The 56,399-nt window shown below is 66.0% G+C and carries 51 protein-coding genes and 1 riboswitch (2 of these 52 only partly in view); of the genes, 29 read left to right on the forward strand and 22 right to left on the reverse strand.

The features are described 5' to 3' along the window. The 5 genes from AB4Z37_RS10060 to AB4Z37_RS10080 all read left to right on the forward strand — a co-directional run. Nucleotides 1-475, forward strand: the 3' portion of a protein-coding gene (locus AB4Z37_RS10060; protein ID WP_441516584.1) for a branched-chain amino acid ABC transporter permease. It extends 383 nt beyond the left edge of the window; 475 of the gene's 858 nt are visible here — the last part of the coding sequence; its start codon lies off the left edge, out of view; it ends in the stop codon at nt 473-475. Next, entirely contained in the window at nt 472-1,239 is a 768-nt protein-coding gene (locus AB4Z37_RS10065; protein WP_441516585.1) for an ABC transporter ATP-binding protein, read from the forward strand. The genes AB4Z37_RS10060 and AB4Z37_RS10065 overlap by 4 nt, the downstream gene beginning before the upstream one ends. Further along, the gene (locus AB4Z37_RS10070) at nt 1,232-1,939 is read left to right on the forward strand and encodes an ABC transporter ATP-binding protein (protein WP_441516586.1); all 708 of its coding nucleotides are present in this window, start codon (nt 1,232-1,234) and stop codon (nt 1,937-1,939) included. The genes AB4Z37_RS10065 and AB4Z37_RS10070 overlap by 8 nt, the downstream gene beginning before the upstream one ends. Next, nucleotides 1,939-2,664 carry a histidine utilization repressor gene (gene hutC / locus AB4Z37_RS10075; RefSeq protein WP_441516587.1) on the forward strand — a complete coding sequence of 242 codons (726 nt, stop codon included), beginning with the start codon at nt 1,939-1,941 and terminating at the stop codon, nt 2,662-2,664. Before AB4Z37_RS10070 ends, hutC (AB4Z37_RS10075) begins: the two co-directional genes overlap by 1 nt. Nucleotides 2,665-2,752: 88 nt before the next feature. After that, complete coding sequence (locus tag AB4Z37_RS10080; protein ID WP_441516588.1) at nt 2,753-3,034, forward strand: DUF1330 domain-containing protein; 282 nt, start codon at nt 2,753-2,755, stop codon at nt 3,032-3,034. A gap of 234 nt (nt 3,035-3,268) precedes the next feature. On the opposite strand, the gene hutU (AB4Z37_RS10085) is transcribed toward AB4Z37_RS10080, so the two are convergent. The 4 genes from hutU (AB4Z37_RS10085) to AB4Z37_RS10100 are packed head-to-tail and all read right to left on the reverse strand — an operon-like array spanning nt 3,269 to nt 7,975. Then, a complete protein-coding gene (hutU, locus tag AB4Z37_RS10085; protein ID WP_441516589.1) occupies nt 3,269-4,942 on the reverse strand; it encodes a urocanate hydratase in 1,674 nt (557 codons plus the stop codon). Between the two features lie 10 nt (nt 4,943-4,952). Next, nucleotides 4,953-6,155 (reverse strand): CaiB/BaiF CoA transferase family protein, encoded by a 1,203-nt coding sequence (locus tag AB4Z37_RS10090; RefSeq protein WP_441516590.1) that lies wholly within the window; start codon nt 6,153-6,155, stop codon nt 4,953-4,955. Further along, nucleotides 6,152-7,147: an NADPH:quinone oxidoreductase family protein gene (locus AB4Z37_RS10095; RefSeq protein ID WP_441516591.1), complete on the reverse strand. Its 996-nt coding sequence runs from the start codon at nt 7,145-7,147 to the stop codon at nt 6,152-6,154. The genes AB4Z37_RS10090 and AB4Z37_RS10095 overlap by 4 nt, the downstream gene beginning before the upstream one ends. Before the next feature lie 3 nt (nt 7,148-7,150). Further along, the gene (locus AB4Z37_RS10100) at nt 7,151-7,975 is read right to left on the reverse strand and encodes an IclR family transcriptional regulator (RefSeq protein ID WP_441516592.1); all 825 of its coding nucleotides are present in this window, start codon (nt 7,973-7,975) and stop codon (nt 7,151-7,153) included. 103 nt (nt 7,976-8,078) lie between these two features. Here AB4Z37_RS10100 and AB4Z37_RS10105 point away from each other — a divergent pair, with 103 nt between their 5' ends. The 7 genes from AB4Z37_RS10105 (at nt 8,079) to AB4Z37_RS10135 (ending at nt 15,559) form a co-directional block, all read left to right on the forward strand. Beyond that, nucleotides 8,079-9,068 carry an ABC transporter substrate-binding protein gene (locus AB4Z37_RS10105; protein ID WP_441516593.1) on the forward strand — a complete coding sequence of 330 codons (990 nt, stop codon included), beginning with the start codon at nt 8,079-8,081 and terminating at the stop codon, nt 9,066-9,068. Between the two features lie 90 nt (nt 9,069-9,158). Continuing rightward, nucleotides 9,159-10,061 (forward strand): ABC transporter permease, encoded by a 903-nt coding sequence (locus AB4Z37_RS10110; protein WP_441516594.1) that lies wholly within the window; start codon nt 9,159-9,161, stop codon nt 10,059-10,061. Further along, on the forward strand, nt 10,058-10,852 hold the full coding sequence (locus AB4Z37_RS10115; RefSeq protein WP_441516595.1) for an ABC transporter ATP-binding protein: 795 nt from the start codon (nt 10,058-10,060) through the stop codon (nt 10,850-10,852). The genes AB4Z37_RS10110 and AB4Z37_RS10115 overlap by 4 nt, the downstream gene beginning before the upstream one ends. Before the next feature lie 13 nt (nt 10,853-10,865). After that, complete coding sequence (gene hutH, locus AB4Z37_RS10120) at nt 10,866-12,419, forward strand: histidine ammonia-lyase (protein ID WP_441516596.1); 1,554 nt, start codon at nt 10,866-10,868, stop codon at nt 12,417-12,419. Nucleotides 12,420-12,445: 26 nt separating this feature from the next. Then, nucleotides 12,446-13,054 (forward strand): carboxymuconolactone decarboxylase family protein, encoded by a 609-nt coding sequence (locus tag AB4Z37_RS10125; protein ID WP_441516597.1) that lies wholly within the window; start codon nt 12,446-12,448, stop codon nt 13,052-13,054. Next, entirely contained in the window at nt 13,047-14,156 is a 1,110-nt protein-coding gene (locus tag AB4Z37_RS10130) for a pyridoxal phosphate-dependent aminotransferase (protein ID WP_441516598.1), read from the forward strand. The genes AB4Z37_RS10125 and AB4Z37_RS10130 overlap by 8 nt, the downstream gene beginning before the upstream one ends. After that, on the forward strand, nt 14,156-15,559 hold the full coding sequence (locus AB4Z37_RS10135) for an FAD-binding oxidoreductase (RefSeq protein ID WP_441516599.1): 1,404 nt from the start codon (nt 14,156-14,158) through the stop codon (nt 15,557-15,559). Before AB4Z37_RS10130 ends, AB4Z37_RS10135 begins: the two co-directional genes overlap by 1 nt. Nucleotides 15,560-15,918: 359 nt before the next feature. Here AB4Z37_RS10135 and AB4Z37_RS10140 read toward each other — a convergent pair whose 3' ends face one another. Genes AB4Z37_RS10140 through hutI form a run of 4 tightly spaced genes read right to left on the reverse strand, consistent with a single transcriptional unit; the run spans nt 15,919 to nt 20,205 of the window. Further along, nucleotides 15,919-16,497, reverse strand: coding sequence for a HutD/Ves family protein (locus AB4Z37_RS10140; RefSeq protein ID WP_441516600.1), 579 nt, complete (start codon nt 16,495-16,497; stop codon nt 15,919-15,921). Next, nucleotides 16,497-18,161, reverse strand: a complete 1,665-nt coding sequence (gene hutU, locus AB4Z37_RS10145; protein ID WP_441516601.1) for a urocanate hydratase — start codon at nt 18,159-18,161, stop codon at nt 16,497-16,499. The genes AB4Z37_RS10140 and hutU (AB4Z37_RS10145) overlap by 1 nt, the downstream gene beginning before the upstream one ends. 23 nt (nt 18,162-18,184) lie before the next feature. Continuing rightward, nucleotides 18,185-19,006, reverse strand: a complete 822-nt coding sequence (hutG, locus tag AB4Z37_RS10150) for an N-formylglutamate deformylase (RefSeq protein ID WP_441516602.1) — start codon at nt 19,004-19,006, stop codon at nt 18,185-18,187. Further along, on the reverse strand, nt 19,003-20,205 hold the full coding sequence (gene hutI / locus AB4Z37_RS10155) for an imidazolonepropionase (protein WP_441516603.1): 1,203 nt from the start codon (nt 20,203-20,205) through the stop codon (nt 19,003-19,005). The genes hutG and hutI overlap by 4 nt, the downstream gene beginning before the upstream one ends. A 123-nt stretch (nt 20,206-20,328) precedes the next feature. Here hutI and AB4Z37_RS10160 point away from each other — a divergent pair, with 123 nt between their 5' ends. Further along, nucleotides 20,329-21,741 (forward strand): formimidoylglutamate deiminase, encoded by a 1,413-nt coding sequence (locus AB4Z37_RS10160; protein WP_441516604.1) that lies wholly within the window; start codon nt 20,329-20,331, stop codon nt 21,739-21,741. Continuing rightward, the gene (hutC, locus tag AB4Z37_RS10165; protein ID WP_441516605.1) at nt 21,734-22,477 is read left to right on the forward strand and encodes a histidine utilization repressor; all 744 of its coding nucleotides are present in this window, start codon (nt 21,734-21,736) and stop codon (nt 22,475-22,477) included. Before AB4Z37_RS10160 ends, hutC (AB4Z37_RS10165) begins: the two co-directional genes overlap by 8 nt. Nucleotides 22,478-22,884: 407 nt before the next feature. Here the strand turns inward: hutC (AB4Z37_RS10165) and AB4Z37_RS10170 are convergent, their stop codons facing one another. From AB4Z37_RS10170 to AB4Z37_RS10180, 3 genes are all read right to left on the reverse strand, one after another. Then, on the reverse strand, nt 22,885-23,631 hold the full coding sequence (locus AB4Z37_RS10170) for an SDR family NAD(P)-dependent oxidoreductase (RefSeq protein ID WP_441516606.1): 747 nt from the start codon (nt 23,629-23,631) through the stop codon (nt 22,885-22,887). A gap of 51 nt (nt 23,632-23,682) precedes the next feature. After that, nucleotides 23,683-24,417 (reverse strand): SDR family oxidoreductase, encoded by a 735-nt coding sequence (locus AB4Z37_RS10175; protein WP_441516607.1) that lies wholly within the window; start codon nt 24,415-24,417, stop codon nt 23,683-23,685. Nucleotides 24,418-24,667: 250 nt separating this feature from the next. After that, the gene (locus AB4Z37_RS10180) at nt 24,668-26,476 is read right to left on the reverse strand and encodes an IlvD/Edd family dehydratase (protein ID WP_441516608.1); all 1,809 of its coding nucleotides are present in this window, start codon (nt 26,474-26,476) and stop codon (nt 24,668-24,670) included. Between the two features lie 298 nt (nt 26,477-26,774). On the opposite strand from AB4Z37_RS10180, the gene AB4Z37_RS10185 reads away from it, so the two are divergent. The 7 genes from AB4Z37_RS10185 to eda all read left to right on the forward strand — a co-directional run bounded on the left by AB4Z37_RS10185 (nt 26,775) and on the right by eda (nt 33,925). Further along, nucleotides 26,775-27,836 (forward strand): ABC transporter ATP-binding protein, encoded by a 1,062-nt coding sequence (locus tag AB4Z37_RS10185; RefSeq protein WP_441516609.1) that lies wholly within the window; start codon nt 26,775-26,777, stop codon nt 27,834-27,836. A 70-nt stretch (nt 27,837-27,906) separates the two neighbouring features. Beyond that, complete coding sequence (locus AB4Z37_RS10190) at nt 27,907-29,232, forward strand: ABC transporter substrate-binding protein (RefSeq protein WP_441516610.1); 1,326 nt, start codon at nt 27,907-27,909, stop codon at nt 29,230-29,232. 79 nt (nt 29,233-29,311) lie between these two features. After that, the gene (locus AB4Z37_RS10195) at nt 29,312-30,274 is read left to right on the forward strand and encodes a carbohydrate ABC transporter permease (RefSeq protein WP_441516611.1); all 963 of its coding nucleotides are present in this window, start codon (nt 29,312-29,314) and stop codon (nt 30,272-30,274) included. Further along, a complete protein-coding gene (locus AB4Z37_RS10200) occupies nt 30,267-31,160 on the forward strand; it encodes a carbohydrate ABC transporter permease (RefSeq protein ID WP_441516612.1) in 894 nt (297 codons plus the stop codon). The genes AB4Z37_RS10195 and AB4Z37_RS10200 overlap by 8 nt, the downstream gene beginning before the upstream one ends. A 168-nt stretch (nt 31,161-31,328) precedes the next feature. Further along, a complete protein-coding gene (gene denD / locus AB4Z37_RS10205) occupies nt 31,329-32,315 on the forward strand; it encodes a D-erythronate dehydrogenase (RefSeq protein WP_441516613.1) in 987 nt (328 codons plus the stop codon). A gap of 36 nt (nt 32,316-32,351) precedes the next feature. Continuing rightward, on the forward strand, nt 32,352-33,284 hold the full coding sequence (locus AB4Z37_RS10210) for a sugar kinase (protein ID WP_441516614.1): 933 nt from the start codon (nt 32,352-32,354) through the stop codon (nt 33,282-33,284). Continuing rightward, a complete protein-coding gene (eda, locus tag AB4Z37_RS10215; protein WP_441516615.1) occupies nt 33,281-33,925 on the forward strand; it encodes a bifunctional 4-hydroxy-2-oxoglutarate aldolase/2-dehydro-3-deoxy-phosphogluconate aldolase in 645 nt (214 codons plus the stop codon). The genes AB4Z37_RS10210 and eda overlap by 4 nt, the downstream gene beginning before the upstream one ends. Before the next feature lie 100 nt (nt 33,926-34,025). On the opposite strand, the gene AB4Z37_RS10220 is transcribed toward eda, so the two are convergent. The 6 genes from AB4Z37_RS10220 to AB4Z37_RS10245 all read right to left on the reverse strand — a co-directional run bounded on the left by AB4Z37_RS10220 (nt 34,026) and on the right by AB4Z37_RS10245 (nt 40,216). Further along, on the reverse strand, nt 34,026-34,772 hold the full coding sequence (locus tag AB4Z37_RS10220; protein ID WP_441516616.1) for an OmpW/AlkL family protein: 747 nt from the start codon (nt 34,770-34,772) through the stop codon (nt 34,026-34,028). Between the two features lie 225 nt (nt 34,773-34,997). Continuing rightward, nucleotides 34,998-35,855 carry an acyl-CoA thioesterase gene (locus AB4Z37_RS10225; protein ID WP_441516617.1) on the reverse strand — a complete coding sequence of 286 codons (858 nt, stop codon included), beginning with the start codon at nt 35,853-35,855 and terminating at the stop codon, nt 34,998-35,000. A gap of 146 nt (nt 35,856-36,001) precedes the next feature. Next, nucleotides 36,002-36,370 (reverse strand): nuclear transport factor 2 family protein, encoded by a 369-nt coding sequence (locus tag AB4Z37_RS10230; protein ID WP_441516618.1) that lies wholly within the window; start codon nt 36,368-36,370, stop codon nt 36,002-36,004. A gap of 97 nt (nt 36,371-36,467) precedes the next feature. Then, nucleotides 36,468-38,453, reverse strand: coding sequence for a carbohydrate porin (locus tag AB4Z37_RS10235; protein WP_441516619.1), 1,986 nt, complete (start codon nt 38,451-38,453; stop codon nt 36,468-36,470). A 196-nt stretch (nt 38,454-38,649) separates the two neighbouring features. Beyond that, complete coding sequence (locus tag AB4Z37_RS10240; RefSeq protein ID WP_441516620.1) at nt 38,650-39,408, reverse strand: sulfite exporter TauE/SafE family protein; 759 nt, start codon at nt 39,406-39,408, stop codon at nt 38,650-38,652. A gap of 61 nt (nt 39,409-39,469) precedes the next feature. After that, entirely contained in the window at nt 39,470-40,216 is a 747-nt protein-coding gene (locus AB4Z37_RS10245) for a helix-turn-helix domain-containing protein (RefSeq protein ID WP_441516621.1), read from the reverse strand. A 149-nt stretch (nt 40,217-40,365) separates the two neighbouring features. On the opposite strand from AB4Z37_RS10245, the gene AB4Z37_RS10250 reads away from it, so the two are divergent. The 5 genes from AB4Z37_RS10250 (at nt 40,366) to AB4Z37_RS10270 (ending at nt 48,385) form a co-directional block, all read left to right on the forward strand. Continuing rightward, nucleotides 40,366-40,728, forward strand: coding sequence for a nuclear transport factor 2 family protein (locus AB4Z37_RS10250; protein WP_441516622.1), 363 nt, complete (start codon nt 40,366-40,368; stop codon nt 40,726-40,728). A gap of 121 nt (nt 40,729-40,849) precedes the next feature. Further along, a riboswitch (cobalamin riboswitch) is annotated at nt 40,850-41,081 on the forward strand. 122 nt (nt 41,082-41,203) lie between these two features. Further along, nucleotides 41,204-44,077, forward strand: a complete 2,874-nt coding sequence (locus AB4Z37_RS10255; protein WP_441516623.1) for a ribonucleoside-diphosphate reductase subunit alpha — start codon at nt 41,204-41,206, stop codon at nt 44,075-44,077. Between the two features lie 148 nt (nt 44,078-44,225). Further along, the gene (locus AB4Z37_RS10260; RefSeq protein WP_441516624.1) at nt 44,226-45,368 is read left to right on the forward strand and encodes a ribonucleotide-diphosphate reductase subunit beta; all 1,143 of its coding nucleotides are present in this window, start codon (nt 44,226-44,228) and stop codon (nt 45,366-45,368) included. A 98-nt stretch (nt 45,369-45,466) separates the two neighbouring features. Beyond that, entirely contained in the window at nt 45,467-45,688 is a 222-nt protein-coding gene (locus AB4Z37_RS10265) for a TIGR02391 family protein (RefSeq protein ID WP_441516763.1), read from the forward strand. Nucleotides 45,689-46,120: 432 nt separating this feature from the next. Further along, entirely contained in the window at nt 46,121-48,385 is a 2,265-nt protein-coding gene (locus AB4Z37_RS10270; RefSeq protein WP_441516625.1) for a hypothetical protein, read from the forward strand. A gap of 529 nt (nt 48,386-48,914) precedes the next feature. Here AB4Z37_RS10270 and AB4Z37_RS10275 read toward each other — a convergent pair. Continuing rightward, nucleotides 48,915-49,286: a putative quinol monooxygenase gene (locus AB4Z37_RS10275; protein ID WP_441516626.1), complete on the reverse strand. Its 372-nt coding sequence runs from the start codon at nt 49,284-49,286 to the stop codon at nt 48,915-48,917. A 308-nt stretch (nt 49,287-49,594) separates the two neighbouring features. On the opposite strand from AB4Z37_RS10275, the gene AB4Z37_RS10280 reads away from it, so the two are divergent. Next, on the forward strand, nt 49,595-50,593 hold the full coding sequence (locus tag AB4Z37_RS10280) for a quinone oxidoreductase family protein (RefSeq protein WP_441516627.1): 999 nt from the start codon (nt 49,595-49,597) through the stop codon (nt 50,591-50,593). Between the two features lie 142 nt (nt 50,594-50,735). On the opposite strand, the gene AB4Z37_RS10285 is transcribed toward AB4Z37_RS10280, so the two are convergent. After that, complete coding sequence (locus tag AB4Z37_RS10285; protein WP_441516628.1) at nt 50,736-51,650, reverse strand: LysR family transcriptional regulator; 915 nt, start codon at nt 51,648-51,650, stop codon at nt 50,736-50,738. A gap of 153 nt (nt 51,651-51,803) precedes the next feature. Then, complete coding sequence (locus AB4Z37_RS10290) at nt 51,804-53,018, reverse strand: serine hydrolase domain-containing protein (protein ID WP_441516629.1); 1,215 nt, start codon at nt 53,016-53,018, stop codon at nt 51,804-51,806. A gap of 279 nt (nt 53,019-53,297) precedes the next feature. Here AB4Z37_RS10290 and AB4Z37_RS10295 point away from each other — a divergent pair, with 279 nt between their 5' ends. Further along, on the forward strand, nt 53,298-54,530 hold the full coding sequence (locus tag AB4Z37_RS10295; RefSeq protein WP_441516630.1) for an MFS transporter: 1,233 nt from the start codon (nt 53,298-53,300) through the stop codon (nt 54,528-54,530). Between the two features lie 13 nt (nt 54,531-54,543). Here AB4Z37_RS10295 and AB4Z37_RS10300 read toward each other — a convergent pair whose 3' ends face one another. Together AB4Z37_RS10300 and AB4Z37_RS10305 are read right to left on the reverse strand one after the other, a co-directional pair. After that, a complete protein-coding gene (locus AB4Z37_RS10300; protein WP_441516631.1) occupies nt 54,544-55,056 on the reverse strand; it encodes a VOC family protein in 513 nt (170 codons plus the stop codon). Nucleotides 55,057-55,101: 45 nt separating this feature from the next. Then, entirely contained in the window at nt 55,102-55,650 is a 549-nt protein-coding gene (locus AB4Z37_RS10305) for a carboxymuconolactone decarboxylase family protein (RefSeq protein WP_441516632.1), read from the reverse strand. A gap of 182 nt (nt 55,651-55,832) precedes the next feature. On the opposite strand from AB4Z37_RS10305, the gene AB4Z37_RS10310 reads away from it, so the two are divergent. After that, nucleotides 55,833-56,399 carry the 5' portion of an acyl-CoA dehydrogenase family protein gene (locus AB4Z37_RS10310; RefSeq protein ID WP_441516633.1) on the forward strand. The gene runs 618 nt beyond the window's last position, so only the first 567 of its 1,185 coding nucleotides appear in the window; the start codon lies at nt 55,833-55,835; its stop codon lies off the right edge, out of view.

A 56,399-nucleotide genomic window follows, 5' to 3' on the forward strand; every position in this document is an offset into this window, starting at 1 on the left:
CTTCGTGCTGGTCAGCCTCGCCATCGTCGCCGCCATCGTGCTGCTGTCGGTCTACATCAAGCGCAGCTGGCTTGGCTTCGGCTTTGCCGCGGTTGCCGACGATGAAGACACCAGCCGCACGCTCGGCGTCGATTCCGCCGCCTACAAGCTCACCGCCTTCGTGGTCGGCACCTTCCTCGCCGCCGTCGCGGGCGCGACCTATGCCTATTTCACTCGCTTCCTGGTCCCCGGCGCGTTCGGCTTCACCATCTCGATCAGCATCCTCGCCATGGTGATCGTCGGTGGCGTCGGCTCGGTCTGGGGTGTGATCGTGGCTGCCGTGGTGCTGACCATGCTGCCCGAGTTCGTCCGCGTCGCCAACGACTACAAGATCTTCATCTATGGCGTGCTGCTGGTGCTGACCATGCGGTTCGCACCGGGCGGCCTCGCCGGCCTCGTCGACAGCTTGCGGCGCAAGGGAGGAGGTGCGGCATGACCGGCGCTGTTCCTGTTCTCAAGCTCGAGGCGATCTCGGTCCGGTTCGGCGGCATCGCGGCGCTCAGCGGCGTCGACTTCGCGCTCAACCAGGGTGAGCTGCTCGGCCTGATCGGCCCCAACGGCGCCGGCAAGACCACGCTGCTGCGCACCGTGATCGGCGTGGTGCGGCCGACCGAAGGCCGCGTCTTCCTGCAGGGCCGCGACGTCACCCCGCTCGGCGTCGATCGCCGCGCCCGTCAGGGCATCGCGCTGACCCACCAGATCGTCAAGCCGTTCCGCGGCATGAGCGTGCTCGACAATGTCGTGTTCGCCGCCGGCCATGCCAAGACCGGCAGCGTGCTGCGCGCGCTCACCAGCCACTCGCGCGCCGCCGAGACCGCGCGGGCCCGCGAATTGCTCGCGCTGGTCGGCATCGAGGCCTATGCGCAGTCGTCGCCCAACGCGTTGCCGCTCGGCGCGCTGAAGCGGCTCGAGGTCGCGCGCGCGCTCGCCACCGACCCCAAGATCCTGCTGCTCGACGAGCCGCTCGCCGGCCTCAACCACATCGAGGCCGAGCGCCTCGCCGATACCTTCCAGCGGCTCAATGCCGGCGGCGTCACCATGGTGCTGATCGAGCACAATCTCGGCCAGGTCGCGCGCATCTGCCCGCGGGTGGTGGTGCTCGACAATGGCCACAAGATCGGCGAGGGGCCGACCCGCGACATGCTGTCGGATCCCGCGGTGATCGCCGCCTATGTCGGCAAGGAGGTGGTCGATGCTTGAGGTCAAGGATCTGGTCTGTGGCTACGGCCACCTCGTCGCCGTGCACGGTGTCAGCTTCTCGGTCGCCAAGGGCGAGGCGCTGGCGATCCTCGGCGCCAACGGCGCCGGCAAGACCTCGACGCTGATGGCGCTCGCCGGCCATGTCGAGGTCAAGGGCGGCAGCATCACCTTCGCCGACGAGGACGTCACCCGCGCGAGCCCGATGCAGCGCTGCGGCCGCGGCATCGCCATCACGCCGGAAGGCCGCCGCCTGTTCAGCGACATGACGGTGCGCGAGAACCTGATCGTCGGCGGCTATTCCCGCGCCGGTGCGCGCACCAAGGCCAACATGGAGCATGTGCTCGAGCTGTTCCCGCGCCTCAAGGAGCGGCTGCACAACCGTGCCGGCGGCCTGTCGGGCGGCGAGCAGCAGATGGTGTCGATCGGCCGCGCCATGATGGCCGAGCCCAAGCTGCTGCTGATCGACGAGGTGTCGCTGGGATTGATGCCGAAGAACGTCGACATCTGCTACGAGGCGCTCGACAAGCTGCGCAGCACCGGGCTGACGCTGATCCTGGTGGAACAGAGCCTGTCGCGGGTGTTGTCGATCGCCGACCGGGTCTGCGTGCTGGATTCCGGCACGCTGGCGTGGAGCGGCAGCGCCAGCGAGGCGCGCGGTAATCCCGAGATTCTCGACGCCTATATGGGCGGAGCCCATTGATGGCGAGTCTCCCGAAACCCGCGCGTGCGTTCCTTCAAGGGCCGCCCTATGCGCAGGTGAAGGAGTATGTGCTCAAGCAGATCCAGAGCGGTGCCTGGCTCGAAGGCGAGATGATCCCGTCCGAGCATCAGCTCGCTGAGCAGTTCGGCCTGTCGCGGATGACGGTCAATCGCGCGCTGCGCGAACTGACCGCCGACCAGATCCTGCACCGCGTGCAGGGCACCGGCACTTTCGTGGCGCTGCGCAAGTACGAATCCACCGTGGTCGAGATCCGCAGCCTGTCGCAGGATATCGCCGAGCGCGGCCACGCCCACCGCGCCGCGGTGGTCGTGCATCGCAAGGAGCGCCCGGCCGACACCGTGCACGGGCTGTTCGAGCGCAAGCACGCATCGCTGTTTCACTCGGTGCTGGTGCACTACGAGAACGGCACGCCGATCCAGCTCGAAGACCGCTTCGTCAATCCCGAGCTGTTTCCGCACTATCTCGATCAGGATTTCACCCAGCTGACGCCGAACGAGTATCTCACCCGTGTCGCGCCGATCGAGCGGGTGGAATTCCGCATCGAGGCGCTGATGCCGGACAGCGAGAACGCCACGCGCCTGGCGATGGCGCCCGGCGAGCCGTGCCTCGTGCTCAACCGCCGGACCTGGTCGTTCGGCCAGGTCGCCTCAGCCACCGCACTGTGGCATCCGGGCTCGCGCTACCGCTTTTCCGGCAGCTTCTGACAGCGCTGTTGTCATCGCTGGCCGCTTGCCAGCAAGGCGTTTTTCGGCCTAGTCTAATTGTATAGACAATTAAACCCGGAGGACGTCCATGYCAGTTTTCATTGTGTCGCGCGTCGATATCGAGGATCCAGAGCGGATGGCGGCCTACATGCAGGCGGCGCCTGCGACGGTCGCCGCGTTCGGCGGCACCTACATCGTGCGCAGCGGCAACATCGAGGTGGTCGAGGGCGACCAGCGCTGCGACCGCGTGGTGGTGCTGGAATTTCCGACCCGCGAGCAGGCGCTCGCCTGGTACCATTCGCAGGACTATCGCCCGCTGCGCGACGCGCGCTGGGAGGCGGCCAAGGCCAGCATCATGCTGGTGGGCTGAGGACGTCTCTTCAACACATGCCTGGCGCACAAAAAAGCGCCCCGCGAGGAGGTCGCGGGGCGCTGCGGGGTATCCGTCGTGCCGGGTGGAAAGCCGGCGCGCGCCGTCACCACCAGTTGGGTCTCGTCACGCCCGGCGCTGGGCCGGGCGTCCATGTCGTCGCGGCATGGGAGCAGGACGACATGGACGGCCGGGGGAGGGACCGGCCGTGACGAACGCGGTGGACCGACGGCTTCACGAGGCCTTGGCGCGCAGGCTCGGCATGTCGAGCCCGTTGCGCGCGGCGCAGTCGATCGCGATCTGATAACCCGCGTCGGCGTGGCGCATCACGCCGGTGGCGGGGTCGTTCCAGAGAATGCGGCCGATCTTCTCGCTGGCTTCCGGCGTGCCGTCGGCGATCAGCGCGATGCCGGAGTGCTGCGAATAGCCCATGCCGACGCCGCCGCCGTGATGGAACGACACCCAGGTGGCGCCGCAGGCGGAGTTGAGCAGGGCGTTGAGGATCGGCCAGTCGGATACGGCGTCCGAGCCGTCGAGCATGCCTTCGGTCTCGCGCATCGGCGAGGCGACCGAGCCGGAATCCATGTGGTCGCGGCCGATCACGATCGGCGCCTTGAGCTCGCCGCGCGCGACCATCTCGTTGAAGGCGAGGCCGACGCGGTGGCGATCGCCGAGGCCGAGCCAGCAGATGCGCGCCGGCAGTCCCTGGAACTTGATGTGCGCGCGCGCCTTGTCGAGCCACTGATTGAGGAAGGCGTCGTGCGGCATCAGCTCGCGCACCTTGGCGTCGGTCTTGTAGATGTCCTCGGGATCGCCCGACAGCGCCACCCAGCGGAACGGGCCTTTGCCCTCGCAGAACAGCGGCCGGACATAGGCCTCGACGAAGCCGGGATAGTCGAAGGCGTTGGCGACGCCCTTCTCCTTGGCCATGGCGCGGATGTTGTTGCCGTAGTCGATGGCGATCGAGCCCTTGGCCTTGAAGTCGAGGATGCAGCGCACCTGCTGGGCCATCGCTTCCTTGGCGGCGTCGGCGGTGCCTTCGGGATCGCGCTCCTGGCGATCGAGCCACTGCTCCAGCGTCCAGCCGATCGGGATGTAGCCGTGCGCCGGATCGTGCGCCGAGGTCTGGTCAGTGACGACATCGGGCACGAGGCCGCGCTGCAGGATCTCCTGGAACACCTCGGCGGCGTTGCCGACAAGGCCGACCGACACCGGCTTGCCGGTCTTTTTCGCTTCATCGATCATTGCCAGCGCCTCGTCGAGGGTGGTGGCGGAGCGGTCGAGATAGCCGGTGCGCTTGCGGAATTCGATGCGGCTCGGCTGGCACTCGACGACGATGATCGAGGCGCCGGCCATGGTGGCGGCCAGCGGCTGCGCGCCGCCCATGCCGCCGAGGCCCGCGGTGAGGAACCAGCGGCCGGCGAGGCTGCCGCCGAAGTGGCGGCGGCCGATCTCGGAGAAGGTCTCGAACGTGCCCTGCACGATGCCCTGCGAGCCGATGTAGATCCATGAGCCGGCCGTCATCTGGCCGTACATGGTCAGGCCCTTGCGATCGAGCTCGTTGAAATGCTCCCAGGTCGACCACTTCGGCACGAGGTTGCCGTTGGCGATGATCACGCGTGGTGCGCCGGGATGAGTCGGGAACACGCCGACCGGCTTGCCCGACTGCACCAGCAGCGTCTGGTTGTCGTCGAGGCGCTTGAGCACATCGACGATCTGGTCGAACGCCTGCCAGCTGCGCGCCGCGCGGCCGATGCCGCCATAGACCACGAGCTCCTCGGGGCGCTCGGCGACGTCGGGATCGAGGTTGTTCATCAGGAGGCGCAGCGGCCCCTCGGTGTGCCAGCTCTTCGTCGTGAGCTCGGCTCCGCGCGGGGCGCGGATGATGCGGTCGTTCTTGCGCAGCATGGTGTTTCCTTCAGACGGTCTTTGCGGCCCGCAGGGCGGCAATCCTGGCGTCGTCGAGGCCGAGCTCGTCACGCAGGACGGCTTCGGTGTCTTCGCCGAGGGTCGGCGCGCGCATGGTTGCGGGCGCCGGAGTTCCCGCGAACCGGACCGGCTGCGGGGCAAACTGGATGTCGCCGAGCTTGGCGTTGTGGCCGGGCACCAGCAACTGGCGCGCGGCGACCTGCTCGCTGGCGAGCACGTCGTCGAGCGACCACACTGGCGCGGCCGGCACGTCCGCGGCGCGCAGCCGCGCCAGCGCTTCGTCCTGCGTCAGGGCGCCCGCCCAGTCGGCGAGAATGGCGCGCAGCTCCGCCTCATGGGCGTTGCGCTCGCGGTTGTTCTTGAAGCGCGGGTCGGCGGACAGCTCGGGCTGCCCGATCGCCTCGAAGATGCGCTTGACGATGGCTTCGGAGAATCCGACCAGCACGATGTCGCCAGTTTTGGTGGCGAAGCTGTCGACAGGGTAGGTCTCGGGGTGGCGGTTGCCGACGCGGCGTGTCGGCTGGTCGGTGAACAGCCGTCGCGACAGGTTGGTCAGCAGCATCGAGAATACCGAATCGAGCATGGCGACTTCGAGCTGCCGGCCGACGCCGGTGCGCTCGCGGTCGTACAGCGCCGCGGCGATGCCCCAGGCGGCGAACATGCCGGTGGTGACATCAGCGACGCTCTCGCCGACCGCGGTGGCGCGGCCGCCGGCTTCGCCTGTCACGCTCATCAGGCCGCTCATGGCCTGGATCACGAGGTCGAAGGCCGGCAGGTCGGCCAGCGGGCCCTTTTGGCCGAAGCCGGAGATCGAGGCATAGATCAGGCGGGGATTGTCGGCCTTGAGCACGTCATAGCCGAGGCCGAGCCGCTCCATCACGCCGGGGCGGAAGTTCTCGACCAGCACATCGGCCTTCCTGGCGAGGTCGCGGATCAGGCCGATGCCCTCCGGCGACTTCATGTTGATGGTGATGCTGCGCTTGCCGCGGTTGAGCATCGCGAAATAGGTGCTCTCGCCGTTGACGTGGGGGGCGAAGTAACGGCTGTCGTCGCCAGAGCCAGGCAGCTCCACCTTGATGATCTCGGCGCCGAGGTCGGCGAGCATCGCGGTGCAGAACGGACCGGACATCACCCGCGTCAGGTCGAGCACGCGCAGGCCGGCGAACAGGTGGGCGGGAAGCGGCTGGTTCATCGCGCGGCCTCGTGCGTCAGGCTGATGGTGACTTTGCCTGTGGTCTTGCGGTCGCCGAGCGCGCGTAGCGCGTCGGGCAGCTGATCGAAGGCGAAGGTTGCGCCGATATGCGGACGGACCGCGCCAGCCTGCAGGTACTCGGTGAGGCGTGCCGAGACGCGGGCGAGCATCGCGGCGTCGCGGTCGTGGTTCCAGTAGACGCCGATCGCGGCGGCACGTTTCAGCAGCAGGCGGTTGGCCGGGATCTGTGGAACTTCACCGGAGGTGAAGCCGACGACAAGAAAGCGGCCTTCCCAGGCCATCACCCGCATCGCTTCCTTGGCCGCGGCACCGCCGACCGGGTCGACGATGATATCGGCGCCACGGCCGCCGGTGAGTGTCTTGACCTGTTCGCTCCAGCCATCGTTGCGATAATCGATCGCTTCATGGGCGCCGTGGGCTTTCGCCAGTGCGCATTTGTCGCTGCCGCCGGCGGCAGCGATCACCCGCGCGCCGAGATGGCGCGCGATCTCCACCGCGGCGAGGCCGACGCCGCCGGCCGCGGCCAGCACCAGCACGGTCTCGCCGGGCTTGACCGTCGTGCTCTCGGTGAGCGCGACCATCGAGGTGGTGTAGACGACCGGCAGTGCGCTTGCCGCCGCGAGCGATATCCCGTGCGGCACAGGGATCGCCATGTCGCCGCGCACCGCGACGTAATCGGCAAAGCCGCCCCACAGCACCTTGCTGGCAACGCGCTCGCCGACCTTCAGGCCGCAGCGCTCGCCGGCGGCGACCACGGTGCCGGCCACTTCCTGGCCGGGAATGAACGGCCGCGGCGGCCGCACCTGATAGCGGTCGTCGATCATCAGCAGGTCGGAGAAGTTCAGCGCCGCGGTCTCGACCCGCACCAGAGCCTCTTCCGCGGTCGGGGTGGGCACGGCAGCATCGATCTGTTCGAGCTGGTCGACGCCGGGGGTGCCCGAGCGCCAGGCGTGCATGGTGGATGGCGTCATCTCTCAATCACCATTGGGGGTGCCGGTGATGCGGGCCGCAACGCGGCGGCCGGCATCGACCAGCAGTTTGGCGTAGGCGTCGATCTCGGTCTGGTTCATGCGCTGTGTCGGCGCGGCGATGGCGATCGAGCCGAGCGGCTGGTGGCGCGGGGTGAGCACCGGCACCGCGATGCCGACCACGCCGGGATAGGTTTCCTCGTGAGTCACCACGAAGCCGCTGTCGCGCACGCCTGTGAGCTGCATGCGCAGCGCATCCGCGGGCATGGTCGAGCTGGGATTGACCCCGGTCAGGTCGCCGGCGAGCACCGTGTCGATCTGTCGCTGCGGCAGAAACGCCAGCACCGCCTTCGACGTCGCGCCCGAATGCAGCGGATAGGCGGTGCCGATCTGCTCGAACACGCGCAGGCCGCCCTGGCGGCTCGGAATCTGCGCCAGGCACACCACGCTCGCGTGGATGTCGTCGTAGCCGGTAAGGATGACAGTCTCGGCGGTCGCCTGCGACAGCTCCTCGAGAATGCTCTGGCACAGCCCGACCAGGTCGAACTGCAGCTGGGCGCGGCGGCCAAGATCGATGGCGGCGAAGCCCAGCGTGTAGCGGCCGCGCTGCTCCATTAGGTAGCCGGTCGCGCACAGGAAGCGGACCAGGCGGCTCAGGGTCGAGCGCGCCAATTGCGTATCCCGCGCCAGTTCCGACTGCGTCCAGCTGGCGCGCTCGTCGGTGAAAAGGTCGAGGATTTGAAAGGCCTTCTTCAGAAGACCGACACCCGCGGTGTTTGCGGTGGTGGCCGGCGCTTCCTCGGGCGTGATGTTGACAGATGTCTCATTCATTGCTCATATTGTGGAACATATTGCCACATATTGGCAAGAGATAAGTTGATCGCCGAACCGACAGACCGTGTTTCGAGCGTCAAGCGAGATGGGAGAGAGAAGGATGAGGGGAGTTTGGCTGCAGGCGCGGGTCGCTCTGTTGGCGTGCGCAGCAACGGCGTTGATGTGCGGCGTGGCCGCGGCCGCCGGACAGAAGAAGGTGATGATTTCGACCATCGTCGAGGTGCCGCAGCTGGTGGAAACCAAGGACGGCGTGCTCAAGGGCCTCGCCGAAAGCGGTTTTGAAGACGGCCGCAACATCAAGGTCGAGTACCAGACCGCCAACGGCAACGCCTCGACCCAGCAGCAGATCGCCAAGAAGTTCGTCGGCGATGGCGCCGATCTGATCATCGCCATTACCACGCCGACCGCGCAGGCCATGGCCAGCGTCACCAACTCGGTGCCGATCGTGTTCGCCACCGTGACCGATCCGATCAAGGCGAAGCTCATCGCGCAGTTCAAGGCGCCCGGCGGCAACATCACCGGCGTGTCCGACGCGCCGCCGCTGGCCGCGCAGCTCAATCTCTTTCGCGAGATCGCGCCGAACCTGAAGAAGCTCGGCTTCATCTACAATCCGGGGCTCGACAGCTCGAATGCGACGCTGGAGCGGCTGCGCGAGGAAGGCACCAAGCTCGGCATCACCATCGTGGAAGCGGCCGCGCCGACCACCAACGAAGTGATCCCGGCCACCAAGAAGCTCGTCGGCAATGTCGATGCGATCTACGTGCCCAACGACACCACTGTGGTGGCGGCGCTGGAGACCGTGGTGAAGGTCGGCCAGGAGACCAGGATTCCGGTGTTCACTGGCGAGACCCGCGGCGTCGATCGCGGCGCGATCGCCTCCGTCGGCCTCGATTACATCGAGGTCGGCCGCATGGCGGGCCACATGGCCGCTGTGATCCTGGAAGGCGCCAAGGCCGGCGATGTCGATGCCGTGGTCGCCTACCAGAAGATGCCGAACTTCGTGGTGGTCGTGAACAAGAGTGCCGCCGCCGCAATGGGCGTGACGCTGCCCGAGGCCGTGCTGAAGCGTGCGACCCGCACCGTGAACTGACCGCGACGTGCGGCGGCCGGCATCGCCCGGCCGCCGCCGTTGCCGTGCCGGTCATCGTTGTCGGCGGATATCGCCAGAAAGATCCAGCTTATGTCGCTCTATGAACTTCTCGGGACTGTCGAGGTCGGACTGATCTTCGGCCTGGTCGCCCTCGGAGCATTCATCACCTTCCGCATCCTCGATTTCCCCGATCTCACTGTCGAAGGCAGCTTTCCGCTCGGCGCCGCGGTGGCGGCGATCCTGATCGTCAATTTCGGCTGGAATCCCTGGCCGGCCACCCTCGCCGCCGCGGTTGCCGGCTTCGGCGCCGGCTTCGTGACCGCCTTCCTCAATGTGCGGTTCAACATCCTGCACATCCTCTCCGGCATCCTGGTCTCGATCTCGCTGTACTCGATCAACCTGCGCATCATGAGCGGCCCGAACAAGCCGCTGCTCGGCGCCCACACCATCTTCTCGGCGGTGCAGGGCTGGGGCGTCCCGGCCTATATCCTCAGTCCGCTGCTGCTGGTCGTCATCATCGTCGTGATCAAGCTGCTGCTTGACCTGTTCCTGCACACGGGGCTTGGCATGAACATGCGCGCCGCCGGCGCCAATCCGGCGATGGCCGCCGCCAACGGCGTCAATGTCGGCCGCATGAAGCTGCTCGGCCTCGGCATGGCCAACGCGCTGACCGCGCTCGCGGGCGCGATGTTCGCCCAGAGCTTCGGCGCCGCCGACGCCTATATGGGCATCGGCGTCATCATCATCGGCCTCGCCTCGGTGATCGTCGGCATGTCGATCCTGCCGGTGCGCACCATCGCCCAGGCGACGCTGGCGTGCCTGTTCGGCGCCATGCTGTACCGCTTCGCCGTGGCGTTCTCGCTCAACGCCGATTTTCTCGGCCTCAAGGCCTCCGACGTCCAGCTTGTCACCGCGCTCCTCGTCGTCGTCACCCTGGTCAGCCAGTCGTCTCGCTCGGGCATGGGCAAGCTGTTGAAGAGGAAGTCGTCATGATCGAGATCAGCGACGTCCGCGTCACCTTCAACAAGGGCACGCCGCTCGAAGCTCCGGCGATCCGCCAGCTCGACCTCGCCGTGCCGCAGAGCCAGTTCCTCACCATCATCGGCACCAACGGCGCCGGCAAGTCGACCGCGCTCAATGTCATCGCCGGCCTCGTCAAGCCCGACTGCGGCAAGGTGATGGTCGATGGCCAGAATGTCACCAACTGGCCGATCCATCAGCGCTCGCGGCTGATCTCGCGCGTGTTCCAGGATCCCAAGATGGGCACCTGCGAGGATCTCACGATCCTCGAGAACTTCGCGCTGGCCCACGGCCGCACCCAGCCGCGCGGCTTCCGCTTTGCCATCGACAAGGGCATCCGCGAGCAGGCGGCGGAACGGCTCAAGCTGCTCAAGCTCGGCCTGGAGAACCGTCTCAACGACAAGGTCGGCCTGCTGTCCGGCGGCCAGCGCCAGGCAGTCAGCCTGCTGATGGCGACGACCGGCGAGACGCGGGTGCTGCTGCTCGACGAGCACACCGCCGCGCTCGACCCCAAGACGGCGGAGTTCGTGATGGAGCTGACGCGCGACATCGTCGCCCAGCTCAAGCTGACGTCGGTGATGGTCACCCACTCCATGGCGCAGGCACTGCACTATGGCGACCGTACCGTCATGTTCCACCGCGGCCGGATCATCTTCGACGCCGAGGGCGAAAAGCGGGCTGCCATGCAGGTCTCCGACCTGCTGGCGCTGTTCAAGCGCGACCAGGGCGAGGAGCTCTCGGACGACGCGCTGTTGTTGGGTTGATGGGAAGAAGACAATGGCCAAGCAGACGAACGTCGCAAATGACGTAACGATCGAACCGGGACATGTGCCGCTCTCGATGTGGCGGCGTATCCTGCGCGACGCGCCGACCGTGCGTCTCACCGAGGGCGCCCGCGCCGTGGTGGATGCCTGCCACGCGGCGATCCTCGACCTCATCGGCACCGGGCGGCCGATCTATGCGGTCAACACCGGCTTCGGCAAGCTCGCCGCGGTGCGCATCGAGAACGACCAGCTCGAGAAGCTGCAGCAGAACCTGATCTTCTCGCACAGCGCCGGCACCGGCGAATTGCTGAACGACGATCTCGTGCGGCTCATTCTCGTCATGAAGGCCACCGCGCTGGCGCAAGGCCATTCCGGCGTGCGCTGGCAGGTGGTCGAGGCGCTGCTGGCGCTGGCCAATGCCGGCGTCTATCCCTGCATTCCCGCCAAGGGTTCGGTCGGTGCGTCGGGAGACCTCGCGCCGCTGTCGCACATGGCCTCGGCGCTGATGGGCATGGGCGAGGTGCGCTACCAGGGCAAGGTGTTGCCCGCGGCCGAGGGCCTGCGCCACGCCGGCCTGTCGCCGATGACCTTCGGGCCCAAGGAAGGCGTTGCGCTGATCAATGGCACTCAGGTGTCGACCGCGCTGGCGCTGTCCGGCCTGTTCGCCGCGGAGGACGCGCTCCGCGCCGGCCTCGTCACCGGCGCCCTGGCACTGGAGGCCTGCCGCGGCAACGACACCCCGTTCGACGCCCGCATCCAGGCGGTGCGCCGCCATCGCGGCCAGCAGGACGTCGCGGCGATCTATCGTCGCCTGATCAATGCCAGCCCGATCCGCGAGGCGCATCGTGCCACGCTCAAGGTGCAGGATCCCTACTGCATGCGCTGCCAGCCGCAGGTGATGGGCGCCTGCCTCGACAACCTGCGTTATGCCGCCAGCGTGCTGGCGATCGAAGCCAATGCGGTCAGCGACAATCCGCTGGTGTTCCCGGCCGAGCGCGACGTGCTGTCCGGCGGCAACTTTCATGCCGAGCCGGTGGCGTTCGCCGCCGACATCATCGCGCTCGCGATCTGCGAGATCGGTTCGCTGTCGGAGCGCCGCCAGGCGATGCTGGTCGATGCCTCGCTGTCGGGCCTTCCGGCATTCCTGATCGAGAACTCGGGCCTCAACTCCGGCTTCATGATCGCGCAGGTCACCGCCGCAGCGCTGACCAGCGAGAACAAGATGCTGGCGCATCCGGCGTCGGTCGATTCGATCCCGACCTCGGCCAACCAGGAAGACCATGTCTCGATGGCCTGCCATGGCGCCTATCGCCTGGCGCAGATGACCGACAACCTCGTCGCCATCCTGGCGCTGGAATGGCTTGCCGCGGCGCAGGGCGTCGAATTCCACCGGCCGCTGGCTCCCGCGGCGCCGCTCGCGGAAGCCGTCAAACGCCTGCGCATCGAGGTCGCCCATCTCGACCAGGACCGCTATCTCGCCCCGGACATCGCCGCCGCCAAGCGCATGCTCGGCGCCGGCAGCCTCGGCGATATCGCCGGCGTGCCGCTGTTCGACGACGTCGCCTGATCGAGAAGCACAAGGACACGCACGCGATGTGGATCTCGCACATTCCCTATCCGCAGTCGGAGGGCCGCCTGCGGTCGCTGTACGACCGGATCAAGGGTCCGGACGACAACGTCGACAATATCATGCTGGCGCACAGCCTGCGCCCGCACAGCATGGAGGGTCATATGGCCCTCTACAAATACGTGCTGCATCACGCCTCCAATGCGATCCCGAAGTGGTTCCTGGAGACGATCGGCGTCTATGTCAGCTCGCTCAACGCCTGCGCCTACTGCGTCGACCATCACTTCGCCGGCCTCCGGCGACTGCTGAACAACGACGACCGTGCCGGCGCGATCCGCCGGGCGCTGCAGGCCGGGGTCTTCACCGACGTGTTCACGCCGGCGGAAGCCGCGGCGCTGCGTTATGCCGAAGCGCTGACACTGAAGCCGCAAGCCGCGGACGAGCTGCGCAGCCGTATCGAGGCGACGCGCGCGGCGGGCTTCGACGACGGCCGCATCCTGGAGGTCAATCAGGTGGTGGCCTACTTCAACTATGCCAACCGCACCGTGCTCGGCCTCGGCGTCACCACCGACGGCGATATCCTCGGCCTGTCGCCGGGCAACTCCAACAATCCGGACGACTGGTCCCATGGCTGACATGGCAAAGATCGAAACCGTCGTCACGCCGCGGATCCAGCGGCTGGAGACCGTGCCGCCGCAGGTGACGCCGCCGGATCTCGGCGAGGCGCTGCCGGTGCGCAGCCTGCATCTCAACGAATCGCCATTTCCGCCGGCGCCGGCGGTTGTCGAGGCGATGCAGCGCGCCGCCGCCGGGCTGAACCGCTACCCCGACCATGACGGCAGCGAGCTGATCGCCGAGCTGGCGCGCCGCACCGGCGCCGCGACCGACCACATCGTCATCGGCTCGGGCACCAACGAACTGCTCTATGCCAGCGCCGACATCTCGCTCGACCAGGGCGATGAAGCGGTGGCGCCGGTGCCGGGCTTCCCGACCTACGCCAAGACCATCGCCATGCGCGGCGCCAGCCATGTCGGCGTCGCCGTGCGCAAGGATGGCGTGGTCGATATCGATGCGACGCTGAAGGCGGTGACGCCGAAGACGCGGCTGGTGTTCGTCGCCACGCCGCACAATCCGACCGGCGGCCTGCTCGGTGCCGCGGAGGTCGAATTGCTCGTGCGCGAGCTACCCGATCACCTGCTGCTGCATTTCGACGAAGCCTATTACGAGTTCGGCCGCCATGCCGGCGGGCCGGAGAGCCTGCCGATCCTGGCGAAGCGGCGCGGTCCGTGGATCGCGACCCGCAGCTTCTCCAAGGCCTATGGCCTTGCGGGAGCGCGTGTCGGCTACGGCATCACCAGCTCGCGTGAGCTTGCGGACGCCTACCGCAAGATCCGCATCAACTTCAGCGTCAATGCGGTGGCGCTCGCCGCCGCACGCGCGGCGCTCGATCAGACAGGCCATCTCGCCGATTTGCTCGACCACACGGCGGCGGAGCGCTTGCGCCTCGCCGAGGGGCTGACAGCTCTCGGCTTCCAGCCGCTGCCGAGCGCGGCGAACTTCGTCACGGTGGTGACGCCGCGTCCGGCGGCGGAGATCGCGCTGGGCTTGCGGGCGAAGAACATCTTCGTGCTGCCGTTCCCCTGGCCGCAGACGCCGGGCGCGCTGCGCATCACCGTCGGCACACGGCAGGACACGGATGCGTTCCTCGCCGCGATCCGCGATGTGATGGGCGCGTGATGACGGCGCTCCCGGCCACGCTGCGGGCGCTGGTCGGAGACGACGGCGTGCTCGATCAGCCGGGCGACCTCGCGGGTTATCGCGGCGACTTCGCGCTGCAGAGCGATGGCCCGTTGCTCGCCGTGGTGCGGCCACGCTCCACGGCGGAGGTCACGGCGGTGGTGCGGGCGTGCGCCGATGCCGGCGTGGCGCTGACGCCGCGCGGCGGCGGCACTGGCCTCGCCGGCGGCGCCGCGCCGGCGATGGATCAGCCGAGCGTTGTCATGTCGTTCGAACGCATGCGCGCGATCCGCGCTGTCGACACCGTCGGTGATGTCATGATCGTGGAAGCGGGCTGCTCGCTGCACGAGGCGCGCGAGGCGGCTGCGCATGTGGGCCGGCTGCTCGGCCTCGACCATGGCGGCCTGTCCAGCCAGATCGGCGGCAACCTCGCCACCAATGCCGGCGGCAACAACGTGCTGCGCTATGGCATGGCGCGCGAGCAGGTGCTCGGGCTCGAGGTCGTGCTGGCCAATGGCGATGTGCTCAGCCAGCTGTCGCCGCTGCGCAAGAACAATGCCGGCTACGACCTGCGCCAGATCTTTCTCGGCAGCGAAGGCACGCTCGGCTTGATCACCGCCGCCGCGCTGAAGCTGCGGCCGGCGCCGGCGGTGCGCGCCACCGCCTGTCTCGGCCTGCAGACGCTCGATGCGGTGCTCGACCTGTTCGTGCGGGCCCGCGCTGCGCTCGGCGAGGCGATCAGCGCCTTCGAGGTGCTGCCGCGCGCCGGGCTCGATCTGCATTTCGGCCATGTCGGTCGTGCGCGAGAACCGTTCTCCACGGTGACGCCGTGGGCCGTGCTGCTGGAGGCCGACAGCGCCAGCCCCTATTTCGACCTGCCGCGCGCGGTCGAGGAGCTGTTCACCGCGGCGATCGAGGACGGCATCGTGGTCGACGGCACCGTTGCGGCATCGGAAGCCCAGCGCCAGACGCTGTGGACGCTGCGCGAGGGCATCGCGCATGCGATGATCGAGACGCCGGGCAGCCTGAAGAGCGATTCAGCGGTGCCGGTGGCGGCGATCGGCGCATTCGTTGCCGGCGCGACGCTGGCCGTCGAGGCTGTCGTGCCGGGCTGCCGTCCCGTGCCGTTCGGCCATGTCGGTGACGGCAACATCCACTTCAACGTGCTGCCGCCGGTCGGCATGGCTGGCGAAGCTTTCAAGGCACGCTGGGGCGAGGTGACGGAAGCGATCGAGGCTGTCGCGCTCGGCCTCGGCGGCACCGTCAGCGCCGAGCACGGCATCGGCGCCATCAAGCGTACAGCGCTCCGCCGCATGCGGTCGGAAACGGAGATCGACGCGATGCAGCGGCTCAAGGACGCGTTCGATCCGCAGGGAATGTTGAACCCCGGGAAGATCTTGTAGGCGCTGATCGTTCGCGGCTACGCAATTCGCTCCTCCGGCACGACGCCCTCCCTCCTCATCCTGAGGAGCAGGCGCAGCCTGCGTCCCGAAGGATGAGGCCCCTGATGCGCCCGACGATGTGTCTCGGCCTCATGGTTCGAGACGCGCGGCGGAGCCGCGCTCCTCACCATGAGGAGATGGCGTGAAGTGCGAACGCTGCGAGCAGCGCTGCTCTTGCTTGGCCTTCCTCGTCATGGCCGGGCTCGTCCCGGCCATCCACGTCTTCCTTGCTGAAACGCTCTCAAGACGTGGATGCCCGGCACGAGGCCGGGCATGACACAGAGAATGCCGAATGCCTATCGTCACGTTAGCAGGGATGCTCACCCGAACGCGATTTCGACCACGAACAGGTCCGCCGTGCCTTGCGGCGTGGCGGTGAGGGTGGTGGCGTCGTCGGCATCCAGCACCAGGGTGTCCTTGGGGCCAAGCATGACAAGGTGCGAGCCGGCCGCGATCTCGACACCGCCGCCGATGGCGATGAGAACCGCGATCTCGCCGCTGAGGGCGAGGCGAGTCGGCGCGGTGAGGCCATGCCGGGTGACGCGATGGCGACAGCGGCTGCGGCGGGTCATGACGTTGAGGTCGTCGATCGCCCCGTCCGTCAGCGTGCTGTCGACGGCGACGTCGCCGGGGAAGGCAAACGGCGCCGCGCAGCGGTCAAGGGTGACGGTGCGGTCTGGCAGGGTCAGCGTCAGGCCGTCGCCGTTGATCACGCTCAGCGTGCGATCGATGTCGGGGAACAGCGAGAACGGCCCGGGTGCGCCGACATGGGCCATGCTGAGGCGCCAGTCGAAGCTGTCGAACGACGCGCCGGCGGGCGACACCACCATTTCGATGGTCTCGCCGCCGCCGTTCTTCCAGGGCATCCGCCGATAGCTGGCGGCGCGCAGGGTCCGCATCAGCCGATGCTCGGCAGCTTGAGGCCGTGCTCCCTCGCGCAGTCGATCGCGATGTCGTAGCCGGCGTCGGCATGGCGCATCACGCCCGAGGCCGGGTCGTTCCACAGCACGCGCTCGAGGCGCTTGCCGGCTTCCGGCGTGCCGTCGGCGACGATCACCATGCCGGCATGCTGCGAGTAGCCGATGCCGACGCCGCCGCCATGGTGCAGCGACACCCAGGTGGCGCCGCTGGCGCAGTTGATCAGGGCGTTGAGCAGCGGCCAGTCGGACACCGCGTCCGAGCCGTCCTTCATCGCTTCGGTCTCGCGGTTGGGGCTGGCCACCGAGCCGGAGTCGAGGTGGTCGCGGCCGATCACGATCGGCGCCTTGAGCTCGCCGCGGGCGACCATCTCGTTGAACGCCATGCCGATGCGGTGGCGGTCGCCGAGGCCGACCCAGCAGATGCGCGCCGGCAGGCCCTGGAACTTGATGCGCTCGCGCGCCATGTCGAGCCAGTTGTGCAGGTGCTTGTTGTCGGGCAGCAGCTCCTTCACCTTGGCGTCGGTCTTGTAGATGTCCTCCGGATCACCGGACAGGGCGGCCCAGCGGAACGGGCCGACGCCGCGGCAGAACAGCGGGCGGATGTAGGCCGGCACGAAGCCCGGGAAGTCGAAGGCGTTCTCGAGGCCCTCTTCCTTGGCCATCTGGCGGATGTTGTTGCCGTAGTCGAGGGTCGGCACGCCCATCTTGTGGAAGTCGAGCATCGCCTGGACATGCTCGACCATCGAGCGCCGCGAGGCCGCGTTCACCGCCTTCGGATCGGTCTCGCGCTTGGCTTCCCACTCGGCGAGTGTCCAGCCCTTCGGCAGGTAGCCGTTGATCGGGTCGTGCGCCGAGGTCTGGTCGGTGACGACGTCGGGCTTGATGCCGAGGCGCACCAGCTCCGGGAAGATCTCCGCGGCGTTGCCGAGCAGGCCGACCGACACCGGCTTGTTGTCCTTGCAGGCCTTCTCGATGATCGCGAGGGCGTCCTTGAGGTCCTTGGCCTGGACGTCGAGATAGCCGGTGCGCAGGCGCATCTCGATGCGGCTCGGCTGACATTCGACGGCGAGGCAGGACGCGCCGGCCATGGTCGCGGCCAGCGGCTGCGCGCCGCCCATGCCGCCGAGGCCCGCGGTCAGGATCCACTTGCCGGCGAGGCTGCCGCCATAGTGCTGGCGGCCGACCTCGACGAAGGTCTCGTAGGTGCCCTGCACGATGCCCTGTGAGCCGATGTAGATCCACGAGCCGGCCGTCATCTGGCCGTACATCATCAGGCCCTTGCGATCGAGCTCATGGAAGTGGTCCCAGTTGCCCCAGTGCGGCACCAGGTTGGAGTTGGCGATCAGCACACGCGGCGCGTCGCGGTGGGTACGGAACACGGCGACCGGCTTGCCCGACTGCACGATCAGCGTCTCGTCGTCCTCGAGATCGCGCAGCGAGGCGACGATGCGGTCGAAGCTCTCCCAGGTGCGGGCGGCGCGGCCGATGCCGCCATACACCACGAGCTCGCCCGGCTTCTCGGCGACGTCGGGATCGAGGTTGTTCATCAGCATGCGCAGCGGCGCTTCGGTCAGCCAGCTCTTGGCCGTCCGCTCGGTGCCGTGCGCGGCACGGATGATGCGGGTGTTGTCGATACGGGTCATGAAGATCTCCTCAGTCAGAACGGTCAGGTCGCCTGTTGCGCGAACGTCAGGCAGGAATTCAGGATGGCGGTGAGCACGTCGCGCATCGGCTGCGCATAGGTTGGATCGTAGGCGGAGGGCCATTCGCCTTCGCCGACCGGGCCGAGCGTCTCCGGCATGTAGCCGCGGCAGGCGAGTTCCATCTGGATGGTGTGGACGCCGTTCTTCGGATCGCCGTGACGGCGGGTGATCCAGCCGCCGGTGAAGCGGCCGTTGGTGACGCGGCTGAAACCGGAGCCGGTGCACTCGGCCTCGACTGCGAGCGTCAGCGCCGGGTCGCAGCTCGCCCCGGAGTTGGTGCCGATGTTGAAATTGGGCAGCTCGCCCTCGAACAGGCGTGGAATCACCGAGCGGATCGAGTGGCAGTCATAGAGCACGACGGTTGGGTGGATCAGGCGCAGCCGTGCGATCTCCTGCTCGATTGCCGCATGGTAGGGGTCGAAGTAGCGGGCACGGCGCTCCGGCAATTCCGCCGGATCGAGCCCGGCGCCGGCCTTGTACAGCGGCTCGCCGTCGAACGTCGTGGTCGGGCACAGCTCGGTGGTCGCCTGACCCGGATACAGCGAAACGCCGGTCGGATTGCGGTTGACGTCGATCACGGTGCGCGAGATCGCGGTGTGGATCGTGGTCGCGCCGAGGCCAGCGGCGAAATCATAGAGCTTGTCGATCCACCAGTCGGCGTCCTTGCGCGCGAGCCATGGCGACACCAGCCGGCTCTCGTACTCGGCCGGGATTTCGGTGCCGGTGTGTGGGAATGACACGATCAGCGGCGCGTCGCCGCGGTGCACGGTCAGCCAGGACGTCATGCTCCCCTCCAGATTCGCTGATGCAGCGGGTTGAAACCAATGCGGTAGACGAGCTCTGCCGGGCGCTCGATGTCCCAGATCGCGAGGTCGCACCATTTGCCGGTCTCGAGCGTGCCGATGTCGGGGAGACGGCCGAGGGCGCGGGCGGCCTCGCGGGTGACGCCGGCGACGAGTTCGTCGATGGTCAGGCGGAACAGCGTCGCGCCCATGTTCATGGTCAGCAGCAACGAGGTGATCGGCGAGGTGCCGGGATTGCTGTCGGTGGCGATGGCAATCCTGACGCCATGCTTGCGGAACGCCTCGACCGGCGGCAGTTGCTTCTCGCGCAGCACATAGAACGCGCCGGGCAGCAGCACGGCCACGGTGCCGGCCTTGGCCATCGCCGCGGCGCCGTCCTCGTCGGTGTATTCGAGGTGGTCCGCCGACAGCGCGCCATGCTCGGCGGCGAGCCGCGCGCCATGCAGGTTGGAGAGCTGGTCGGCATGCAGCTTGACCGGCAGGCCGGCGGCTTTCGCGGCATCGAACACCCGCGCGGTCTGCTCGGGGGAGAACGCGATGCCTTCGCAGAAGGCGTCGACGGCATCCGCCAGCTTGTCGCGTGCGATCGCCGGGATCATGGCACAGATGTCGGCGATGAACTTATCCTTGTCGGTCGCCTCTGGCGGCATCGCATGGGCGCCGAGGAACGTCGTCACCACGTCGACCTTGCGCTCGCGACCGAGCCGGCGCGCGGCGCGCAGCAGATGGATTTCGCTGGCCTGGTCGAGGCCGTAGCCCGACTTGACTTCGATGGTCGTGACGCCTTCGGCGAGCAGATGGTCGAGCCGCGGCAGCGCCGTCCGGACGAGATCGTCCTCGCTGGCGGCGCGGGTTGCCTTGACGGTGGAGACGATGCCGCCGCCGGCGCGGGCGATCTCTTCATAGCTCGCACCCGCAAGGCGCAGCTCGAACTCGTGGGCGCGGTTGCCGCCATAGACCAGATGGGTGTGGCAGTCGACGAGACCGGGGGTGACCCAGCGGCCGTCGAGCTTGATGGTTTCTGTCGCGCTCCAGCCGGAGGGCAGGTCGGCCTGCGGGCCGACATAGGCGATGCGGCCGTCCTTGGCAGCGATCGCGCCACGCTCGATGATGCCGAGCCCGGCGGCAGCCGGGTTGACGGTGACCAGCCGTGCATCCAGCCAAATCTTGTCGTACCGCATGTCTCCCTCGCAGGATGTTTCGCCGTCTGGCTCGGCCATGGGCGCTTAATTGTCTATACATAATTGCCGACCGCGGCCCAATTGTCTATACATAAGATGTCCACGAGCATGGAGGCCGACCGGATGACACGATCTCAGACCCTCGCCGCGACGAGCGCAAAGGATTCCGGGGCGGCCCGCACGCTGTTCTTCGATCACGCTTTTCTGCCTGGCGGCTGGGCCCGCAACGTGCGGATTGCGGTGGCCGACGGGGCAATATCGCAGGTTGTGACGGACGCTGACGCCGCGGGCAGCGAGCGCGTCAAGGGCATCGCGGTTCCCGGACTGCCCAACCTGCACTGCCACACCTTCCAGCGCGGCATGGCTGGGCTCGCCGAACGGCGCGGCCCCGGCGACGACAGCTTCTGGACGTGGCGCGACGTGATGTACCGCTTTCTCGGCCGCCTCACGCCCGAGGATGTCGAGGCCATCGCCGCCTATGCCTATGCCGAGATGCTGGAGCGCGGCTTCACCGCGGTCGGCGAATTCCACTACATCCATCACGGCGCCGACGGCACGCCCTATGCCGATCTCGCGGAGATGGCATCGCGGGTCACCGCGGCCGCCGGCGCGACCGGCATCGGCCTCACGCTGCTGCCGGCGTTCTATGCCTATGGCGGCTTCGGCGCCGCGCCGGCCGTGGCCGGCCAGCGTCGCTTCCTCAACGATCCCCAGCGTTTCCTCAGGCTGGTCGAGGCGACCCGCGCCGCGGCGGCGAACCTGCCGTCGACCGCGGTCGGCATCGCGCCGCACTCGCTGCGCGCGGTGACGCCGGAGACCCTCGCCGAGGTGGTGAAGGCGACGCCGCAGGGGCCGATCCACATCCACATCGCCGAGCAGGTCAAGGAGGTCGACGACTGCCTCGCCTGGTCCGGCGCGCGGCCGGTCGCCTGGCTCTACGACCACATGCCGGTTGACGCGCGCTGGTGCCTGATCCATGCCACCCATATGACGGCGGACGAGACACAGCGGATGGCGGCGTCGGGGGCGGTGGCGGGCCTGTGCCCGATCACCGAGGCGTCGCTCGGCGACGGCATCTTCAACGGCCCCGAATTCCTTGCCGCCGGCGGCCGGTTCGGCGTCGGCTCGGATTCCAATATCGAGATCGATGCGGCCGGCGAGCTGCGCCTGCTCGAATACAGCCAGCGGCTCGGCCGCCGCGGCCGCAACATCATGACCACCGAGGCCGGCGAATCCACCGGGCATCGCCTGTTCACCGCGGCGCTCGCCGGCGGCGCGCAGGCGCTGGGCCGGCCGATCGGCTCGCTCGCCGTCGGCCAGCGCGCGGACATCGTGGTGCTGGACGCCGAGCACACCAGCTTTTCGACGGTCGCCCGCGAGCACTGGCTGGATTCCTGGATCTTCGTGCCGGGGCGTCCGGCGGTGGACAGCGTATTCGCCGGCGGCGTCAAGGTGGTGGACGGCGGGCGTCACCTGCAGCGCGATGCCATCGCGGCACGCTACCGCGCGACCCTCGGGAGGCTGATCGATGCCTGACGTGCGCACGCCACGGCCGCGACAGACCGGCGTGGCGCGCTATGCCGAGATCCAGCGCGCGCTCGAGACCGCAATCGTCTCCGGCGACTGGCCGCCGGGGGCGCGCGTGCCCTCTGAGCAGGAACTGCTCAAGCGCTATCACTGCTCGCGGATGACGGTTAACAAGGCGCTCAGCGCACTCGCCGCCTCCGGCCTGATCGTGCGCCGCCGCCGCTCCGGCAGCTTTGTCGCGCAGCCCAGCGCCGAAAAGAACGTGCTGCAGATCCATGACACCGAGGCCGAGATCCAGCGCGAGGGCAAGGCCTATCGCATTGCCCTGGTCGGCCGCAGCGAGCGCAAGGCGACCAAGCGCGATGCCGCCCGTCTCGACGTCGAGGCCGGCACGCGCATCCTGGCGCTGACCAGCATCCATTTCGCCGACGACAAGGCGGTGGTGGTGGAGGATCGCCTGATCAACCTCGAGGCGGTGCCGTCCGCTGCCGGGGTCGACTTCACCGAGACCTCGCCGGGCAACTGGCTCTTGAAGAAGGTGCCGTGGAGCGAGGCCGAGCATCACATTCGCGCCGTCAACGCCTCCGAGGAGGTGGCGCGGCACCTCGACATCGCCAAGGGCGACGCCTGCCTCGTCGTCGAACGCCGCACCCGCTATGGCGGGCATATCATCACCCATGTGACGCTGTCCTACCCCGGCAGCAGCTATCAGCTCGTCGCGCGGTTCAGCCCGGCGCCGGTGTAGGGACGAAGTCACGGATGTCAGTCGACCGCCGACCGATGGGGGCCGTGTCGACGAGCGGCGCCGTTTCCGGCCGATGTTCGGACCTCGGATTTACCCCTCATGGCGAGGAGCGCAGCGCAGCTGCGCGTCTCGAACCATGAGGCCAAGGTGCCGCTGATGCCCGGCCTCATCCTTCGAGACGCCCGCTGCGCGGGCTCCTCAGGATGAGGGGGAAGGGTGCCCTCCGAGAACAGTATGTCTCTATTCACTCCGTCATGCCCGCGCTTGTCGCGGCATCCAGGTCTTCCTTGCGGGCGTGCCTTCAAGACGTGGATGCCCGGGACGAGCCCGGGCATGACGACGAATAGAAGCCGCGGTCGTGATCGCTGGCAGCCCCTGTCGCGGCGGCGATGGGGCGGTCGGCGCCCTCAATACGTCGCGCGGCCGCCGGAGATGTCGAACACCGCGCCGGTGGTGAAGGCGCACTCTTCCGATGCCATCCAGGCCACCATCGCCGCCAGCTCCTCGACCAGCACGAAGCGGCCGCGCGGGATCTTGGACAGCATGAAATCGATGTGCTGCTGGGTCATCTGGTCGAAGATCGCGGTGCGCGCCGCTGCCGGCGTCACCGCGTTGACGGCAATTTTTGTGTTGGCAAGCTCCTTGCCGAGCGACTTGGTCAGCGCGATCACGCCCGCCTTGGACGCGGAGTAGTGCGCGGCGTTGGGATTGCCTTCCTTGCCGGCGATCGAGGCGATGTTGATGATGCGGCCATAGTCCTGCTTGACCATGGTCGGCACGATCGCCTTGCAGCAGATGAAAGGGCCGTCGAGGTTGATGCGCATCACCTTGCGCCATTCCTCGAGATCGGTCTCCCACACCGTGCGGTTGATGCCGGCGATGCCGGCATTGTTGACGAGGATGTCAATGCCGCCGAGCGCGGCGATGGTCTTGTCGCGGGCGGCTTCCACCGCGGCAAGCTCGGTGATGTCGACCTTGATCGCGGTCACCGCCGGCCCGATCTCCTTCGCCGTCTTGTCCATCAGCGACTGGTCGACGTCCCAGATCGCCACCTTGGCGCCGGACGCCACGAAGCGTTCGGTGATGGCGCGGCCAAAGCCCTGCGCGCCACCGGTGACCACCGCGCAGCGCCCCTTCAGGTCGATATCGTTCATTGCAGTCCTCCGTCGGAGCGTCGGCGATGCCGGGCGTCCCGTGATGCGGGTTCAGAGCGTCCAGCCGCCGTCGATGATGTGGGCGACACCGGTGGTGAAGGCGCTTTCGTCGCTGGCGAGATAGAGCGCGAGGGACGCGATCTCCTCGGCGGTGCCGAGCCGGCCCATGGGCTGGCGGCTGACGAACATCTCGCGGCCGCCGGGGCCGGCGGCTGCGGCACGTCCGAGCATCGACGGCGTCTCGATGGTGCCGGGGCAGATGCAGTTGCAGCGGACGCCCTTGCCGATGAAGTCGACGGCGACGGCGCGGGTCAGCGCCGCGACCGCGGACTTGGTGGCGCTGTAGACGTAGCGGTTGGGCGCGGCCTTGAACACGCCGGCCGCGGAGGCGATGTTGACAATGCTGCCGCCGCCGCCTGCCAGCATCGCGGGCAGGAACGCCTTGATGGTGCGGTGCATCGACTTGACGTTGAGGTCGAAGGAGAAATCCCAGTCGTCCTCGCTGCAGTCGAGAATGGTGCCGTTGTGCACGAAGCCGGCGGCGTTGAGCAGCACGTCGACCTTGCCGACGCGCTCGGCCAGCGCATTGACATCGGCGGTGTTGCGGGCGTCGAGCCGCGCCACCTCGGCGATGCCTTCCTGCTTCAGCGACGCCAGCCCCTTGTCATCGATGTCGGTGGCGATCACGGTGGCGCCCTCACGCGCGAACGCAAGTGCGCTGGCGCGGCCGATTCCCGCCGCGGCGGCGGTGACAAGGGCGCGCTTTCCCTTCAGTCGATCAGTCATAGGTCCTCTCTGGGTCTTTCAGTCGATGATGGCTGCAATCAAGTGCTGCGATTGCTCCTCATGGTCAGGAGGCGCGGTGCGCCGTCTCGAACCATCGGGGGGCCTCATCCGTCGAGACGCCCGCGGCGCGGGCTCCTCAGGATGAGGTGGTAAGTCGTCGGCCGTAGCCCGGATGAGGGCGAGAGCGCGATATCCGGGAACTTGGCTGTCCCGGGTGTCGCTTCGCTCACCCGGGCTACGGCAATTCCGCTCAATGGTTGTCGCGGGCGACGCCGACGCGGCCGGCGATGTTCTGGTAGCGCGTGGCGAGCTCCATGCAGGCGCCGGTCGACTGCTGGCCGACGGTGTTGCGGTAGATCTCCTGCCACGGCGTCTGGTTCTCCGGATGGCCGAAGCCGCCGCGGGCTTTCAGCGCCGCGCGGCGCTCGGCAAGCTCGGCGTCGGAGATCAGGATGTTGGCCTCGCCCTTGTTGAGGTCGATGCGCACCCGGTCGCCGGTCTTGAGCAGCGCGAGGCCGCCGTCGGCGGCGGCTTCCGGGGAGGCGTTGAGGATCGACGGCGATCCCGACGTGCCGGACTGGCGGCCGTCACCGATGCACGGCAGCGCGTGGATGCCGCGCTTGATCAGCGCTGCCGGCGGCTGCATGTTCACGACCTCGGCGCCGCCGGGATAGCCGATCGGCCCGACGCCGCGCACGAACAGCATGCAGTGCTCGTCGATGGCAAGCGCGGGATCGTCGATGCGGTGGTGGTAGTCCTCCGGTCCCTCGAACACGATGGCGCGGCCCTCGAAGGCGTTCGGGCTCTGCGGGTCCGAGAGATAGCGCTCGCGAAACTCCTTGGAGATCACGCTGGTCTTCATGATCGCGGAATCGAACAGGTTGCCGTGCAGCACCAGGAAGCCGGCGTCCTTCACCAGCGGCTTGTCGTAGCTCCAGATCACGTCGCCGTCGGCCTTCGGCGCGTCCTTGCAGTTCTCGCCCATGGTGCGGCCGTTGGCGGTGATCGCGTCCTCGTGGATGCGCTTGTGCGTCATCAGCTCGCGCACCACCGCGGGCACGCCGCCGGCGCGGTGATATTCTTCGCCGAGATAGAAGCCGGCTGGCTGCAGGTTGACCAAGAGCGGCACGTCATGGCCGACCGTCTGCCAGTCCTCGACCTTGAGCTCGACGCCGATATGGCGCGCCAGCGCATTGATGTGGATCGGCGCGTTGGTCGAGCCACCGATCGCCGAGTTGACGACGATGGCGTTCTCGAACGCCTTGCGGGTGAGGATGTCCGACGGCTTGAGATCTTCCCACACCATCTCGACGATGCGCTTGCCGGTCTCGTAGGCGATCTGGCCGCGCTCGCGATACGGCGCGGGAATGGCGGCGCAGCCCGGCAGCGACATGCCGAGCGCTTCCGCCAGCGAGTTCATGGTCGAGGCGGTGCCCATGGTATTGCAGTGGCCGACCGACGGCGCCGACGAGGCCACGATCTCCATGAACTCCTCATAGTCGATCTCGCCGGCGGCGAGGCGCTCGCGCGACTTCCACACCACGGTGCCGGAGCCGGTGCGCTCGCCGTTGAACCAGCCGTTGAGCATCGGCCCGCCCGACAGCACGATGGCCGGCAGGTTGACGGTCGCCGCCGCCATCAGGCAGGCCGGTGTCGTCTTGTCGCAGCCGGTGGTCAGCACCACGCCGTCGAGCGGATAACCGAACAGGATTTCGACGAGGCCGAGATAGGCGAGGTTGCGGTCGAGCGCCGCGGTCGGGCGCTTGCCGGTCTCCTGGATCGGATGGGTCGGGAATTCCATCGCGATGCCGCCGGCCTCGCGGATGCCTTCACGAACACGATGCGCAAGTTCGAGGTGATGACGGTTGCATGGCGACAGATCGTTGCCGGTCTGCGCGATGCCGATGATCGGTTTGCCGGACTGCAGTTCGTCGCGGGTCAACCCATAATTTAGGTAGCGCTCGAGATAGAGCGCAGTCATTCCCGGATTGCTCGGATCGTTGAACCAGCGCGACGAGCGGAGATTGCGTTTTTTTGAGGCAGGTTCCGGCTTTTTCATTGTCTCTCCCGCAGTGCACATTCGTGTGACCGGCGCGTCTGCGTGCCGATCATTGCCCGCGACTCTCGCATTTCGATGTTGTCTCCGCAACGTTGACGATGCTGCATCGTGACGCTTGCCAATGCGCGTCTCTTAGACTTTTATCGGGCAGCGCAAACGCAAACTTGGGCTATGATGGTTTTCGGATCGGGGCTGCGCCAGCATCCGGTCCACGCCACGGCAGACGAGAGACAAAAACAAGAAAAGCGAAAGTGGCCTTCCGTCATATGTCGCTCGAAAATCCTGAGGAGGGGAAAGCATGGCGTCGGTGCAGATTCATGACGTACGCAAGTCGTTCGCCGGGTTCGAGGTGCTGCACGGGGTGACGATCCCGATCGAGGACGGCGAATTCGTCGTGCTGGTCGGGCCGTCCGGCTGTGGCAAGTCGACGCTGCTGCGGATGCTGGCGGGCCTCGAAAGCATCACGGCCGGCACGATCTCGATCGGCGAGCGCGTGGTGAACAACGTGCATCCCAAAGAGCGGGACATCGCCATGGTGTTCCAGAACTACGCGCTCTATCCGCACATGACGGTGGCGGACAACATGGCGTTCTCGATGAAGCTGCGCGGCGCCCCAAAATCTGAGATCGAGACACGGGTCAGCAAGGCTGCCGATATTCTCGGGCTCAAGCCGCTGCTGACGCGTTATCCGCGCCAGCTCTCCGGCGGCCAGCGCCAGCGCGTGGCGATGGGCCGCGCCATCGTGCGTGACCCACAGGTGTTCCTGTTCGACGAACCGCTGTCGAATCTCGACGCCAAGTTGCGTGTCGCCATGCGCACCGAGATCAAGGAGCTGCACCAGCGGCTCAAGACCACCACGGTCTACGTCACCCACGACCAGATCGAAGCCATGACCATGGCCGACAAGATCGTGGTGATGCACGACGGCATCATCGAGCAGATGGGCGCGCCGCTCGACCTCTACGACCGTCCGGCCAACCAGTTCGTCGCCGGCTTCATCGGCTCGCCGGCCATGAACTTCATCGACGGCAAGCTGGTGGCAGGCAGCACCCCACATGTTGAGACCGCGAGCGGCGCGAAGCTCCCGCTGGCGTCGGCCCCCGCGGGCTCCGACGGCCGGCCGGTGGTCTATGGCGTGCGCCCCGAGCACCTCGAGCTCGCCGACGACGGCGTGCTGGCCGAGGTCGTGGTGGTCGAGCCGACCGGCTCGGAAACCCAGATTGTGGCACGGGTCGGCGCCCAGGACATCATCGCCGTGTTCCGGGACCGCCAGACGGTGCGTCCGGGCGAGAACATCCGCCTGCGGCCTCGCACCAGCGTGGTGCACCTGTTCGACAAGGAGACCGGAAAACGCCTGTGACCTAACGTTTCAAGTCAGTGCAAGCAGCCGGCACCATCAACAAGCCGGCGCCTACAAGGAGGAGACGAGGATGACGGAGTTCAATCCGAGCAGACGGTCGCTGCTGCTGGGGGGCGCGGCTGCGGCCGCCGGCCTGTCGGCGATGTCGGCCGACCAGCTGTTCGGCTTCGCCAGGGCGTGGGCGCAGACCGTGCCGTGGAAGCCGGAGGCCGGTGCCAAGATCAACCTGCTGCGCTGGAAACGTTTCGTCGAAGCCGAGGACCAGGCCTTCATGGCCATGATCCAGGCCTTCACCAAGGCCACCGGGGTCGAGGTCAACGTCTCCAACGAGTCCTATGACGATATCCAGCCGAAGGCGTCGGTGGCGGCCAACACCGGGCAGGGCCTCGACATGGTGTGGGGCCTGTACTCGCTGCCGCACCTGTTCCCRGAGAAGTGCCTGGATATGGCTGATGTCGCCGCCTATCTCGGTGGCAAGTATGGTGGCTGGACGCCGTCGGCGGAAGCCTACGCCAAGACCGGCGCCAAATGGGTCGGCATTCCGGTGGCGACCACCGGTTCGCTGATCAATTACCGGATCTCGGCTTGCGAGAAGGCCGGTTTCAAGGAGTTTCCGAAGGACACGGCGGGCTTCCTGGAGTTGTGCCGGGCCCTGAAGAAGAACAACACCCCGGCCGGCTTCGCGCTTGGCCACGCCTCGGGCGACGCCAATGGCTGGGTGCACTGGGCGTTGTGGTCCCACGGCGGCTACCTCGTCGACAAGGACGACAAGGTCGTCATCAATTCCCCGGAGACCGCCAAGGCGCTGGAATACGTCAAGCAGCTCTACGACACCTTCATTCCCGGCACCGCGTCGTGGAACGACAGCTCCAACAACAAGGCGTTCCTCGCAGGCGAGCTGTACCTGACCAACAACGGCATCTCGATCTATGTCACCGCGAAGAAGGAGAACAAGGCGATCGCGGACGACATGAACCACTCCTATATGCCGGTCGGTCCGGTTGGAAAGCCGACCGAGCTGCATCTCTCGTTCCCGATCCTGACCTTCCAGTTCACCAAGTATCCGCAGGCCTGCAAGGCGCTGTCCGCCTTCATGCAGGAGGCCGACCAGTTCAATCCCTGGATCGCGGCGGCGCAGGGTTACCTGTCGCCGTTCCTGCTGGCCTACGATGCCAATCCGATCTGGACCTCGGATCCGAAGGTCACGCCGTATCGCGACGTCGCCAAGCGCACCTTGACGCCGGCGGGTATCGGCAAGCTCGGTGAGAAGGCGGCGGCGGCAATCGCCGACTTCGTGGTGGTGGACATGTTCGCCAACTACTGCACCGGCCGCGAGGATCTCAAAGGCGCGATCGCCAGCGCCGAGCGGCAGGCGAAACGGATCTATCGGTCCTGAGCCCATCATCCGGCCGGCGCGGACCTCCGCGCCGGCCGGTCTGCACATCGTCCCGGTTCGTGTTCGGAGCAGCGGCAGAATGGCGGTCTTGGAAGCGTCCCCGGTCTCACGTCCGAAGCCCTCGGGCCTCGCCCAGGCGTGGCGCCGCCTGCGGTTCAACCGCAACTGGCTGGCGATCTGGTTCATGCTGCCGGCGGCGGCGTTCCTGCTGCTGTTCCTGGCCTATCCGCTCGGGCTCGGGCTGTGGATGAGCCTGACGGACGCCCGCATCGGGCGCGGCGGCGAGTTCGTCGGGCTGGAGAACTACGAGTGGCTGTGGGACGACGGCGTGTTCTGGCTGTCGGTGTTCAACACGCTGCTCTACACCATCGTCGCCAGCATCATCAAATTCGCGGTCGGGCTCTATCTCGCGCTGCTGCTCAACCGCCACATGCCGTTCAAGGCGCTGATCCGCGCCGCGGTGCTGATCCCGTTCATCGTGCCGACGGTGCTGTCGGCGATCGCGTTCTGGTGGATCTACGACGCGCAGTTCTCGATCATCTCGTGGTCGCTGCGCAAGATGCATCTGATCACCGAGAACATCAATTTCCTCGGCGACGGCAACTGGGCGCGCGGCAGCGTGATCTTCGCCAACATCTGGCGCGGCGTGCCGTTCGTCGCCATCACGCTGCTGGCCGGCCTGCAGACAGTGTCGCCGTCGCTCTACGAGGCCGCGACCCTCGATGGCGCGACGCCGTGGCAGCGTTTCCGCTACATTACCTATCCGCTGCTGACCCCGATCATCGCGGTGGTGATGACATTCTCGGTGCTGTTCACCTTCACCGACTTCCAGCTGATCTGGGCGATGACCCGCGGCGGGCCGGTGAACGCCACGCACCTGATGGCGACGCTGAGCTACCAGCGCGCGATCCTCAGCGGCCGCCTTGGTGAAGGCGCGGCGATTGCCACCGCGATGATTCCGTTCCTGCTGGCCGCGATCACGCTGTCGTGGTTCGGCCTGCAGCAGCGCAAATGGCAGCAGGGTGGGACCAACAATGACTGATGCCGCCGTGACCGCGCCCCGTGCCGATACCAGCGAGGGCATGAGCTATCTCGAGACGCTGCCGCAGCGCCTCGTTACGCTCTATCTGCCGCTCGGCCTCATCCTGATCGTGCTGCTGTTCCCGTTCTATTGGATGGCGCTGACTGCGATCAAGCCGGACGCCCAGCTGATCGACATGGAGACCTACAACCCGTTCTGGGTGGTCCATCCGACGTTCAAGCATATCCAGAAGCTGCTGTTCGAGACCGAATATCCGCGCTGGCTGTGGAACACGATGTATGTCGCCGCCGGCGCCACGGTGCTGTCGATCGCCGCCAGCGTGCTCGCCGCCTATTCCATCGTCCGCCTGCAGTTCAGGGGTGCCCAGGTGGTCGGCGCGCTGATCTTCTTCGCCTATCTGGTGCCGCCGTCGATCCTGTTCATCCCGATGGCGAGCGTCATCCATGCCTACGGGCTGTTCGATTCTCCGGTGGCGCTGATCCTGGTCTATCCGACGCTGCTGATCCCGTTCTCGACCTGGCTGCTGATGGGCTACTTCAAGACCATTCCGTTCGAGCTCGAGGAATGCGCGCTGATCGACGGCGCCAGCCGCTGGCAGATCCTGATCAAGATCATCCTGCCGCTGGCGGTGCCGGGGTTGATCTCGGCGTTCATCTTTTCGTTCACGCTGTGCTGGAACGAGTTCATCTATGCACTGACGCTGCTGTCGTCGACGCCGAACAAGACCGTGCCGGTGGCGATCGTCAACGAGTTCGTCGACGGTGACATCTATCGCTGGGGCGCGCTGATGGCCGGCGCGCTGGTCGGCTCGCTGCCGCTCGTCATCCTCTATGCCTTCTTCGTCGAGCATTATGTGTCGGCGATGACCGGCGCGGTGAAGGAATAGCGCGGTCAGCCGCGCGCGAATTGCGATTGGCTTCGCGCACGGAAACGGGCATGATCGACTGTGTCGCATGACGCGTGCCGCAGTCGGCCGCGCGCGACGACCGGGTCATGGCGATCGCTCGGCGATCGCGCTCCCACATGATGAGTTCTGCCACGAAGGAGCACGTCCTTGCACATCCTGATTCTCGGGGCCGCCGGCATGGTCGGCCGCAAGTTCACCGAACGACTGCTGCACGATGGTCGGCTCGGCGCCAATGCGATCTCGAAACTCACATTGCAGGACGTGGTCGCACCGACGAAGCCGGCGGATACGCGCATCGCGGTCGACACCGTGACCTGCGACTTCGCGGTGCCCGGCGCGGTGGCGCCGCTGGTCGCGAGCCGTCCGGATGTCATCTTCCATCTCGCGGCGATCGTGTCCGGCGAGGCCGAGGCCGATTTCGACAAGGGCTACCGCATCAATCTCGACGGCACGCGCTATCTGCTGGAGGCGATCCGCGCCGTCGGCGACGGCTACAAGCCGCGCGTGGTGTTCACGTCGTCGATCGCAGTGTTCGGCGCGCCGTTCCATGACAAGATCGACGACGAGTTCGTCCTGACACCGCAGACCAGTTACGGCACCCAGAAGGCGATCGGTGAGCTGCTGCTCGCCGACTATTCGCGCCGCGGTTTCCTCGACGGCATCGGCATCCGCCTGCCGACGGTGTGCGTGCGGCCGGGCCGGCCCAACAAGGCGGCGTCCGGCTTCTTCTCCAATATCATCCGCGAGCCGCTCAACGGCGAGGAAGCGGTGCTGCCGGTGTCCGAGGACGTGCGGCACTGGCATGCGTCGCCGCGCTCGACGGTCGGCTTCCTGCTGCATGCCGGCACCATGGATCTCAAGGTGCTGGGATGGCGCCGCAGCCTCAGCATGCCTGGCCTGTCGGCGACGGTGGGTGAGCAGATCGCCGCGCTGGCGCGTGTCGCCGGCCCCAAGGTCACGGCCCGCATCCGCCGTACGCCCGATCCGGTGATCGTCAACATGGTGGCGAGCTGGCCGCGCGACTTCTCCACCGCGCGCGCACGCGAGGTCGGGTTCACGACGGCGGAAACGACTTTCGACGACATCATCCGCATCCATATCGAGGATGAACTCGGCGGCAAGTTCGTCGCCTGACGTGGCCGGCGCCTGCCGGCCCATCGAGGCCTCTCAATGAAGATCGCCTGCATCGGCGAATGCATGATCGAGCTGACCGAGGCCGCGGGTGGGCATCTCGCCCGCGGCTATGGCGGCGATACGCTGAACACTGCGACCTATCTCGCGCGGCTCGGTGTCACCGTCGACTATGTCACGGCGCTCGGCGACGATCCCTGGAGCGACGAGATGGTCGCGGGCTGGCGCACCGAGGGCATCGGCACCAGCCATGTGGCGCGGCTCGCCGGCAAGCTGCCCGGGCTCTATGTCATCGAGACCAACGCGGCGGGGGAACGCCGCTTTCACTACTGGCGCGACAGCTCGGCGGCACGATCGCTGCTCGACCTGCCGCAGACCGGGGCGATCCTTGCGGCGCTGGCCGGCTACGATGTCGTCTATCTCTCCGGCGTGACGCTGTCGCTGTACGACGTCGCCGGCCGCACGCGGCTGATGCGGGCGCTCGACGACGTCCGCAAGGCCGGGCGCCGCGTTGCGTTCGACACCAATTTCCGGCCGCGTGGCTGGCCCGATCGCGCGCTGGCTCAGCGCACCTATCATGAGATGTTCGAAGGCTCCGACATCGTGCTGGCTTCGGTCGAGGACCTCGACCTGCTGTTCGGCGCCGGGCGGGGCGCCGCGGTGGCCGACGGTCTGCAGGTGCCGGAGCTGGTGCTGAAACTCGCCGAGCCGGCCAGCCGGGTGCGCACGGCCGGGATCGACCAGATGGTGCGGGCCGCGCCGGTCACGCGGGTCGTCGACACCACCGCCGCCGGCGACAGCTATTCGGCGGCCTATCTTGCCGCGCGGATCGGTGGAGCGGATCCGGTCGCGGCGGCGCGGGCGGGGCATGATCTCGCCGGCATCGTCGTCGGCTATCCCGGTGCGCTCATTCCGCGTGCGGCGATGCCGGCTCAAACTCCCGTTATTCAGCGGCGGATCACCACGGCATGACCCCAGCACCTTCTGCATTCCGCGACGAAGCCATGATTGCGCTGCTCACGGCCGCGCGGGTCGTCCCCGTGATCACCATCGAGCGTGTCGAGGATGCCGTGCCGCTGGCACGCGCGCTGGTTGCCGGCGGCGTGCGCACGCTGGAGATCACCCTGCGCACGGCGGCTGCGGTGGCGGCAGCTGAAGCGATCATCGCGCAGGTGCCGGAGGCTATCGTCGGCATCGGCACCGTGCTGACGCCGATGGATTTGGCCCGGGCGAAAGCGCTCGGTGCGAAGTTCGCGCTCAGTCCCGGTGCGACGCCAGATCTGCTGGACGCCGCGGCGGAGGGCGATCTGCCGTTCGTGCCGGGCATTGCCACCGCGTCGGAGCTGATGGCGGCGCTCGCCCGCGGCTTCAGCATCTACAAGTTCTTTCCGGCGCAGCAGGCTGGTGGAATCCCGGCACTGCGCGCGCTCGGCGGGCCGTTTCCGCAGGCGCGGTTCTGTCCCACCGGCGGCATCGGCGAGGCCAATGCGGCGGAATGGCTCGCCGAGCCCAACGTGATCGCGGTCGGCGGCTCGTGGCTATGCCCCACGGCGGACATCCGTGCCGGCAACTGGGACAAGATCACCGGCCTCGCACGACGGGCGATGCAGTAGCGCGACAATCGTCAGGCAACCGAGAGCAGGTGACGGCCAAGGCAAAAGCCGCGGGCCCGTGGACCCGCGGCTGGTGTGACGATGAAATCGTCAGAGCATCTTAGAAGCGGTAGGTGACGCCGCCGCCGATCAGCCAGGGATCGATGTTGGCGCGGCCGTTGACCGCGATGGTGTTGTTGACGATGGCGTTGTAGTCGGCCCGCAGGAACAGCTTCTTGACGTCGAAGTTGATGCCCCAGTGGCGGTCGATCATGTAGTCGAAGCCGGCCTGGAGTGCGAGGCCCGGCGCATTCTTGATGTTGAGAGAGGTCACGGCGAGGCCCGCCGCCGGATTGCCCACGGGCGTGACGGCATTGGTCGCCGACTGGCTGAAGAACACCGTGTAGTTCACGCCGACGCCGACATAAGGCTGGAACGCGCCGAAGTTGGTGAAGTGATACTGCAGCGTCAGGGTCGGCGGCAGCAGCCAGGACTTGCCGATATCGAGCCCGCCGAGCGCGCCGCTGCCGGTGATGTGATGCCGCGTGACGCCGAGAATCAGTTCGGCGGCGATGTTGGGCGTGAAGAAGTAGCTGATGTCGAGCTCGGGAATGACCTGGTTGTTCATGTCGAGCCCGGAGAATGGCGACGACAGGTTGGGCACGGCGGCGACGTTGACGGTGCTGTTGCCGCTGTCAGGGACGACGGCCAGCGCACGGACGCGGATTTGCCAGGGACTCCAGGGCTCCACCGCCGGCGCGTAGGCCGGCGCCTTGGTGCTGAGATCGGCGGCGAAGGCGGGGCTGCCGGCAGCGCCGATGGTCAGGGCGGCTGCGAATGCGAGCTGCGCCACGGTGGATGTCTTCATTTTCAAGTCTCCTGGAGTCAGCGAGCCATACTGCGTTTCGATGGTGCTGCGCATAAGACGCAAGCGGTCTCCCGGAGAAATTGATCCATGTCATTCGCTGACAACGACTCCAGCGAGTGTTGCGAGCGCGCAACAAGCTGTCGCGCGCGGCGCGAACGGGATGTTGTGGCAACCGTTTCGCGCCGCGCACAGTCGCCGCAGATGATGTCGCGCGGTCAGCCGGCTTCAGGTCGCCGGCGGCGTCCAGTCGCGAAAGTACGTCGCCTGCACCGAGGTCGCGAGCAGGCGGCCGTCGCGGGACCACAGCTCGGCGGTCTGGTCGCCGAAACCGGCACGGTAGACATTGGCGCCGGCATTGCCGAGCACCCAGCCATCGCCGGCGGGCAGGTCGTCTGCCGCGCAGTGGAAATAGGTGGTGAGCGACACCGTACCGAACGGCACCAGCACGCCGAGGATATGGAAGACGCGCCCGAAGAACGCGTCCGACATCGACGCCAGCGACAGGAAGTCGAGCGGCCGTGGCACGGCGTCGCGCAGCCATAGCAGCGTCTGCGCCGGTTGCGGCTCGGGATGCGGTGTCTTGCGGAAGCGCGGCGGGCCGCCGACGAAGCGCAAGTCGTACTGATCGACCCACGGCGTGGTCAGTCCCGCCGGATAGGCGGCGAGGTCCTGCGGCTGCGGCACAGCGGGCATCTGCGCCACCGTATGGCTCCAGCCGGACCGGCGCCTGGCGAACACGGCGGTCGCGGTGGCGAGGATGTCGCCCTCACTCTGGAACAGCTCCATGGTCCAGTGCTGGGTCGAACGGTTGGTCTTGGCCGGCCGGACGGCGATCCGGATCGGGCCTTCGGCGATCGGTGCGCAATAGTTCACCGTCAGCGCCAGGGGATCGCCGATCCGTTCGGGATGATCAAGCGCGGTACGCAGCAGCGTCGCCGCGGTGGCGCCGCCGAACGGGCCGATGAAGGCCCAGTAATCCTTGCTGGTGTGGCCGACGAGGTGGTCGCCATCCGGCGTCAGGCGTGTCGCAGCCTCCAGCGGATGAAGCTGTGACACGGAAGAAGACGGTGGCTTGCTGTCCATGATTGCGCTCAGGCTCCGATGGCGGAACGGCAATCTATCCCGACGCTTTTGCCAAAAGAAAGCGCCGCGCCGTGCATCGATGGATTGCAGTGGCAGGCGCGGCCGCAGGACAAGCCGCCTGCGGCCGCGCCGATCGACCAGGCTGATCAGCCGGGGACCTGGTCGAGAAAGCCGGTGACGCTGCGGATACGGCCGCCTTCGGTCACCACGAAGTCGGTGCCCTTGATCGGGTTGTCGCCGCCGCGCGGGCCGAGGCCCCACTGGAAGCGAACGTAGGGGCCGTGGCTGTCGGGCTTGCCGATCAGCGCGAACACGAAATCGGGAAAGCGCTGCTGCACCCCGGCGATCATGGTGTCGATGGCGCCATGGCCCTCGCTCGTCGCGAGTGGATCGATATAGCGGGCATCGCCCGTCCAGTTCGACGCCAGGAGGTCGCGGCGACGCGCTTCGTTGCGTTCGTTCCACAGCGTGATGTAGGTCTCGGCGATTTTCAGTGCATTCACGGCATCGGTCATGATGGTCTCCTTTGTCGTCATCGGAAGCCCTTGCGGGTGTGGCCATCATGACCTCTGGCAAAAGTGAATCGATTACCTCGCAGGTAACGCGTCAGTATCAGAACGACCCACGCACGCGCCCCGAAAAGATCGACACCGGTCCGCGGTCGGCGTTGTAGGCGGGGTTGGCGATGTACTGGTAGTCGATGGTGGCGACGAGGCCGTTGCTGACGGTCATGGCGTAGTACGCCTCGACGATCTGCTCCGGACGGTAGTTCAGCGCGCCGTCGCCGATCAGGATGCCGCGGCCGCCGAGTGCGAGATAATCGCGGTGATCGCGCGACAGCATGTTGACGGCGCCGGCGAGGCCGATGGTATCCGTCGGCCGTCCCCATGACGCGCCCTTGATCGACAGACCGCCGGATAGCGACGCATCGATGTCGGTGAACGCGGAGATCTCGTTGGTGCCGCTGTTCCAGCTCCAGCGTCCGAACAGGCCGACGCTGTCGCTCAGCGCCTGCTCGAGGCCGATGACGTAGCCATACTTGATGCGGCCTTCGCGGGTCAGCCCGATGGCATCATTGATGTCGAGGCCTGGAATGGCGGCGCTAAGGTCGATGGCGCCGCGGTAGCTGCCGGAGTTGGCGTTGTTGAGCCAGGCGGTGGCGCGGATCTTGCCGGGCAGTGAGCCGAGCGAAGTGCGCGCCTCGGCTTCCGCGACATAGGCGCCGCGGCGGAAGACCGCGCCGTCGAAGGTGTTGGAATTCGGCTCGCTGCCGGTCAGGAAGTAGCCGGCGCGGAGCGCCCAGCGCTTCTCGTTCCATTCGGCGACGGCGCCGTAGGTCAGGCCGACCTTGTCGGCGGGATAATCGAACGCGCCGGCCGCCCAGATTGACCAGTTGAGGAAATCGACGCGTGGATCCTGGGCATAGGCGTTGTTGTCGAACACGTCATGCACCGCGAACTTGCCGACCTGGACGGTCAGGCGCGAGATGTCGCGCTTGCCGGACATCTGGCCGTAGTCGCTCTCGACGGTTTCCTGTTCGCCCCCGAAGCCGAAGGTCTGGCGCACGAACAGCCGCGAGGTGTTGTAGTGCGGGTAGAGGAAGTCCGACTTCTGCGCCTCGCCGTTGGAGAAGCCGCCGAGCCCGGCGGTGTTGTTGAAGCCGAAGCCCTGCAGCAGCTCGGGATTGAAGTGCAGTTCCGCCCCCTCCCACAGGCCGAAGGTCATGTAGAGGCTGGTGCTCCAGGTCTCCTTGTCCTGCGACGGGCCGTTCAGGCTGCTGGCGCCGGCATAGGGCGAGCGGAACGACGGATAGCCCTGGTGGATGTAGGTGGTCTGGCCGTGGATCTCCCAGTTGCTGCCTTCCGGCGCGGCGATCGCCGCGCTGTCCCAGGCCGTGACGTCGGACCAGCCGAACTTGCGGTTGAGACCGATCCGCAGCGCGGAGAAATCCATCGCCGAGGCATAGGTGCTGCCGGGCTCGAACGTGATGCTGCGACTGCCGAACCGGGTGTAGAGGTATTCGACGCGCGCGCTCCAGTCGCGCGACAGCGCATATTCGATGCCGGCGCCGGCCGCCCATCCGGTGCGGGTGAGGGCGCGCGTGAGGTCGCCGTCACCGGCGAGCGAATTGCGCGTCACCTGGCTCGACGACAGCGCAAGTCCGCCGGTGCCGTAGATCATCCAGTCGCCGGCCACATAGCCGAGCCGGCCGCGCACTGTGGCGATGGTGTCGATCTGCTCGCTGAAGCTGTGATCCGCGGTCGTGCCCGACCACACCGCGCCGTTGGAGGGATAGGCGTTCGGCTGCATCGCATCGATCTCGATGCCGAGCAGGAGGCCTGACGGCAGCACACGGTTGGCGCCGGCCTGCACGCCGCCGACCATGCCGCCGAAGCCTTGCGTCGCCGCCGCGCCGTCTTCGATCGCTGCCCGGCCGCTGCCATGGCCGAAGCCGGCATGGGCGCCGACATACGCCCCGTTCCAGTCGAATGGGGGTGGCGCGACCTGGGATGCCTGTGCGGAGTCCGCCGCCCGGGCCGGTCCTGCGCCGGCCAGCGACACCACAGCCAAACCGCCCAGCAGGGCCTGCCATCGCATTGAAACGTCCACCTGATGTCCTCTGAGAGATGCAATTAAGAATTACTTGCAACTGAATTCAACACATCGGTGGGAGCTTGGCAAGTTACTTGCGAATAATTCGCAGAAGGCACGCAAGTGCGCCCGCGGACCGGTGTCGGATCCGCGAGCGGCTGGACGATCGGGAGGGAAGCCGGGCGGGGCGCGCGGCCGGCCGTCAGGTCACGAAGTACCAGAGCGACAGTGTAAGGCCGCTGACGATGACGGCGCCGCGCACCACGGCTTCGGGCACGCGGCGGGCGACCACGACCCCGCTCCAGCCGCCGACGATGCTGGCGACCGCGATCAGCAGGCTGAGCTTCAGATCGACGATGCCCGACATCAGGAACACGACAGCCGCGACCGCCTGCAGCACGATCGACAGCAGGTTCTTCGCCGCGTTCACCGCGTGATAGTCGCTGTCGCGCGACAGCGACAGCGAGGCCAGCATCATCACGCCCATGCCCGCGCCGAAATAGCCGCCATAGATCGAGACCAGGCCCTGCGCCGGCAAGGCGAGGTCGGTTTGTGTGGCGTTCGCCTTCAAGGCGGCGCGGGCCTGCACCACCTTCTGCAGCTGCCGTGCGCCGGCGAACAGCAGCGTCGCGAACAGCAGCAGCCAGGGCACCAGCGCGCGGAAGGTGCGGTCGCCGGACCACAGCAGCAGCGCCGCGCCGATGCCGCCGCCGAGCATGGAGATCACGCACAGCGGCAGTAGTTTGCGGAACGCGGCCGCGATCTCGCGGCGATACGCGACGGCCGAGGCCACCGAGCCGAGCACCACCGCGGTTGCGCTGGTGGCGTTCGCTGCTACCGGCGGGACGCCGACCGCAAGCAGGGCGGAGAACGTGAAAATGGTGCCGCCGCCGGCGATCGCGTTCAGCACGCCGGCGGCAAATCCCGCGGTCGTGAGCAGGGTGATTTCGGAAAACGTCATGTCGGCCTCCGCCGGTGTTGGACCACGGCGGGCAGGAGGGCTCTAGAACGAAAGTGATCGCTCAGTTCGGCGCGTGCGCGGCGCGGAACTGGCCCGGCGTGGCGCCGAAATAGCGCAGGAACAGGCGGCCGAAATGGCTCTGGTCGCTGAAGCCGGTGGCGTAGGCGGTGTCCGAGATGCTTTCGCGCCGGCGCAGCATGTCGCGTCCGCGATTCAGCCGCTCATTGATCCTGTAGGCGTGGGGCGTCATGCCGGCATGCCGCGCGAAGGCGCGGATGAAGCCCTCGCGGCTGCACGACAGCGCGCGGGCCGCCTCGGTGATGCTGGCGTAGCGCGTGGCGGCATCCAGCAGTTCGGAATCGACGCCGGTGCGGGCGCGCGGCCCGTGCCAGCGCGGCGGCGGCGCGCCGTCGCGCACCCATCCCACGATCATGTCGCCGACGTCGTCGGGTTGCGCCTGCAACAGGCTCGGCTCGTCGGCGACGAGGTAGTCGCTCGCGAGCAACAGCTGCCGCGTGGCGTCGGGCAGGCTTTCGGCCTTGAGGAAAAACTCGGTGGAGCGCAGCTCGCCGCGCAGCGATGGCAGCGCGCGGTGCGCGCGCCGCTGCGGCACCAGCAGCATCTGCCCAGGGGCGAGCTGCAACGGATGACGGCCGACGCGGAAGTCGCGATGCCCGTTCCACACCACCGACACCTGCACCTCGTCGTGATAATGCAGCTCCAGCCCGTCGGGCCGGCGGCCGATCCAGTCGGCGCCTTCGAGCAGCCAGCGATGACCGACATAGTCGTAGCGAAGATTGTTCGGCATGGTCGAAGCGGTGGTGATTGTGGTCCGCGAGCGGCGTGGAAGAGCGCTTTATCGCATGCCGCGCGGCTTTTGAAGCGGTCGGTTCTTGAGAACATGCCAGCGCCGCCTATCTTGCATGCGGGGAACCGTTTTTCAGTTGGGGAAATATCATGCCGTCACGTGCGCGCGTCGATGAGTTCATTGCAGTGGTCGAAAGCGGCGATCACGCCGGCGCCATCGAGCGCTACTATACCGAAGATGCCAGCATGCAGGAGAATGCCGCTCCGCCGCGTGTCGGGCGCGATGTCCTGGTCGAACGCGAGCGCGGGGTGCTGGCGCGCATGCGCCATATTGATTCGAAGGCGATGGCGTCCGTGGTCGAGGGCGACCGCGTGGCGATCCACTGGGTGTTCGAGCTGACCGACCATGACGGCCATGTCCGCCGGGTGGACGAAGTCGCCCTGCAGGAATGGCGCGGCGATCGCATCTTCCGCGAACGTTTCTTCTACAACCCGGAGCCGCCGAAAGCGTAAGGCGCGGCGATCGCCCGCCCGCTCGGCGCGGGTTGCGGGGCCGGCGGGGCACGGACCATCCCCGCTATTCTGCGGTTTGCAAAAAACCTCCCAGCTCTATTGACCCGAATCGAGTCTTCATACCAGATGTAGTGGTCACGGTTCTTTCGGGATCACAATCTTCGGAAGCTAAGAGGGAAACCGGTGCGCGCCGATCAGGGATCTGGTCGGCGCAAGGCCGGTGCTGCCCCCGCAACTGTAACGGCGAGTCTCGGTCCCACCAGCCACTGGATGCTTCCGCGAGGGAGTTCCGGGAAGGCGGACCGAAGCGATGACCCGAAGCCAGGAGACCTGCCTGTGACAGTGAACAACGTCCACGGGCGGGGTGTCCCGGTGGCCGCTCGCTGACGGCTGGCCGCAAGGTCCGCCGCCCTGACGCAGCGTCCCCTCGGCCCAAGCCCCAAGATCGAAACAAGATCGAAAAAGGGGTTGCCGAATGTCCTTGTCTGCCGAAGCCATTACCAATGGTCATCTGCCGTCGCTGCCGGTGCCGCGCGCAGCCGGCGTGTCGCCGTCCGCGCCGGCCTTCCATGTCATCCGCCGCAACGGCAGTGTCAGCCCGTTCGAGGCCGGCAAGATCGCCGTGGCCATGACCAAGGCGTTCCTCGCGGTCGAGGGCCATGCCGCCGCGGCGTCGCGCCGGGTGCATGAGATCGTCGAGGAGCTGACCGCGCAGGTCGTCTCCGCGCTGACGCGCCGCGTCGATTCGCAGCGCGCGCTCCACATCGAGGACATCCAGGACCAGGTTGAGCTGTCGCTGATGCGCGGCGGCCACCACAAGGCGGCGCGCGCCTATGTGCTCTATCGCGAGGAGCGCGCGAAGGCGCGCCGCGACGCCGGCGTGACCGAGACCGCGCCCGCCGCGCCGGCGCTGCGCGTCAAGGGCCGTGACGGCGCGCTGCGTCCGCTCGACGAGGCGCGGCTGGAGCGCGTGCTGACGGAGGCTTGCGACGGCCTCGACGGCGTCGCGACAGTGCCGGTGCTGAGCGAGGCGCGCCGCAACCTCTATGACGGCATGACCGCGGAGGAGCTGGCGCAGGCCCAGGTGATGGCCGCGCGCACCCTGATCGAGCAGGAGCCGAACTACGCCTATGTCAGCGCGCGGCTGCTGCTGGACGCGCTGCGCCGCGAGGCGCTGAGCTTCGTGTTCAAGCGCGACCAGCAGGCGAGCCAGGCCGACATGGCCGGCCTCTACGCCGACTATTTCAAGGCCTACATCGACACCGGCATCAGCCACGAGCTGCTCGACCCCGAGCTGCGCCGCTTCGATCTCGGCCGCCTTGCGGCGGCGCTGAGGCCCGAGCGTGACCACCAGTTCCAGTTCCTGGGCCTTCAGACGCTGTACGACCGCTACTTTCTGCATGCCGGCGGCACCCGCTTCGAGCTGCCGCAGGCGTTCTTCATGCGCGTCGCCATGGGCGTCGCGGTGCGCGAGATCGACCGCGAGGCGCGCGCCATCGAATTCTACGATCTGTTGTCGTCGTTCGACTTCATGGCCTCGACCCCGACGCTGTTCAATGCCGGCACGCTGCGGCCGCAGCTGTCGTCGTGCTTCCTCACCACGGTGGCTGATGACCTCGACGGCATCTTCAAGTCGATCAAGGACAATGCGCTGCTGGCGAAATATTCCGGCGGCCTCGGCAACGACTGGACGCGGGTGCGCGGCCTCGGCGCCCACATCAAGGGCACCAATGGCGAGAGCCAGGGCGTGGTGCCATTCTTGAAGGTCGCTAACGACACCGCGATCGCGGTCAACCAGGGCGGCAAGCGCAAGGGCGCGGTGTGCGCCTATCTCGAAACCTGGCATGTCGACATCGAGGAATTCCTCGACCTGCGCAAGAACACCGGCGACGACCGCCGCCGCACCCATGACATGAACACCGCCAACTGGGTGCCTGATCTGTTCATGCAGCGTGTCGCGAGCGATGGTCCGTGGACACTGTTCTCGCCCGACGAAACGCCAGACCTGCACGATCTCTATGGCCCGGCGTTCGCCGTGGCTTACGAGGCTTATGAGGCCAAGGCCGCGCGCGGCGAGATGCGCGTGTCCAAGACCCTGCGCGCGGTCGACCTGTGGCGGCGCATGCTGACCATGCTGTTCGAGACCGGCCATCCCTGGATCACCTTCAAGGATCCCTGCAACATCCGCTCGCCGCAGAACCACATCGGCGTCGTGCATTCCTCGAACCTGTGCACCGAGATCACCCTCAACACCTCGGATACCGAGGTCGCGGTGTGCAACCTTGGCTCGGTCAACCTCGCCGCTCACGTCACCGCGCAGGGCCTCGACCAGGCCAAGCTCGCCCGCACGGTGAAGACCGCGGTGCGCATGCTCGACAACGTCATCGACGTCAATTTCTACACCATCCCGGAAGCGCGCCGCTCCAACCTGCAGCACCGCCCGGTCGGCCTCGGCCTGATGGGCTTCCATGACGCGCTGCAGACCCTGCGGCTGGCCTACGCCTCCGACGAGGCCGTGGCGTTCGCCGACACCAGCATGGAGGCGCTGAGCTTCCATGCCATCTCGGCATCGGCCGATCTTGCTGCCGAGCGTGGCCGCTACGCTTCGTTCGACGGCTCGCTTTGGAGCCGCGGCATCCTGCCGGTCGATTCGATCTCGCATCTGTCGGCGGCGCGCGGCGGCGTCGCCCTCGACCAGTCGACGACCCTCGACTGGGAGCCGCTGCGCGCCCGTGTGCAGAAGGTCGGCATGCGTAACTCCAACGTGATGGCGATCGCGCCGACGGCGACGATCTCCAACATCTGCGGCGTGGCGCAGTCGATCGAGCCCGCCTACCAGAACCTCTACGTCAAGTCGAACATGTCCGGCGACTTCACGGTGGTGAACGCCGCGCTGGTGCACGACCTCAAGGCGCGCGGGCTGTGGGACGAGGTGATGATCTCCGACCTCAAATACTTCGACGGCAGCGTCGGTCAGATCGATCGCGTGCCCGACGATCTCAAGGCGCTCTATGCCACGGCGTTCGAGATCGACACCTCCTGGCTGATCGAGGCCGCGGCGCGGCGCCAGAAGTGGATCGACCAGGCGCAGTCGCTCAATCTCTACATCGCCAATCCGTCGGGCCGGAAACTCGACCAGCTCTATCGTCTTGCCTGGGAGCGCGGCCTGAAGACCACCTATTACCTGCGTTCGCGCAGCGCCACCCATGTCGAGAAGTCGACGCTGAAGGGCACCGACGGCAAGCTCAACGCCGTCACCGCCCGGGTGGTGGAGGCGGCGGAGCCGATCCTGCTGCCGCAGCCGCTGGCCTGCTCGATCAACGATCCGGACTGCGAGGCATGTCAGTAAGGACGTTTCTCTTTCGTCATGGCCGGGCTTGACCCGGCCATCCAGCTCATTGCCAGGCGGCGGCTCTCAGGATGGATGCACGGGTCAAGCCCGCGCATGACGCAGAGATGGCCGCGCCTCCGTACCCGAATTCTCAGGACACTTCACCATGCTCGACTGGTCCGATCCCGCTTCGCCGCCGCCTGCGGCGCCCATCCATCCGGCGTTCGCCGGGCGCACCGCGCCGGCGGAGGCCGCTGCCGCGCCGTCTGACCGCGTCATCGACCGCAGCGGCGGTCGCGTGCGCGTCGACGACAAGGCGATGATCAACTCGCGTGCCGACGTCAACCAGCTGCTGCCGCTGAAGTACAAGTGGGCGTGGGAGAAATATCTCGCCGGCTGCAACAACCACTGGATGCCGACCGAAGTCTCGATGCAGGCCGACATCGCGCTGTGGAAGTCGCGCGACGGCCTCACCGAGGACGAGCGGCGCATGATCAAGCGCAACCTCGGCTTCTTCGCTGCGTCCGAGTCGCTGGTCGCCAACAACATCGTGCTCGCGATCTACCGTCATCTCACCAATCCGGAGTGCCGGCAGTATCTGCTGCGCCAGGCGTTCGAGGAGGCGGTGCACACCCACACCTTCCAATATATCGTGGAGAGCCTCGGCCTCGACGAGGGCGAGCTGTTCAACATGTACCGCGAGGTGCCCTCGATCACCGACAAGGCGGCGTGGGCGCTCAAGCACACACAGAACGTCGACAATCCGTCGTTCACCACGGGTACGCTGGAGAGGGACCAGGCGTTCCTGCGCGACCTCATCGCATTCTACGTGGTGTTCGAGGGCATGTGGTTCTACACCGGTTTCGCCCAGATCCTGTCGCTGGGCCGGCGCAACAAGATGGTCGGCATCGCCGAGCAGTACCAGTACATCCTGCGCGACGAATCGATCCACCTGAACTTCGGCATCGACGTCATCAACCAGATCAAGATCGAGAATCCGCAGCTGTGGACCAAGGCGTTCCAGGAGGAGGCGCGCCAGATGCTGCATGACGCTGCCCAGCTCGAAGCTGCCTATGGCCGGGACACCATGCCGCGCGGCTTCCTCGGCCTCAACGCGGCGCTGTGCGAGCAGTACATGCACTTCATCGCCAACCGCCGCTGCGCCCAGCTCGGCCTCGCGCCGGTGTTCGCGCAAGCCGATAATCCGTTCCCGTGGATGTCCGAGGCGATGGATCTCAAGAAGGAGAAGAACTTCTTCGAGACCCGCGTGATCGAGTACCAGAACGGCGGCGCGCTGAGCTGGGACTGAGTGCGGCACCGACCATAGTATGTCCGCTGCTAATACGTCCCCGTCTTTCGTAGGGAGCAGCCGCGGGCATAGTTGGCTCCCTACAAGAATGTTCCCCAATCGGGAGGAGGTCGCCTACCCGAAATACAAAGGAGCTCCGCCAGCGATGGCGGCCAGGTGAGCGCGAGGCCCTGGCGCACCTGCTTGCTGGTGCGATAGGCCCGTGCAGGAATCCCCATTCACACCGGACGGTGAACCTCAATGACCCGGTCGAAGCGCGCGAGCAAGTGATGCTTGCCAGTCACCTGCTTCGTATCGTTGACGTCCGGCGACCCGCGTGAGGACCAAAGATAGAGAAGTTTAGCCGCGCTTCTTGGATCTCTCGCCGTGTCCGCCTTTGCGCCGATGTTAGGAGATACAGTCGAGAATGACGCGAACAGTCAGCGGCGAGCTATTTTGCTTCAACATTGTTGCAAGCTGTATGAAATAGAGTCATTCTCGCAAAATTGCGTTTTCCAATCGTCCTGTTGTCGTAACTTTTATTTCAGTTTGTAGCATCCGAACGCTCATCGATTTCATTTCTAGCACTCGCATGAACTGTCGGAAGTTTCTCAACCTCTTTGAGGGGGGGGCTTTCGCTTCACTTCCGTTTGCATTGCGCGCGCAGGAGAAGTTCGGTCGTTAAGGCGCGCTCATGAACCTGCTTGAGGGCTTTTTGCTGGTCATATTGTTGCATTGGTATGCAGTGCCGATGCGAAAGATGGAGCGTTGCCGTGTTTCTCAGAATCCTGGCAAGTATCTGTTTCGTCTTTGCGATTTCTGACGCAGCCTCCAGTCAAGAACAAACCACCATATGCCACTTCACGTCGGGGCCGCGCCTCGGTCAGACCGAAAACTGGAAAGATGAGATGAGGCCGGTTGAGATCGGTTGGCCGTGCAGCGATGGGGCGGGAAACGTCGGGCTCTTCATTCCGCAAAGCGCCCCCCAGGCAAGCACGGCGGTTCGACAACTCGACCCGCTGAACCACGGTCTGGTCAGATCGGGTCCTCTGTGGACACCAGGCCTGACCAGCGTCTGCCTGTACGTATCGGGGCCGCGCACAGGCCAGGCTGAAGACCGGGCAGGGTGGATGGCGCAGGTCCCGGTCGGATCGGTGTGCGGCGACGGGTACGGAAGCCTCGGGTTTTTCATTTCGCCCAGTGCCCCGCAGGCACGCTCCGCGTACCTGATGAAGAACAAGGATGACTTCGGCGTGCGCCCCGTCACGCCGGGCCACACCACGATCTGCACCTATACGTCGGGGACGCGCAAAGGCGAGACCGAGGACTGGAGACAGCTCATATCGCCCCTTGAGGTAGGACAGCCTTGCGACGACAAGGCCGGTAGTTTCGGCTTCTTTGTTCCGGGCAATGCTCCGCAGGTGCGCACCGCGACACTGAGAAAAAGCTGGGCCAGCAGTGAGCCTCCCCCAACGCCTCCAGACGAAGACCATTGGGACTGGTATACGGATCCCGATGGGCTCATTCACAGCAAGAAGATGAAAGACGGCGGCACCAACAACCCGCTGCTCTATACCGCTTATGCCTGCGTTACGATGCAACTGAGAGGAATGAGCTACCACAAAGATAAGATCGCCGGGGCGCTCAAGAAAAGCAGCGTAAAGCCGGGTCTGTTCAATCGCAGCCCCTCGCAGTCTGGAGTTATGACTGCTCACGACGACTACTGGGGTCTTGGAGCGCTGGCCGGGATTTGCGAATATCACAACGTCGCGCACGATATTCTGGTCTATGGAAAAGGTCCCGACCAACCATCGGGTGCAACGGTTGTTGGCCTGAATCTTGAAAATTTCGGGCCGTTCGCCGACAAGGTGCGGCAATGCACGAGCATTCTATATAATTACAATAATACGCACCCCGGCACTTATACCAACGCCTCCTGGATGGGCCGGTATCCGGCGCTGATCACGCATTGGAAAATCGCCGACGGACAGACGCCTCCTACGCCAGACGAATTCGCGGTATGGGCCGCGACACTCCTGATCGACGCAACAAAAGCAACGATAAAAGGTAAGGAGGCAGGAAGCGATCCCTGGCTGCTGGGCTGGATCCAAGTGCTCACGTATCAAATGTCCCGCAACCACTCTGCCGCTGCGGACTCTGCGGTCGCCGACTGGTGGAAGATGCTGCACGCGCGATACCCCGAGGGCGGCATCAAGCAGGCGATGAAAGACCATCTTGCGGGCGAGGCGCCAACGCACCCGCTCGCCAAGTACATCGACAATTTCGAGAATGCGCGCCACCCCGACGTCAGTATGACGGACTCAAGCAATAACACGAAAGACCTGCTCGATCAGATCAAGACCCTTTTCACCAGCGACTGCGGGCCGGGAAATCCGAGCTGTCTCAAATTTAGCGACCTCTCGCCGACGAATTTCCTGGCGCCGTTTACGCTCGGGGAGACGACTTCAGAGAGGCTGCTGAACGAGGCGTCCCGGGCACTGGAGCTGCACGACAGCGTGATCGCCAATCAGCCCGCCGAGATGCGGAAGGCGGCCGAGAAAGTCTCCAACCTTGACAAAGGCGTCACAGATCTCGCGACACAACACGCCCAGTTGTCTGCGCAGATCAACGACCTCACGATCCAACTGAATCAGATTCCAACTCCGGGCGGCCACTTTATAATCCCGAAAAAAAGAGTGTGCGATCCAATTTTCGGAAAATGCCAAGACATCCCGATCGGGGGGCCAGTCTGGGTTCCCGACGCAGCCAATCCACTTATCGATGATCTGGGCAGAAAAATCGCTGACCTGCAAGCCAAGGCGAAGACTGTCGCGGACGCGCTGACCGACCTTAACAACCAGCTTCAGGCAGCCCGCAGAGACTTAACTGAAAAGAGCAGCATCGAAGCTTTGCTGAGTGTGCAGAGGCAGCTTCAGGAAAAAGAGAGAAAAGCTCGCGGAGCGCTGGAGAGCGCCAGGGGCACTGCGCGCTTGGCGCGGGCTATCATCGATAATCTCGTTCCCTGCGGGCGTCTTTAAGGACACTTGGCAACCATCCCGTCGATTCGCTGCCTTAACGCGTGATGTTAGCTTCTGGCCCATCGCGACAGATTGAACTGCAGCCACTGACGGCGGCTTTCGGATGAAAGCGGACTCTCGTAAATTCTCCACTCGGGCGAATTTATGGGTTCACGCCCTAAGTGAGGTGCGAAATCACAGCTGCTCGCTTTTCACGGCTTCCCGTCCGTCGCTTTCCTCCATAGGGGACATACTCTGGCCGGGGCCGCAATCGGGCGGCCCCGAAAAGGCCGTGCTCCTCGTCAGCGATGGCAAGAGGCGCTTTGCGGTGGTGCTGTGCCTGTCTATTTTGCGCGGTCGCCTGCAAGGGTCGGTTGCTGCAGGATCAGAAGTGCCTTGCCTCCGCGATTGCGGCAAGCAGCGCTGCTTCTCACATTTTTCTAACAGCGCGGCAGCATCAATTGCGCGACCACGCAACTGATGCTTGCCTGGTATGGTCAGGATCGAGACGACAGGACGCCAGACCTGATACGTTCTTCTGCGCGCCAGATCAAGGCTTGATCGGCTCAAGTATTTTCAGATCGGCTGGCTGAATCAGGAGCGCGCCAAGCCGATCCGCAACCGCCTTGAAGTAGGGCTTCTCAAAATGAGCGTTCAGGTCTCCGCGGGAGCGCCAGACCTCATAAAAGACAAACACGCTCGGGTCATCCGCGGGCTGGTTGATTTCGTAGTGTATACAGCCGTCTTCCCTGCGTGATTCCTGCGCTACGGATAGAAGCGCTTTCTTTGTATCGTCTTCCAGGCCTGGCTTGGCTTTCAAAACAGCGACGACCCGAACGCCGGTGTCATTGATAGGGGCCTGATAGGCCGCAATCGCTTTTTGTATTCCCATGAGATTGATCGACATCAGAACAGCGATCACGGCACAGCGCCGAAGGGGTCTCCTCGTAGTCATCCGTTCATCTCCGCAACTGGATCAAGATCTTCATGCATCTTGCCTGCCCGAATATGAGGTCCAGATTGGCAAGTGACTATTGCGACGACGAACATCTGTCTCATGATCGAGAATCAACAATCAGGTCGCCCGGGGATTCGTGCCTGTTACGGGTCTCCCGCAACCAAGCCCAGGTGATTCATGAACCCGCGTCACCGATGTCATGTCGCGACACCGAGTTATCGATCTGACGACCTCATCTAACCTCGTCGCGTGGAAAACACATGAGGTGAATGATGAAAGCTATCCAGTTTCGTGCCTTTGGCGGCCCCGAACAATTATCTCTCGTCGATGTGGATGAACCCCGGCCTCAACCGGGACAAATCGCCATCGATGTGCGCGCCGCTGGCGTCAATTTCGCCGAAATCATGCATCGCAGAGGCGCGCTTGGCGGGGATCCCATTGCTGTTCCGGGACTTGAAGTTGCTGGTGTCGTCGCCGAGCTTGGTGCGAATGTGGGGAGGTTTGCGTTGGGGGAGCCCGTTGCGGCCTTTTCCTGGTCTCCGGGGCGATCCTTGAACGGCTATGCGGAACGCGTGGTGGTCGATGCAAGGCTTGCCATCTCACTACGGCGCCCGGAGCGGGTCCTGTCGTTCGAAGAAGGCGCCGGCTTCCCCTGCGCGGCCGTGACCGCTTACCAGCTCCTTGCTGATGTCGCGCGAATCCGACGAGGCGACACCGTCCTTATTCAGGCTGCAGCCGGCGGCGTTGGAACACTTGCCGCGCAGTATGCGAAAGCCCTGGGTGCTGCCAAGGTCATCGGCGTGGTTGGATCTGCCGCCAAACGCGAGGCTGCCTTGAACGCAGGTTGTGACGTGGTCCTGCTTCATCAAGAGTTCGACAATGTCGTTGGTGACCATACCGACCGAGCGGGCGTCGACATCGTGCTTGAAAGCCTCGGCGGGGAAACGCTCATTCGCTCGCTCAGCGTTCTGAAGCCCATGGGGCGCGTGGCCTATTTCGGCAATGCATCTGCTTCTGAGGCCGCCAAAATCTCGGCATTCGATCTGTGGTTCGGCGCAAAGGGCGTTCTCGGCTACACAATCAGTGGCCTCGCCGCCAAGCATCCAGATCGCTGGTATCAGGCGGCCGAAGCTGCGATCCGTCTCGTTGAGAGTGGCGCTGTTCACCTGCAGCCGTCCAGTATTCTGCCGCTCTCCGAAGCGCGACAGGCCCATGAGCTCATCGAAGCTCGCAAAGCGACTGGCAAAATCGTCCTGTCCGTCTCGCGTTAGAACCGGCCTGCGGGAGCTGGCTCAGTTGCGTCAGCCAGTCTCCCGCTCCGATGCGTTCGTCGCGGACAATTGGCATCCATGTCGTGGAGCGGAGAGACAGGCTGCCATGCAGAAAAGCGGTCATTGCACCCTGACCTGAATTTCAGGGGAGCAGGCGATCCCATGGCGGCGGATCATTGAAGGCCGACGCGAGCAGATCAATCACCGCCCGCACTTTCCGGGACAATTGCCGATTTGACGCATAAACCGCAAAGATCGCGGTCGGCTCAAACTCGAATTCCGGGAGTACGCGTACAAGAGATCCAGACCTTAGCGCCTCGTGAGCTGAGAAGGTCGCTCCCAGTGCAATTCCGTGCCCATTTTTCGCGGCTTCCAGTAATGCCTCGACATTGTTGGATGTAATGGTTCCCTGAACAGCGACACTCACAGAACCATTTGGCCCGGAGAGGCGCCAGTCGTGGGGACGAGAGATGCCTGTGTAGACCAGGCAATCATGGCTCGTGAGATCAGAAAGCTGTCGCGGCGTGCCTTTGCGGGCGAGATAATCCGGACTTGCAACGATCAGGCGCCTGTTCGTGCAAAGTCTGCGGGCGATCAGGCGCGAGTCCGCGAGCCCGCCGATCCTGATCGCGAGATCGACACCAGCATCGACGACATCGACAAATTGATCGGTGAGCGTGAGTTCAACCGCGATGTCTGGATAACGTCGTCGCAGCTCACCCAAGAATGGCACGACATGAAGCCTGCCAAAAACGACCGGCGCATTGAGTCGCAGTAATCCGCGCGGCTGTTGGGTCATGCTGGACATCTCCGATTCGATTTCGGATATATCCGCGAGCAGGCGCAGAGCTCGGCGATGGAATAACAACCCAGCTTCCGTCAGCGACAACCGGCGCGTGGTGCGCTGTAGTAGCCGCGTCCCCAGGCGATCTTCCAGACGTGACACGATCCGGCTGACAGCCGACGGGGTCAATTCAAACTCTTCCGCAGCGCGCGCGAAGCTGGAGTGTTTGGTCACACTGACAAATATGGCGAGTTCTAGCGTTTCGATCGCCATGAAAACTGTCCAAGCCCCGGGCAGGTCATCGAAGTCTGACGTCTAATATCCAATGTATAGCGACACAACCTGCCCAAATTGTTCACGGCAACACGGATCGGGGGGCATGCAGGGCGGCTTGATAAGACAGAGGCCGCGCGCTGCTAGAACATGTCATTCGCGAATGTTCTTGTAAACGGCGTTACGCACGTCTGTTGGAAGCTTGCCCGCCATGCCTTCAAAAGCGGTGTTGGTCATGACAACCACCGTCAGCTTTCTTGCGGGATCGACAAACCAGCTATGACCATACACGCCGCCCCATGCCCATGTGCCGGCAGACTGCGGTGTCTTTGCCAGCGCTGGATCACGCAGCACGGCGCCTCCGAAGCCAAAACCCCACCCCGGCCCATACAGGTTGATCGGGAAGTCTGCCGTCTGATTGGCCATCATCGAGCGTGCGGTCGCCTGCCGCAGAACAGGCTGCCCGCCTTGCCTCACATTGTCGAGAAACCGCGCCACATCACCCGCTGTACCGACCATGCCGGCGCCGCCCGAGGGGAAAAAATCCTTCCCAAGTGTGCGGCTGGGTGAGAAGCGAATACCAGCGAACTCCGCGAAAGGAACCACTTGGGGGTCCTTCATCACACCAGGTGCGGGGTTGCCATCGACATACGGCGTCGCAAGCCGAGCCTTGGATCTAATACTGAAACCCGTATCCGTCATCCGCAGCGGCTTCGTCACCAGGTCGTGGACCACGTCCGGGAGAGGCTTGCCTGCTGCGGAAGAAATAACGTTGCCCAGCACATCGATCGCGACCGAGTAGCCCCAACCTTTTCCTGGTTCGTAGGCCAAGCCGGCAGCCGACACGCGGCGCGTCTCCTCCTCGAGGCTGACACGTGATTCATCCATCCCGTCGGAGACGCCGAACTGGTGATAGGGACCATTCGGGTTTTCCAGAAATCCATAGCTGAGCCCGGCCGTGTGATTCAGGAGCTGACGGATGGTTATGGCTGGGGTCTCGCCATTCGGCAAAGCGGGACGAAAGTCAGGCAGCCAGTCCGTCACCGGTTGATCGAGCCTCAACTTGCCCTGGTCCACGAGCGCCATGGCCGCGGCAACGACGATCGGCTTGGAAACAGAAGACAACCGGAATATCGTGTCCTCTTGCATTTTTGTCTTCGATTCCCGATCAGCGTAACCCGCGGCACGACGATAAACAAACTTGCCGTCGTGCATCACCAAGACAACAGCGCCAACGAGGCGCTGATCGACGATCGCTTTATCGATTGCGTCGTCCAGATCGCCGCGAAGCGTTGGAAGAGCCGGCTCGGCGAGCGCGGCCGTCACGCAGAAAAGACCCGCAAACAATCCGTTGAGATGCTTCAGCATGCTGTTTACCCCGATCGGTTTTCTCCGTGTAAGACTACTGGCATTCATTCTTGTCTATTAATCGGCTTCTGGGCATATCACTCGTGACGACATGTCAATAATGGCTGCCGACACACGCTACATGGCGGTGTATCCAGCCGCTCCGGGGTGTCAATGCGCAGTGCGCTGACGCGCCGTCGGCGCCGGTCAGTGCCTCGCACGAGCCCCTTCAAAACGGCAGGGAAGGGATGCTACGTTCTCCATCTCTTCCCTTGCCCCGCGTGCCTGGAGGCGCTGCCGATGGATGCCTCCCCGACCTTGCCCCACATCGACGAGCGTTCGCTCCGCTTTCCGGGCTGGCGGGTGGTGGGGGTGTGCTTTCTCGCCGCGACCTTCGCCTGGGCGCTCGGCTTCTATGGCCAGAGCGTCTACCTCGCCGAGTTGCGGCGCGCCCATGGCTGGCCGGCGGCGACCATCTCCGCCGCCACGACGTTCTTCTACCTGTTCAGCGCCGTGCTCGTGGTGTTCGTCAGCGATGCGATCCGTGTGCTTGGCGTCCGGACATGCCTTGTCGGCGCCGTGCTGTGCATGGCGCTGGCGACGGTACTGTTCGGCTTCGTCAACGCGCCCTGGCAGCTCTACGGCGTCTACACGCTGATGGCGGTCGGCTGGGCCGGCCTGACCATGGCGGCGATCTCCAACACCCTCGGGCTCTGGTTCCATGAGCGGCGTGGCCTCGCCATCAGCCTGGCGCTGAATGGCGCCAGCCTCGGTGGTGTGGTCGGCGTGCCGGTGCTGGTGACGGCGATCGCGGCCGTTGGCTTTACGCCGGCGGTGGTGGCGATGGCGCTCGCCATGGTGGTGGTGCTGCTGCCGGTCATCCTGCTCGGCGTCGGCACGCCGCCGCCGCGTGCGCCGGATGCAGCGGTGGCGAGGGCGGCCACGTCCTCCGCGGAGATCCGCCGCGCAGCGCTGCGCGACCTGTCGTTCTGGAGCATCGCCCTGCCGTTCGCGCTGGTGCTGCTGGCGCAGATCGGCTTCATCGTCCACCAGTTCTCATTCATGGAGCCGATGATCGGTCGCGAGCAGGCCGGCCTCGCCATGGCGCTGATGACGGCCATGGCGGTGGTGGGCCGGGTGGTGTTAGGCTTCCTGATGGGGCGGCTCCACCAGCGCGCCGCGTCGGCGGTGCTGTTCGCAAGCCAGGCCCTGGCGCTGCTCGCCATGGTCAACGTGCCCGGCGCGACCGCGCTGTACGCCGGCTGCGTGGTGTTCGGCTTCACCGTCGGCAACGCCATCACGCTGCCGTCGATGATCGTGCACCGCGAGTTCGATGCCCATGCCTTCGGCGTCGTGGTGAGCTTGAGCACCGCCATCAGCAGCGCGATCTCGGCCTGCGGCCCGGCGCTGGTCGGCGTGCTCCGCGACTGGTCCGGCAGCTATGCACTGCCGCTCTATGTCTGCATGGCGCTCGAGCTCGTAGCGGCCGCGGGCGTGCTGCTGCGCGGCCGGCGCGACGAAGCTCTGGCGTGAGGGTGCACCACGGTCAGGCGGCGTCGCGCGCCCGCAGCAGGTCGTCGAGGTCGAGCCGGCGGGTGTACATGGCGAGCGAGCCGTCCGCATTGCGCGGCCACTTGTCCTGCTCGCGGTCCCAGTACAGCTCGACGCCGTTCTCGTCGGGATCGCGCAGGTAGAGCGCCTCGCTGACGCCGTGGTCGCTGGCGCCGTCGAGCGGGATGCCGGCCTCGACCACGCGCACCAGCGCATCCGCCAGCGCTGCGCGGGTCGGGTAGAGGATCGCGGTGTGGAACAGCCCGGTGCTGCCGGGTGGCGGCGGATGGCCGCCCTTGCTCTCCCAGGTGTTGAGGCCGATGTGGTGGTGATAGCCGCCGGCGGAGATGAACGCGGCCTGGGCGCCATAGCGCTGCGTCAGCTCGAAGCCCAGCACGCCGCAGTAGAAGCCGAGCGCGCGATCGAGGTCGGCGACCTTGAGATGGACGTGGCCGATGCGCGTGCCGGCGATGATCGGACGTGACGTGCTCTGCGGTTCGGCGGTCATGGCGGCCTCGGCGGCGATGGATACCGCTATGTGGGGCGCGGAAGACTACGGCGCAAGGTCGGAGACCTCGCCCTCCGGCAAGCCGACCTCGTAGGCATTCAGCGTCATCGACACCAGCGTGTAGTAACCGAGCAGGCCGATCAGTTCGACGAGGCCACGTTCTCCCAGCAGCGCTCGCGCCCGGGCGTAGAGCGCTTCGGGCAGGACGCGGCTCTCGTGCAGTGCCTCGCTGACCTCGTACACGATCTGCGCTTTGGGATCGTCGAGATCCGGCACGTGCCGCCGGTTGATGGCCTCGATGATGTCGGGCGCGAGGCCGGCCTGCAGGGCGAGCTTCTTGTGGGCGTACCATTCGTAGGCCGCGCTCCAGTGCCGTGCGGTGACGAGAATGGCGAGTTCGGACAGCTGCGCGCCGAGGCTGGTGTCGAAACGCAGGAAGGCGCCGAGCCGTCCCGCATGCCGTGCCATGTCCGGGCTGTGCAGCCAGGCCAGCAACGGTGCAGGTGCACTGCCGCGTTTGCCCGCGACGGCCTCATCGTGCACGGCCCGCTGGGCGGCGTTCATTTCGCCAGGCGGAATCGGCTTGAAGCGCATGTGAATTTCCTCCTGTTTCGCTGCGCGTCGTGGTGTGCGCAGGGGACGCGCGCGGCAGCCATGTTGGGGCCGATTGTCGCCGCGATGTTGTATTCCGCAAGCCGGCGGGTAAAGTTCGCCTCAATTTTGGCGGCGCGATCCACGCGACGTTCATTGCAACAGGAAACGCAGAGGGCGTCGTCATGACAGATCTCGATCACTTCCGGCAGGAAACCCGCGCCTGGCTCGCGGCCAATTGTCCGCCGGAGATGCGCAAGCCGATGACCAAGGAGGAGGATACCTTCTGGGGCGGTCGCAATGCCACGTTCTCGTCGGAGCCGCAGCGCGTGTGGTTCGAACGCATGCGCGACAAGGGCTGGACCGTGCCGCACTGGCCGAAGGAATATGGCGGCGGCGGGCTCGACGGCGAGGAGACCAAGATCCTGCGCCAGGAGATGGCGGCGATCTCGGCGCGGTTGCCGCTGGTGTCGTTCGGCATCTCGATGCTCGGGCCGGCGCTGCTGAAGTACGGCACCGAGGCGCAGAAGCGCGAGCATCTGCCCAAGATCGCAGCCGGCCTGATCCGCTGGTGCCAGGGCTATTCCGAACCGAATGCCGGTTCCGACCTCGCCTCGCTGCAGACCCGCGCCGAGGCCGACGGCAGCGATTTCATCATCAACGGCCAGAAGATCTGGACGTCGTACGCCAATTTCGCCGACTGGATCTTCTGCCTGGTGCGCACCGACCCGACGGCGAAGAAGCATGACGGC

Source organism: Bradyrhizobium sp. 2TAF24 (assembly GCF_052115025.1).
GTDB lineage: Bacteria > Pseudomonadota > Alphaproteobacteria > Rhizobiales > Xanthobacteraceae > Bradyrhizobium_A.

Coding starts and splice junctions, on each gene's coding strand:
- AB4Z37_RS10070 (WP_441516586.1), top strand. CDS start 1,232: ATGCTTGAGGTCAAGGATCTGGTCTGTGGCTACGGCCACCTCGTCGCC.
- hutC (WP_441516605.1), top strand. CDS start 21,734: ATGCCTGACGTGCGCACGCCACGGCCGCGACAGACCGGCGTGGCGCGC.
- AB4Z37_RS10140 (WP_441516600.1), bottom strand. CDS start 16,497: ATGCGGACCCTGCGCGCCGCCAGCTATCGGCGGATGCCCTGGAAGAAC.
- hutH (WP_441516596.1), top strand. CDS start 10,866: ATGGCCAAGCAGACGAACGTCGCAAATGACGTAACGATCGAACCGGGA.
- hutC (WP_441516587.1), top strand. CDS start 1,939: ATGGCGAGTCTCCCGAAACCCGCGCGTGCGTTCCTTCAAGGGCCGCCC.
- AB4Z37_RS10230 (WP_441516618.1), bottom strand. CDS start 36,370: ATGACCGATGCCGTGAATGCACTGAAAATCGCCGAGACCTACATCACG.
- AB4Z37_RS10160 (WP_441516604.1), top strand. CDS start 20,329: ATGACACGATCTCAGACCCTCGCCGCGACGAGCGCAAAGGATTCCGGG.
- AB4Z37_RS10300 (WP_441516631.1), bottom strand. CDS start 55,056: ATGACCGCCGAACCGCAGAGCACGTCACGTCCGATCATCGCCGGCACG.
- AB4Z37_RS10135 (WP_441516599.1), top strand. CDS start 14,156: ATGACGGCGCTCCCGGCCACGCTGCGGGCGCTGGTCGGAGACGACGGC.
- AB4Z37_RS10100 (WP_441516592.1), bottom strand. CDS start 7,975: ATGAATGAGACATCTGTCAACATCACGCCCGAGGAAGCGCCGGCCACC.
- AB4Z37_RS10170 (WP_441516606.1), bottom strand. CDS start 23,631: ATGAACGATATCGACCTGAAGGGGCGCTGCGCGGTGGTCACCGGTGGC.
- AB4Z37_RS10295 (WP_441516630.1), top strand. CDS start 53,298: ATGGATGCCTCCCCGACCTTGCCCCACATCGACGAGCGTTCGCTCCGC.
- AB4Z37_RS10305 (WP_441516632.1), bottom strand. CDS start 55,650: ATGCGCTTCAAGCCGATTCCGCCTGGCGAAATGAACGCCGCCCAGCGG.
- AB4Z37_RS10245 (WP_441516621.1), bottom strand. CDS start 40,216: ATGCCGAACAATCTTCGCTACGACTATGTCGGTCATCGCTGGCTGCTC.
- hutU (WP_441516589.1), bottom strand. CDS start 4,942: ATGCTGCGCAAGAACGACCGCATCATCCGCGCCCCGCGCGGAGCCGAG.
- AB4Z37_RS10090 (WP_441516590.1), bottom strand. CDS start 6,155: ATGAACCAGCCGCTTCCCGCCCACCTGTTCGCCGGCCTGCGCGTGCTC.
- AB4Z37_RS10180 (WP_441516608.1), bottom strand. CDS start 26,476: ATGAAAAAGCCGGAACCTGCCTCAAAAAAACGCAATCTCCGCTCGTCG.
- AB4Z37_RS10095 (WP_441516591.1), bottom strand. CDS start 7,147: ATGACGCCATCCACCATGCACGCCTGGCGCTCGGGCACCCCCGGCGTC.
- AB4Z37_RS10185 (WP_441516609.1), top strand. CDS start 26,775: ATGGCGTCGGTGCAGATTCATGACGTACGCAAGTCGTTCGCCGGGTTC.
- eda (WP_441516615.1), top strand. CDS start 33,281: ATGACCCCAGCACCTTCTGCATTCCGCGACGAAGCCATGATTGCGCTG.
- hutG (WP_441516602.1), bottom strand. CDS start 19,006: ATGACGTCCTGGCTGACCGTGCACCGCGGCGACGCGCCGCTGATCGTG.
- AB4Z37_RS10105 (WP_441516593.1), top strand. CDS start 8,079: ATGAGGGGAGTTTGGCTGCAGGCGCGGGTCGCTCTGTTGGCGTGCGCA.
- AB4Z37_RS10285 (WP_441516628.1), bottom strand. CDS start 51,650: ATGGCGATCGAAACGCTAGAACTCGCCATATTTGTCAGTGTGACCAAA.
- hutU (WP_441516601.1), bottom strand. CDS start 18,161: ATGACCCGTATCGACAACACCCGCATCATCCGTGCCGCGCACGGCACC.
- AB4Z37_RS10240 (WP_441516620.1), bottom strand. CDS start 39,408: ATGACGTTTTCCGAAATCACCCTGCTCACGACCGCGGGATTTGCCGCC.
- AB4Z37_RS10260 (WP_441516624.1), top strand. CDS start 44,226: ATGCTCGACTGGTCCGATCCCGCTTCGCCGCCGCCTGCGGCGCCCATC.
- AB4Z37_RS10115 (WP_441516595.1), top strand. CDS start 10,058: ATGATCGAGATCAGCGACGTCCGCGTCACCTTCAACAAGGGCACGCCG.
- AB4Z37_RS10225 (WP_441516617.1), bottom strand. CDS start 35,855: ATGGACAGCAAGCCACCGTCTTCTTCCGTGTCACAGCTTCATCCGCTG.
- AB4Z37_RS10200 (WP_441516612.1), top strand. CDS start 30,267: ATGACTGATGCCGCCGTGACCGCGCCCCGTGCCGATACCAGCGAGGGC.
- AB4Z37_RS10195 (WP_441516611.1), top strand. CDS start 29,312: ATGGCGGTCTTGGAAGCGTCCCCGGTCTCACGTCCGAAGCCCTCGGGC.
- AB4Z37_RS10130 (WP_441516598.1), top strand. CDS start 13,047: ATGGCTGACATGGCAAAGATCGAAACCGTCGTCACGCCGCGGATCCAG.
- AB4Z37_RS10255 (WP_441516623.1), top strand. CDS start 41,204: ATGTCCTTGTCTGCCGAAGCCATTACCAATGGTCATCTGCCGTCGCTG.
- AB4Z37_RS10250 (WP_441516622.1), top strand. CDS start 40,366: ATGCCGTCACGTGCGCGCGTCGATGAGTTCATTGCAGTGGTCGAAAGC.
- AB4Z37_RS10235 (WP_441516619.1), bottom strand. CDS start 38,453: ATGCGATGGCAGGCCCTGCTGGGCGGTTTGGCTGTGGTGTCGCTGGCC.
- AB4Z37_RS10175 (WP_441516607.1), bottom strand. CDS start 24,417: ATGACTGATCGACTGAAGGGAAAGCGCGCCCTTGTCACCGCCGCCGCG.
- AB4Z37_RS10065 (WP_441516585.1), top strand. CDS start 472: ATGACCGGCGCTGTTCCTGTTCTCAAGCTCGAGGCGATCTCGGTCCGG.
- AB4Z37_RS10220 (WP_441516616.1), bottom strand. CDS start 34,772: ATGAAGACATCCACCGTGGCGCAGCTCGCATTCGCAGCCGCCCTGACC.
- hutI (WP_441516603.1), bottom strand. CDS start 20,205: ATGCGGTACGACAAGATTTGGCTGGATGCACGGCTGGTCACCGTCAAC.
- AB4Z37_RS10280 (WP_441516627.1), top strand. CDS start 49,595: ATGAAAGCTATCCAGTTTCGTGCCTTTGGCGGCCCCGAACAATTATCT.
- AB4Z37_RS10125 (WP_441516597.1), top strand. CDS start 12,446: ATGTGGATCTCGCACATTCCCTATCCGCAGTCGGAGGGCCGCCTGCGG.
- AB4Z37_RS10210 (WP_441516614.1), top strand. CDS start 32,352: ATGAAGATCGCCTGCATCGGCGAATGCATGATCGAGCTGACCGAGGCC.
- AB4Z37_RS10110 (WP_441516594.1), top strand. CDS start 9,159: ATGTCGCTCTATGAACTTCTCGGGACTGTCGAGGTCGGACTGATCTTC.
- AB4Z37_RS10290 (WP_441516629.1), bottom strand. CDS start 53,018: ATGCTGAAGCATCTCAACGGATTGTTTGCGGGTCTTTTCTGCGTGACG.